Raw genomic sequence first — 57671 nt, 5'->3', positions numbered from 1 at the left:
CAAGGTAGATTTTGAAGGTAAACTCAAAAATCCTCGTCGCACTGCTGGTGACATTCAAATCACATCCTTACCGAAGCTCAAAATAGCTAGACCTTGGTATAGTGGCAGTGACTCAACAGTTTTACAACAGAACGTTAAACGTTTAGATACTGCCTACAGAAACTTTTTTGAAGGCAGAGGATTTCCTCAATTCAAAAACCGTAGTAACTTTACCTCTTTTACTTTTGTAATGGGAATAAAGATACAAGGTAACAAAATCTACTTGCCCAAAGTAGGTTGGATGCGGTTTTATAACTCACGCTCAATCTCATATTCGCGGACGTTGTTGGGAAGAGAGCCCTCTTGGTTTCAGTGGTTATATAACCTGTCAGTCATACCTCACCTTTTTGAGAAAGGCTATATCAAAGCTTGTGCTGTCAGGAAGCGCCAAAATGGTTGGTACGTGTCTCTGAGGATCGAAGACAAGTCTGTTCCCGATTACAAGGCTAAATCTCTCCAGGATGTGGTTAAAGTAATTGGATGCGACTTAGGGATTACCAAGCTGGTGCATCTTTCCGATGGATATCAAATTGAAAATCCCAAATTTTCAACTAATAAAAAAGTTAAACGCACCTTAAAAATTAGACAGAGACGAGTTAGTCGCCAAGTCAAAGGCAGTAAAAATCGGAAAAAAACAGCCAAAAAAGTAGGACTATTACATCAAAAAATCAGCAATCGGCGTCAAGCGTATCAATGGAAAGTCGCTCACAAAATAGTGGAGCGAAATATTGATGCAATTGCTTTAGAAGATTTACATATTTCTGGAATGCTACGTCGTTGTCGTGTAAAAATTGAGGAGAAAACGGGAAGATTTCTCAAAAATGGACAATCCAGAAAAAAAGGTTTAAATCGCTCTATTTCCGATGCAGGCTGGGGTGAATTGATTTTAAAGATTGAGTATCTGGCTGCAAAGCAAGGAAAGGTCGTCATTAAAGTCAATCCTAAATACTCTAGCCAAGAATGTCGAAATTGTGGTCATATAGATAAGTCCAACAGAGATGGTGAAAAATTCATCTGTGTAGAATGTGGCTATCATGAACACGCTGATATTGGTGCTGCAAAAACGATTAGAGATCGAGCTTTGAAAATGGTACGCGGGGACTCTGCGAAACCTGGTACTATGTACCTAGACGCCCAAAAGGTATCACCACGCTCAAAAAGCAAATGTGGTGAGTTTGGGAACCCTAGCCATAGGGATATTAAGACCGAAATGTCTTAAGAATCCCCGTGCCTTGACTGCCGGGGAGTGTCAACAATCTTTCCGCTTCGCCCAACGGTCAATTCCCGTTAATGCAGCTTGCACCTATAGAACGGCCCGGGGTGTGATGATGTATACTGCAAAATTGACAATCAGGACTCTAAAATCTAGGATTTAACATCTACCTATAGAATGATGCAACGAGAAATTTCTGCGCTCTCTGAATTTCGCTCGAATGACAAAACTCTGCTGGAAACTCCTAAGAAACAGTCGCGTCCGATACACCGGGCGATCGTGTTAATGCTAGTAGCAACCGGTTTGCTGGGCCTGCACGCTAGCCGGCTGGTGGAATTGCAACTGGTACAAGGCAAGCAAAACCGAGAACGAGCCGAAAACAATCGCGTTCGCCTAGTACCGATGCCGGCGAATCGCGGACACATTGTCGATCGCAAAGGCAAGCTGCTAGCGGCTAACAATTTAGCTCGATCGGTCTATTTGTGGCCGAAAGAACAAACGCCCGAAGAGTGGAAAGTGACAGCACAAAAGTTGAGTCCGCTGCTAAAAATCCCGGCTAAAGAAATATTAGAGAAATTAAAAAAAGTCGATCCTCTATCCTACAGACCGGTGCGAATCAAGCAAGCTATGCCACCAGCATTGTTTGTACCGCTAGCAGAACAGGTGGGACAAATGCGGGGAGTGGAAGTGCGGCCAGAAGCAAGCCGCTACTATCCCGAAGGCAGTTTAGCTGCTCACGTTTTGGGATATATTGGCGAAGCTACCGCAGAAGACTTGAAAGCTCACCCGGAATATCCAATGGGGATGATTGTCGGTCAGATGGGCATAGAAGCAAGTTCTAACAAGGAAATTGCGGGTGTGTGGGGCGATCGGCTGATCGAAGTAAATGCCCAAAATCAAGAATTGCGGCTGATGGGAGAGACACCGCCCAAACCGGGCGAGGCAGTGCAGCTAACCATAGACTTGTCCATGCAAAAAGCAGCCGAAACAGCCCTGGGGAACCGCCGGGGAGCAGTAGTGGCCCTTGATGTGAAAACCGGCGCGGTATTAGTTTTGGCCAGCCACCCGACTTTTGACCCCAATTTGTTTACGCGAAAAATCACTAAGGATGATTGGGCAACTCTTCAACAGGAAGAAAATCCATTTGTGAATCGAACCATGCAAGGCTATCCCCCCGGCAGCACGTTTAAAATTGTGACTTCCGTCGCGGGGATGGAGTCGGGCAAGTTTTCGCCGGACTCAATTATTGGTACTTCGTCTTACATTACTGTGGGGGGAATTGATTTTAACGAACACAGCGGCGGTTACGGAAACATCGGCTTTCGGGATGCCTTGGCTTTCAGCAGCAATACGTTTTTTTATCAAATCGGGATGAGTGCCGGGCCGGACGAAATTGCTAAGTGGGGACACCGCTTGGGCATTGGCAAGGATACGGATTTGAAGCTTTTGGGCCTAGGCGGTGGCGATCACGGTCAAATGCCGACCCCGGCCCAGAAGGAAAAAATCTATAAAGAACCTTGGTATGCTGGTGATACGGTAACAATGTCGATCGGTCAAGGGTTCGTGTTGGTGACTCCTTTGGAGGCGGCGGTGATGGTAGGTTCGATCGCCAATGGTGGTAATCGGGTCAAACCGCATCTTTTGACTTCTCTGACTGGCAAGCCTGAGACAAAACCAGTACCTACGGGGATGAAACCTTCGACAGTTAATGTGATTAAAGAAGGACTCGTGGCAGTAGTTACCGACGGTACGGGACAGGGGCTCAATGACGGTTCAATTCCACTAACAGCGGGCAAAACTGGGACTTCGGAGGTGATCGGACAGAAGGATCACTCGCTGTATGTGGCCTATGGGCCTGCGGACAAGCCGGAAATTGCGATCGCCGTGGTTGTGGAAAATGGCGGTTTTGGTTCTGTTGCCGCGGCCCCCATCGCCAAAGAGGTGTTTCAAGCTTATTTTGGGAAACCTAAAACACCAGTCAACCCAATAGTAGTCAATCCTGAGTAGTCATTAGTCATTAGTCATGTTTTGCGAGCTTAAGAGCTCGCGAACGTTACTCGCGAACGCTATTAGTCATTAGTCATGTTTTGCGAGCTTAAGAGCTCGCGAACGTTATCAGTCATTAGTTATGAGACAGTAAGCCCAAACACAATGTTTGTGCCAATAATTTTTAAACGTGCTATGACTCATGACTGGACTGGGAGCCTCTCACTTTTGGAAAAAGCAATTTCTTTACAGTGCGAGCGTCCCCGCTCGCGAGTGTTGGATAGATCGCGAGCGGGGACAGCACTATAAAATCAAAACTGAGATGCTCCCACTGCACTGCTGATAGATGGTCGAGGTGCGTTTACGTAAAAAACCGGGTTTTTACCACCCCTACGGATGGCATCAAACTGTCCGAATTATTGACAACTGACAACTGACAACTGACTAATTCAGCCGCATAAATACTGTAGCTTTCCGAATTCCTGCGACTTCTCCCGTACTGGTGACAGTGAGCGATCGCAAGTGGTCAAAAAGTGGTCTTGCAGAAAGTTCAATTAACCTCAACAACGGGATTTGTTTTTCCCAAATTGCTCTGCTAGAGGGCCAGTCTAAATAAAAATAGCCGTCGTTAGCTGGCGGTAGCGGTTCGATGCTGGTTTGAAAATCTTGATTTGCCACCAAAGAGCCTGTTTCGGCTGCTTTGAGTGCTGCGTCCATTGCTTCTACGGAAGTCGTGAAAATTTCGTATTTGCCGACAGTGGCTCGAACTCCTTTTGCCTCGGTTTCGATCGCACTTTTGCTCTTATTTTTTACATCGTAACTCTGGCTCGTTGTCAACTGCGTCCAAGCGGTAATTTTCTGGTTTCTGAGAGTAAAGTTGCCGATACTGTATTCTTTGCTGCGGGCAATTTCATCGAGTTTGTCGATCGCCTTTTGAGCATCAGCAGATTTCTCGGCCGCAAAAATCCAGTCGGGAGTGTTTGACGAACTCGGAACCACGGCTAAAGCGTATTCTCCTTGTACCCAGTTAAATATATCTTGGGGCAAATTGACGCCCGAATTTTGCTGAATATCTGCGATCGCGCGATCGACTAATTTTGAAGCCTCTGCGTTAGTTGACACCGCCGATGACAAATCAGTCCAAAAATTCCTTAAATCGGTGCTGGCGACCGTGAAAGGACTGGCTGAGGGTATGTACTGCAAGGCTTGCACTGGTGCGGAGAGTGTGGGAATTGCTGTTTTGTCTCCCGATGTCACCAAAGCAGTTTGGGCCAGCAATCCCCGTCGGTTGACTCCGATAGCAACTGCGAGGGAATTGGGGGAAACTTGGGGATTTTTCTCGGTTGCTGGCTGCGGGAGATTGACAAATCCTAAAGCTATTCTGCCTTGAGTTAGCTGCTGCAAAGCTTTTTGATAGTTAGGACTGTTGTTGAGATTCCGGTTTGCTGATTCTACGTTATCAATTGCATCTCGCAGCACGTTCGGACTGTTGGCAAATAAAACAAAACTACTGTTACTTCCTGAATCAGAACTACCGCCGATTGCTGCTGTTGCAAAGCTGGGAGGCAAAGTTGAATTTGGTAGAGAAAGCGAGTTGAAAGACCAAATCGAATCTTTTTTAGGGTTAGTTATTGGTGACTCTTTATAATAAATTTTGACACCTTTGTATACTTCCGACTGCACAGTTTTCTCCTTACGAGATTCTTTTTGCCAGTAGGAAGTGAGAAATTCTTGACTGCGATCGGCATTTTGGGAGGAAACGGCTAGCAAAAACCCGGTTTGTTTGCCGTTGTTGAGTTCGCGATCGTCGAAATCTGGCGTGGTGGTGGCGAAAGTAATTTCGTCACCTATCCAAGGTTGGATATCGCGACTGTAATCCAGGCCAGTATTAACGAGGAAGCTTTTTTTTATTTGCTCGAATTCAGCGTGCGATCGGCTTCTTTCTTCAGGAGAGGCAAAGATTTGTCGCAATGCTTCGAGGCGATCGGGATTTACCAGCATTGAAACTAACACAGGTGATTGTTTCGAGACAAACACAGCCGCAGCCGGAGTAGTTGTCGGCCCACCGGCGAGCAGATTGAGGGGAGTTTTGGTTGACAGCCAGTAAAAACCGCCTGCACTCAAGGCTAAGAGAGCCAAAACGCCAGCAATGAGGAAAGAAAAGAACGATCGCAGCTTCATACAACAAGGACTAATGACCACAGTCTACTATTAACTACAGTAGCGCATGACCGTAGCTATTGACATCTGCAAAATATAGAGGCGGTGTCTGTGAGAAACCGCCCCAATATTGACAGGCTATTACCCGTCAGTTTATTTTTTTCTAAGTCAATGATTGTGCCAATCTAGCCATCAGTTCTTCAATCGATAATTGAGGCAAGTCTGCCAACAGCGATGATAAATTGTCTGGGGATAAAGCCAGCAGATAGGGGATGAGATTTACCGGGATTTCTTCTAATTGTCCCGATTGAATGAAGGTTTTTTCCATAACTGTTTGTGCCAACAAAATTTGCACATTTTGGTGTTCATTTTCTCCCGCAGGCAGAGTAGACAATTGCACTAACAGCAAGGTGAACTCGGCAACAGGCAAAGCCGAAATCGGTAGAATTAATGCGACAGTTCGTGGGTCTAACTCCCCATATCTAACTTGCAAAAAACTCTCCAAAATCATCCGCTGTCCTTCTTCCCGGCCTTGTTGGAGGCCTTGTTGGAGGCCTTGTTGGAGGCCTTGTTGTTGTGCAGCTTCTAAATGTTGTTGAAAAAGAGGTGCAATCGCCATAACTAACTCCTGATCTTCATCATCCCCTGCGGGAATAGGTGGTGTATTCGCTTGCAAATTTGCCTGCAAGATGTACAATAATTCTAGCGCGTTAGTTCGGAGTGGATTATCGACAGGCAACGCACTTAGTTCTGCGATCGCCTGTTCCTGTACCCGCCCGCGGCCCAACATCCGCAACCACATAGTCTCGGGGCTTCTCGGTAGCTGGTGAATCGCGATTAGTCCGACTCTCCAAACCTGAGTTAAAAAATAAACTCCTTTCGCCCAGCCCTCCGACTCTTCGGGAACCCGAAAACCAAAACTGTCCAGTAAAAGTTCCGAAGCAGTGGGAGTTAAAATCCACAACCTCGGCAATTGTCTTTCTTCTAAACGCTGGTCTTCTCGATTAGTCTGCCGCCCCAGTTTCGCCCTACTATTTAATAGTTTTACCACACAACTGAAGATTCCCTCAGTATTAACCGGATTGCGAAACGGCTCAATCACAGCTACAGTAGCAGCCATCTTACCCAATAAACCCAAACTCTGAACATATTCGCCCTCAAAAGAAGTGGGTTGAAACCAGACATCAATTTCTCTGACTTCAGCGGTGACATCTTTGCTGGTTTCTACTTCTCCCAGAGGCGACAATAACTCTTGAAGGTATTCTTTAGCAAACTGATCGTGGGGAAACTTAGTCATAAAGTCAATGTTTTGCACTCCCTGCTATTTTACACAAACAAATAGTCATTAATACAAACCCAACTCAAATATTAACAATATCAACGTCCTCTGAACAAAGAGTTTTACTGCCAAATATCAGTTATAAATTATATGAATATTTGCTCGCGTAACTGGGAAACCAACGTTCGACAAGAATTGCTTATCATCAAGGTCAATTAGAAATTATGGTGCCGCTACCGGAACATGAAAATCGCAACAGACCGATCGATCGCACTCAAACAGCAGGCGCAACCGCAGCAGTGCGAGAATTCCGGGAATGGGTGAGGAATAGGTAATTGTGAGTCTACCAACTCTTAACGTGCGAGATCCCTCGTGCACGCAAACGACAATCACAGAGCTCGCACAAAACTGGTGTTTGACTGTGCGGGCGATCGACTTTTGGGGAATATGGGTATAATTTATTACAATAGAGAGCGCTCGTTCGGCGAGCGGGCGATCGTTTCATACCTGCATTAAGCAACGCCCGCCGATCATCTGATTGAAGACCTGCAACAATCTCAAGAGCCTGTGTGTAAAATTCTTTAAAGAAAGTGCGATCGTATCTTTACAAGTATAGTATAATACCCTAGAGTCATAATTAAACAGTGCGGCTGTCAGCCCTCTATCAGTTGCGACTCAAATATGTTAAATAGGATACATATTCACTCTCAACACCAGTATTTAACACATGAGTAAACAATTATACAAAGTTTTTGACGAAGTAGAATTCCAAGCTCAACTGCTTGCTAAATACTGGAATAATTTTTCTACAGAAATCTCCGAACATTTACCAGATACATATCAGCCTGAAATACAAGAACTTTCTAGTAAATTAGACGAGGCTTTAAGTAATCTGGTTGATGAACTCCGTAATCCAACTCTGACTCTGGCGACCACAGGAACCACCAGTAGTGGGAAAAGCACTTTGGTAAATTTGTTATGTGGAGCCGAAATTGTCCCCGTAGCCGTAAGTGAAATGAGCGCAGGGGCAGTCACTATCGAATATAGCAAGGAAAAGTCTCTAATAATCCATGAAACACCAGGAGCATTGTGGGAGTGTGGAGAATGGAGAGGTATCAGAGAGGAGAAAATTTATCAGCGCTTATATGAAGCAATGATAAGTTATATTGAAAATAGAGAAAAACAACCGAATTTAGCTTGTCCACAATCGACAATCTTTTACCCTTTCCGGCTTGTCAAAGAGTCAAAACTAGAACTGCCACAAGGAACTAGGGTAAAAATTCTTGATTTACCTGGTTTAGCCTATGTGGGCGATCAAGGTAACGCAAATGTGATTCAACAGTGCCGAGAGGCATTGTGCATAGTAACATACAATAGTGCAGAAACCGATGCACAGAAAGTAAAAAGCTTGTTGCAAGAAGTTGTACAGCAGGTCAAAGATTTAGGTGGTTCTCCGGCGCGTATGCTTTTTACTCTTAATCGTATTGATGTTTTTCGCTCCGATAGAAATTGGCCTGAAACAGAAAATCGCTTTTTTGAAAATGCTATCCGCAGTATTAAAGGTGAATTGACTGAACAATTAAAAGAATATACAGAAGAGATTGAGAAGTTGCAGGTTGTAAAACTTAGTACATGGCCGGCTTTACTGGCTCTTCAGATCCAAAATTATGATGAAATATTTAGTGCTGAGGCGTGTAAAAAAGCGGACAACAATTTTAATGGATTAATTGATGAAGATATATTAGAAGACTTGCCACGTAACGTACAAAAATGGTCTAGACACGACCGAAACCGAGTTGCTGAAGCATTATGGAAAAAATCTTATGCAGAAGAGTTTCAGCAACACTTAAGAGAACATATTACTGAACACTTCCCACAGCTAGTAATTCCACAAATTATAGAACGTTTTAATCTGGCTGCTGGAAATGCAGTAACGGAATGGGCTGTACAAACAACAACAGCTATTCTTAACAGTTCAGAAGCAGGTTATCAAGAGGAATGTGAAAAAATATCAAAAATTAGGGCAGAGCTTGAAGGCTTCTTAGAAACTAGCGATACAAACTTAAAACAGCCGTTTGAAAGACTAGATACAAAAGTCAAACAGGTTCTTGCAAAACAGTCACAAGATGACGTTGTGAATTATATAAGAACCGTAATTAGGGAACTCCAACAGGAAGAGCCATACAAGAAATTAGGAGAAAAATTATTTCCACTTTATTCATGGGAGAAGGAATTTCAAAAAGGAATTACTCAAGTCTTAGAAGCAGTGGCAAAGTCTTTAGAAACTGGAAGGGTAGAGTTAGACAGTCCGAATTTAAAAAGAGCAAATGTTTTAAATGTCAATTTACTAGCAAGAAACTTGAACCGTTTAGTTGACTTAGGCTACAAAGCTTCCGTTGCTAAAGAAGGAAAAACAATGGAAGCAAGAACAGAGGCAGATAAAAACAAACTCAAACAACTCAATGAGGAACTTAATGAACTAGCTATCCATCTCAACATTGTTATACAGGATGTATTAAAACAGATTTCTACTCAAGAATTAAATAGAATTCATCAGGCTGTGTCCGAATTGTTTCGTTGCCACTTGTCTTATTTTGAAAATGGAGCAAATTCTCGTGCACCTGACATAGCGATTAAATTTCCTGAATCAGAACTGATTAAAGTCGAGAGTAATTTAAAATTTAATTTTCGGTTTAAAGCAGGATTTGCTATTACACAAGGGACTTGGGAAGAAGCAGTACAGGTTCCAAAACAAAAACGAACTTGGTATACATTGTGGATAGGTAAAAAAACCATTTATGAAACTGAGTATCAACCACGTTCTAGTGATAATGCTGAACTACCCAGCACAGAAAAATTACTGGAAGGTTGGATAGAGCAGGCGAAAGGGCAAGAGTCAGAAAGAGTAAATCAAGTTGCACGCTGGTTACTAGAACAAATTGACTGTCTAAAAAAAAATGTAGACAAAATTCAGAGTGATATTATTGACCGTTATCAGGAAAGACTCGATAAAGCAAACCAAGAAATTACTCTAGATTATGAAAAGCAAAGAAACATTTGGCAACCTATGAAACAAAAAGCTCAAAACCTAGCAGAAGAATTTTCGAGCTTCGACATAATCTTAAAACAGGAGTGTTAAATTCAAATGAGTATTAAGGAACGCAAATCAAATTTGCTATTGGAGCGATAAAGAAATGGATTTTGAAAAAATTAGGGATACTGCTAAAGTTATCCAGGATGTTGTTGGTACAGCTATCCAGGATTTTGTTGCTGCTACAGCTACCAAATTTGTGGAGAGGCCAAATTCTCAAGAACCAAAGAGGAAGCAAATACAAGGAGAATCATCAAATAATAGACCATCTCTACCTCCTTCTCCAAAAAAGTCTTCCGTGTCTGTAGCTTTGTGTCTTATTGTTCCAGCATCGGTGGTGGGAAATATCAGAGAAAATCATACAATTAATGTCTCTGATATAGAAACACTAATAGAAAATGCTTCATATTTTCTATGTACAAGTCCTGAAGATGCGAATATCATACAGCAGCGTCTAAAATTAACTGAGGAAGATATTACAGATGTAAGTGAACAAAGAGAATTTTACTTCAGGATTGACATTGCTGATGGGCCAGAAATGATTGGGAAAAAAGTTCAATATATTTTAAAAAGAAATCTTCCCCCAAATGGACAGGGTACTGTTAAAGAATTAGCTTGTCTGGAATATCTATCTGTATCTGGTTTAGAAAAATTTAACCGCGTGTAAGGAATATATCAATGGACTGGAAAACAGCTTCTTCTTACTATGAGACTCGTCTCACTGACGCTTTAAACATCCAAAGACACGCGGTAAATTTAGCCAACTTACCCCAAGCCGAAGTTCCGGCTCGATTAAAAGAGGTACTTTTACAAGAAGCAGAACCAACTCGTCGCCAACTTGAAAGACTGAGAAAGCGTGAGTTTCGCATCGCTGTTGTTGGGCTAGAAAAAGCCGGAAAAAGCACATTTATTAATGCTTGGCTAGAATGCGATTTACTTCCAGCGAAGGGAGGAAGATGTACATTTACAACCACCCAAATTTATTCAGTTGAAAATGAGTCCGAACAAAGGCTGGAAGTACAAGCGAGAACTGATGAAGAGTTTCTAAATTTACTAAAAGAGCTTGAGAAAGTAGGGGCGAACGAAGACCTAAATACCATAAGAGCAAACGAAATAACTTTACAACAGGTAAGAAGAGAAGGTAATGTGACTTTCTCATTTACTAGACTAGAAGATATTAGAGAACCGCTAAAAAAATATGTAGCAGATGAAAAGTATGCTCACGCTGTTTTAGAAGCTCGACTTTATACTAACAAACTTGCTCAAGCTGAAGGGATTGTTTTTTATGATGTTCCGGGTTTAGATTCAGGTTTAGCAAAGCACGTTGATGAAGCACAAGAAATGCTCTCTGACTGTGATGCTGTAATATTGGTACAACGGTTTACTAGCCTCCGAGAAAAGGAACTAGAAATAATAAAATTCACAGAACTTGGCGATAAAAACGTCACCGTTGCTGATAAGCTGTTTGTTTTTTTAAGTCGGATTGATTCATTAGGTAGTGCAGAGGCGCTTAAAACACATATTGAAGAAGCTTCCCAAGATTGGTTAAGGCGTGCAAACCTTCCACCTGAACGCATTGTATATGGTTCAGCGGGAGCCTATTTAATTTTGAATGGTTTAGCAGGAGAACAGACTAAGTTAGAGATTGGGGACGCAAGTAATATTCAAGCTCAGTTGAAGAGATTAACAGGAATTGCCGATGGAAAAATTATCACTAAAGATGGCACGGGCATTCCAGAAATTAAAGACAAAATTTTTAACTATATCAACACTGAGCGTGTATCTATTTTAAAGAAAAGATGCGAAGCGTCTATCAATAAAATTATTAGCAATTCTGAAGAAATTTATATTACAGTCAGTAAAAAGTATCCTGAAAATCCTGAAGAAGCAAAGCTATTTGAAGAAAATAATCGGCGAGTTTTATTTACAGAATGGTGGAATCAAAAATGGGAAATAATTAAAGCTGACTTACAAAAATACTATGAATATTCTGTTGTCAACAAACCCTTAGAGAGTTCAACTGCTAAGTCATTTACTCAAATAGAAAAATTTAGAGAGCGATATTTACAAATCGTCGAGACTGAAATGAAGAAACTTAGGGAGGAAACATTTAACAAGAAAGATACGATTTTTCTGGCTAACTCAAATCCAGAGTTTGATCGCATGAAAGCCAATTTTGCTTGGCGTGATAGTTTGTATGGTGATATTAGTAAGCTTCTATCTTCAATTGCTCATCAACTTGCTTTAGAACTTAAGGATGAAGCATTAAAATTAGTTGAATACATGACAAGTTTATTATGGGAAAGTAACCAAGTAAAATCCAGGCTTATTGAAAATTCAGAGGAGTATTTTTTAGCAAAACTAGAGAATAGCTTAAGCGTATTATTTTTACGTTTTGCCCGTCCAGTTTCGGAAGCGCTGATTCGTGGCCCAGTTAATAGTGATACTCGAAATAAAATCATCAAAAGTTTAGGAGTAGATATTGAAATTGTTGATAACTACTATAGTGGCGAAGAAGCTGCCTTTAAAGTTCTGAAAAAATATGTAAAATATGGCTCGGATTTACTATTTAATCCTGACCTTCGGCAACAAGTCTTGGGAGTGCCAGGAGTAGCAAGACAAATTGCTGGGGTAGCAACGCAGATAGTAGTAGATGTTTCTAAAGACCTCATATCTTCACAAGAATCTGTAGTTTTTGAGGTAGAGAATGATATTAATGCGTTTGAAGAATACCTACGCTATGCAATCTTCGGTGCGTCTGGTTTCGAGTCATACTGTATTCAAGAACTGAAGGGTTTAGTTGATAGTTTTAGAGACAAAGAAGGTACTTGGACTGGGGTTGCTCTTAATGAATGGTTGCAGGGAAATTCAATTCTGTTTGCTGAAATACCTGATAACTTGAAGTCAGAAGAATCGAATTTAGAAGTTAGCGAACGATTAAGGCAATTATCTATTGCTTTAAAAAGAAGTCGTTTGCCGGAGGTACTGTGAGTGACTGAAAATACAGGAAAATAGACCTTTTGCAAAAGTCCTTTTAATCAAATTTTAGGACGGGCTCTCCGGCCCATTCCACAAGAAAAGATGATTTTTGTGGGATGGGCCGGAGATCCCGTCTTAGCTATTTTTGCAAGAGGTCTAATTTAACATAAGTCTGTGGGTACGATCGCCCAAAACATCTTCCACCATCATCAATCAGCTTCTAATCCGCCGAAAAAATACCCGCCTCGATCGCACGCTTAACGTCCTCCCAGTAGCGGCGGACGTGCTTTCATACCGCCCTAAAACCCAGAAATCTGAGGGGGGAGTGCGTTTGAGGTGTTTGTTGGCTTTGATGGGTCGATCGCCCTAACCTCAAAAAACCGCCAAAACTTAGAACTGTCACAAAACTTGAAAAGCTTAAACCTAGTACGATCGCCCTAACGAGCAAAAATAAGTAAAAATTTTATGAATCTGGTTATACTCCAGAACTGGCATAATGGATTTAGGCGTTGCGACATATGGCGATGATTTCTCAGATTCTGTCGATGTTGCGATGTTTCATACCTAAGGTTACTACAGTTATTTTAGCGATCGCGAACTAATTGTGCAGCTTACCACGGCAAGCCTCGCGCATCGGAAAAATCAGCATCGAGAACCGCCCCCGGATCGAATATAGCGCCAGTTAAATCAGCTTTTCTAAACGACGTTACTGACAATTTTTCGATTTCTTCAACCGCGATAAAAAAGCCGATCGCACATAACCCCAAAATAACCCCAGAAACCAAAAATAAACCAATTCCCCTCAGAGTATCCCCGCCCAAAAATGTCACAATACCGTTAGCGCCGATCGCAGCAGCAGCCCCAGCTACAGCCCCCGCCACAATTCCCGCCTCGCCCCGAGTCGCAGCAATCGCCGTCGCAGCAGTTCCCGCCACAGCCACAGCCCCCGCATCCACCCCGCCAATCAGTCCAATCAAAGCCCCAGCAGCCGTCACTATCACCGCTGTTACGCCAGCCCTAGCAATCAATTTTTTTACTCGGCGGCGGCTTTGTCCGGTTCTGACGCCCTGAAAATTTGCCCCTCTCAAAATCGCCCCGGTGAAATTGCAGCCTCGAATGTCGCAACCGCTGAAGTTCGCCCCTGATAAATCCAGCCCTTTAAATGAACGGTTCCGCAAGTTTTGGTTGGCAAAATTGAGATTTTGAGTCATAAGGAAGAGGGAAGAAGGAAGAAGGAAGAGGGAAGAAGGAAGAGGGAAGAAGGAAGAGGGAAGAGGGAAGAGGGTTTGAGGAATTAAGCATATCTTAACTGTCGGGTGCGACTTCTTTAGCAGAAAATAAGATATATGTCAATTATTATCCGATATTTGGTAACTTCTCAGTTTCCCTGTACGATCGATCGCGTCCTAGGAACTCATCGGAGCCGCCAAAAACTGCTACGATCTTTGAGATTAAGTTGACAACAATGCAGCCCCTTCAATTCATGCTAGAAATTAAAATCTGAATGCTGTTATCCACAAACTCTGTCATCCTAGAAATTAGCATTAACAGTCCTGGATGGACGAGTGGTCAGAAACCGGGTTTTTTACCGAAAAGATTTGGGTGCATCTGGCGCAAGACAAATATGTTTGTAGGGGCGAAGCATGACCGCAGTCAATATGGGATTATAACTAATAATTTATATGCGGTCATGCTTCGCCCTCCTCAAAAACCAGATGCACCCAAAGATTTCCTTCCAACCCTCAGATTAAATAAAAAACCCGGTTTCTTTGGTCTTGATACCTAAATCCCGATCGACAAAATCCCAAGTCGGGATGTAAAATCTACAAAACATCGCAATTATTATGCCAAACCTCCCATTTTCCCCCGAACAAATTGCCGCTGAAAGACTCAAACCCGAAGAATATGAAGAAATCGTTCAGCGTCTCGGCCGCCATCCCAATAAGGCTGAATTGGGAATGTTCGGCGTGATGTGGAGCGAACACTGCTGCTACAAAAATTCGCGGCCGCTATTAAAACAGTTTCCCACAGAGGGCGATCGCATTCTCGTCGGCCCTGGAGAAAATGCCGGCGTCGTAGACTTGGGAGATGGCTTGCAACTTGCTTTCAAAATTGAATCCCACAACCACCCGTCAGCAGTGGAACCTTTCCAAGGTGCTGCAACTGGCGTCGGTGGGATTCTCCGCGATATCTTTACAATGGGTGCTCGCCCGATCGCACTTTTGAATTCTCTACGTTTCGGCAATTTAGATGATAGCAAAACTCAGAGATTGTTCAAAGGTGTTGTATCGGGAATCAGTCACTACGGAAACTGCATCGGCGTACCCACGGTTGGCGGCGAAGTTTATTTCGATGCTGCTTATTCTGAAAACCCGCTAGTTAATGTCATGGCTTTGGGTTTAATGGAAACTCAAGAAATTGTTAAATCTGGCGCATCGGGAATCGGAAATCCTGTGCTTTATGTGGGTTCAACTACTGGCAGAGATGGCATGGGAGGCGCAAGTTTTGCTAGTGCAGAATTGACCGACAAATCAATGGATGACCGCCCAGCAGTCCAAGTAGGAGATCCGTTTCTCGAAAAATCCTTAATTGAAGCTTGTTTGGCAGCATTCAAAACTGGTGCTGTCGTCGCCGCCCAAGATATGGGCGCGGCAGGAATCACCTGTTCGACATCGGAAATGGCAGCCAAAGGTGGTGTCGGAATTGAATTTGATTTAGATAAAGTTCCGGTTCGAGAAAGCGGTATGGTTCCCTACGAATACCTGCTTTCGGAATCGCAAGAACGGATGTTGTTTGTCGCACAGAAAGGACGGGAACAGGAATTAATTGATATTTTTCATCGCTGGGGATTGCACGCCGTAGTCGCGGGGACAGTCATCGCAGAGCCGATCGTCCGAATTCTGTTTAAAGGCGAAATCGCTGCTGAAATTACCGCGACTGCTTTGGCAGATAATACGCCAATTTATCACCGCGAATTGTTAACGGAAGCGCCAGAATATGCTAGAAAAGCATGGGAATGGACGGCGGACAAGTTGCCGGAATGCACCGCAGCCGGTATCGAAGTTCAAGGTGATTTCCAAACTTGGAATCAGATTTTGCTGACTCTTTTAGATACTCCCACCATCGCTTCTAAACGCTGGGTTTATCGCCAATACGACCATCAGGTGCAAAATAATACTGTTGTTTTGCCGGGAGGCGCTGATGCTGCTGTGGTCAGATTGCGGCCTCTGGAACCATGTCAAAAAGAACCCCCCCAACCCCCCCTTGCTAAGGGGGGGCTACAAGAGGAAGAACCCGCCCTTACTAAGGCGACGCTACAAGAGGAAGCAGAAGCTATTCCCTTATTTAAGAAAGCACAAGGAAGAGAAACTGCCGAATTTTCTCCCCCCCTTGTAGGGGCGGTGCCCCCGTGCCCGCCCTCGCCAGGGGGGGTTATTCCCGGAGTTGCGGCGACGGTTGATTGCAATTCTCGCTATGTTTATCTCGACCCTTATGAAGGTGCAAAAGCCGTCGTAGCGGAAGCAGCGAGAAACTTAAGTTGTGTCGGTGCTGAACCTATTGCAGTTACGGACAATCTCAATTTTGGCAGTCCCGAAAAACCTGTAGGATATTGGCAGTTAGCATCGGCTTGTCGCGGGATTGCTGATGCTTGTCGCGAGTTGAAAACACCTGTGACTGGGGGTAATGTTTCTCTGTACAATGAAACGGTTGATTCTGATGGCAATCCTCAACCGATTTATCCAACTCCGGTAATCGGAATGGTGGGATTGATTCCAGATTTGACGAAGATTTGCGGTCAAGGTTGGCAAAAGAAGGGCGATTTAATTTATGTGTTGGGAATTGGAGCAAATAGTCAGGATGAACTGACCTTTTTTCAATCGGCTAATTCTGAATTGAAAACTGAAACTCCGAAGAAATCGGCTTTTGCTACTCTCGGAGGTTCGGAATATTTAGCGGCAGTTCACGGGATTGTAGCGGGGAAACCGCCAAGGATTAATTTTGAATTGGAAAGGAAAGTGCAATCAGTTTGTCGCGATGGAATCCGTAGCGGTTGGGTTTGTTCCGCCCACGATGCTGCGGAAGGTGGAATTGCGATCGCCCTGGCGGAATCCTGCATCTCTGGTAAACTGGGTGCGGAAATCCATCTGGGCTTGAATTCGGCAAATGTTAGCCGTTGGGATGAAGTTGTGTTTGGTGAAATGGGCAACTGCATTATTGTTTCCATCGCGCCGGAAAATCAAGGAGTTTGGGAAGCTTACTTGCAAGAACATTTGGCTAAAATGTGGCAGAAAATCGGTGTAGTTGGGGGTGCTGACTCGCCTTTGCGGGTGTTGAGTGCGGATAATTTGGGGTTGATTGAGGTCGGGATGGGTGATATGGGCGATCGGTTCTATAATGCGATCGAGCGTCGAATTGGATCTGTTTGATTTCGAGGGATAAGTAGCGGTGGTTGAAAGTGCCTGGTTTCAACCACCGCTACACTGACAAAACCCGCCTGCGCGGGTTAAATTTCTACAATATATTTTCTTCTTTAAAACCCACAATTATGAGAAATTTACAAACGTTTGATTTTGAAACATTGACAGTTGATGTCCAGGGTAATATAACTAACCGTAAAGACAATCAAGCACAATTTATTAGCGAAGATTTAGGTGGCGGTGCAAGCTTAGAAATGATAGCAATCCCTGGAGGCAGTTTCCTGATGGGCTCCCCCACTGAGGAAGTAGGGAAAGAAAATATGGAAAATCCGCAACACAAAGTTAACATCTCTCCTTTTTTTATGGGCAAGTATGAAGTCACTCAAGAACAATACCAAGCGGTGATGGGAAATAACCCATCTAAATTCAAAGGCGCGAAACGTCCTGTAGAAAAAGTAAGTTGGAATGATGCTGTGGAATTCTGCGAGAAACTTTCCCAAAAAACAGGCAAGACTTATCGCTTACCTTCGGAAGCCGAGTGGGAATATGCTTGTCGCGCGAGAACTAAAACACCTTTTCACTTTGGCGAAACAATTACCGCGGATTTAGTCAATTATAGTGGCTATCCCTATGGTTCTGCACAATGGGAACCTTCCCGCAAAGAAACAACGGATGTCGGGAGTTTTCCTCCGAATGCTTTTGGACTTTACGATATGCACGGGAATGTTAACGAATGGTGCAGCGATAGCGTGAATTTTAACTACAATGGCGCACCAAATGATGGAAGTTCTTGGGAAACTCACTCTGACTTGAGAGTTCTTCGTGGCGGTTCCTGGAAATGTCATGCGGTGAATTGTCGCAGTGCCTATCGCTCCGGGAATAGGGCAGGCGACGACGACAGAGGTTTTCGCGTTGCTCTTGTTTCTGGGTAGTCTCACTTGTAGGTGCGTCGCTATCAACAATCTACAAATCAAATTGACAATCTCACAGCGACGCACCCTACAAACACTGTTCACCTGCTATCATCAAGATAGACGCATCGTAGGAAAACAACCGATGACACTAACAGAATTACTCCCTACCATTAAAAAACTGTCTGCGATCGATAAACGAGAGTTAATCCGTATTCTTATGGCGGAAGAAGATATCAGTCAGAATATTTTTCCTTTGGAACCTTACAAGACTTACTACTTGCCAACTCCCTACAATACTTTTGGTGCTGGTACAGCTTTGATGCAGGCAATGAATCTGGCTAACAGCAACGAAAAGTGAGTATTATGCGATTTCAATACTCTACCAATCACCCCTCTCAAGATGAGTTTGACAGCTTACCGCGCATTCCCTTGATTCTGCACCACAATAACCAGAGAGTCGAAGTTGTTGGGTTAGTAGACAGCGGTGCAACAGTGAGTGTATTGCCTTACAAAATAGGAATTCAGCTTGGCTTAGTGTGGGATGACAGCAAAGCCATTATTCGACTGGCTGGTAACGTTGGTAATCAACCAGCGATGCCAGTATTTTTCATGGCTGAAATAGGGGAGTTTGCTCCGGTAAGATTAGTATTTGCTTGGGCAAAAAGTGATAGCGTATCATTGATTCTGGGACAGACAAATTTTTTCTTAGAATTTGACGTTCACTTTTATCGTTCTCGGCTTGAGTTTGATATTGAGCTGAAGCGTTAATTTCCACCATAATTTATTGGCACGGTAATTCTATGACTGCTACAACCGATCGCCCTTTAAAACATTTTTGCATAGAAGACCTGAAAAGTGCCGACCTCACAGGTATTTCTCTCATCCCTCAACCTTTAACCTTGCGTTTGGACTTTACTTTCGGAACCGGGATCTACGATACTGCGATCGAATTCTATCAACTCGTGCATCAGGTAATCTCTCAACCTGTCAACTCCGACTCAGAAGACTCTTGCTTCTGGGTAGGTAACGCAGAATTAAGACAACTGACAGAAGATAAGAGTCAAATTTTATCTGCTTTGTCCTATCCTTTTCAAAATCAAGAGGGTTTGGTTGAGACAGGTTCTTCAACTCTTTTCTACTTTCGGCTGGAAGGAGATATTTGTATCGAAGTAGTTTGCGGTAGTTACAAAATTTTTCAAGAATTGGAAGCGGCGGTTGAAACCGCGTCTAGATAAACAAAACCCGGAGGATGTGCGGGTTGAAGCCGTAGGGTGCGTCGCTATCAACAATCTACAAATCAAATCGACAATCTCGCAGCGACGCACCACATAATAGCAAGTGCATGGACTTAATCCGTAGGGTGCGTCGCATCGAAAATCTGCAATTTCGATCGACAATCTCGCAGCGACGCACCACACAATAGTAAGGTGCATCGCCATCTACAATCTGCAAGTTTCATCAAGAATCTCGCAGCGACGCACCCTACCAATTAGACTGAAAAATTTATCTGCTCTGTGCTATTGACATAACTTGTCGTGTCAAAAATGATTTATATGGCCGCACAGATTCCCATGATGATATAGTATGTCAATCTCACACAAAAGTCAAGAGCGATCGCCATTAAATGCTAATATTTCAAACAGCCCGTGAAGCGTAGCTATCCCGTAGGAAATCGCCCTCGATATCTTAATCTTTGAAAAAGACCTATTTGCCCTACAAAATCTATCGATTTGCGAATCCCGAATTACTTATGCGGGTTTTCCCCCCGTTAGCGAAGCCCTCGAAGAGGATCGCCCCCCGTGAATAAACGCTACTATCAGAGATATGGGCGATCGATATTACAATCCCCTTAAACGCCCCACATCCCCAGCCAGAATGCCAAACAACTTGAAATTAATGTTCGATCCGTGGCAATATTAAGGAATTATTAAGTTATGCGACGCGATCGCAAACAAAACTTCCCGCTGAAACTTTCCCGCTAACCCACCGTTCCCATTAGGAGCCCACCCATCTATGATTCCCAACCATTCCTTCGAGGCTGACGAGCATTCTAGCAAACCAGACAAGCCCGAGGAAGCTTGCGGCGTTTTCGGTATCTACGCACCGGGTGAAGATGTCGCCAAGTTGACCTACTTCGGCTTGTATGCTTTGCAGCACCGAGGTCAGGAATCCGCCGGAATTGCTACTTTTGATGGTGAAACAGTCCACCTGCACAAGGAGATGGGACTGGTTTCCCAAGTCTTCAACGAATCGAATTTAGGTCATTTGCCCGGTAACTTAGCCGTAGGGCACACTCGCTACTCTACTACCGGCTCGTCCCGCGTGGTCAACGCTCAGCCTGTGGTTGTCGAAACTCGCTTGGGAAGTCTGGCTCTAGCACATAACGGGAATCTTGTCAATACTAAAGAATTGCGGGAAGAATTGCTGTCTCGGAAGTGCGAGTTTGTCAGCACGACGGATTCAGAGGCGATCGCAGTGGCGATCGGTTGGGAGGTAGACCAGGGCAAAGACTGGCTGGAAGCTGCGATCAGTGCCTTTGCTATGTGCCAAGGAGCCTTTAGTTTGACGATCGCCACCCCCCAAGGCGTCATGGGAGTCCGCGACCCCCACGGCGTCCGCCCGCTGGTAATTGGCACCCTCCCCACAACTCCGCAACGGTACGTTTTAGCATCGGAAACCTGCGGATTAGATATTATCGGTGCTGAATTTTTGCGGGACGTAGAACCGGGAGAATTAGTTTGGATTACAGAGGAAGGTATGGCTTCTTTCCACTGGAGTCAGCAGCAAAAACGCAAACTTTGCGTCTTTGAAATGATCTATTTTGCTCGACCAGACAGCATTATGGAAGGTGAAAATTTATATACCTACCGACTGCGGATCGGGCGGAGGTTGGCAGTCGAATCTCCGATTGATGCTGATATAGTCATCGGTGTTCCCGATTCTGGAATCCCAGCGGCGATCGGCTTTTCTCAAGCTTCCGGCATTCCTTACGCCGAAGGATTGATTAAAAATCGCTACGTCGGACGCACTTTTATTCAACCGACTCAGACAATGCGCGAGTCAGGAATCCGCATGAAACTCAACCCTCTCAAAGATGTGTTGGAAGGAAAGCGGGTCATTATTATCGACGATTCTATCGTCCGCGGCACTACCAGCCGCAAAATTGTCAAAGCCTTGCGGGATGCGGGCGCCACCGAAGTTCACATGAGAATTTCTTCGCCCCCAGTGACTCATCCTTGTTTTTACGGCATCGACACCGACAATCAAGATCAGTTGATTGCTGCTACCAAGTCCGTCGCCGAAATTGGCGTTCAAATTGGGGTGGATTCCTTGGCTTTCTTGAGCCGGGAAGGAATGCTGAGTGCGACTAACGAAGACACGAAAAGTTTTTGTTCGGCGTGTTTCACCGGCGATTATCCGATCGAGATTCCGGAAATGGTCAAACGGGCGAAGCTCTTATTAGAAAAGGCTGCAACCTAGAAAACCAAACAGCGAGAAAGCGATCGCCAGTCAGTAGATTTTAGATTTTAGATTTTAGATTTTAGATTTTAGATTCACACGGCTCGCACAGTGAATCTGATATCTAAAACTTTAGTCTAAAACTCTGCTGTATTCGCGACGATTGTTTAGCGCTTCTATCCGTTTTTGGGTAAGTAGGTGGGTGTAAATAAATCGGTTCATGTAACAGAACGTAAAGCAACCGTAACCCCTGCGTAGCCGCGTGCCTGCCCGTTGGCGAAGCCGCCCTGAAAGGGCTAGGGCTTATGCTTCGCTTCACTTCGTTTCGCTCTCTTCGGACATACTTGTGTATTTTCATACTCATCTACTTAGCTCGCTTTCCGCGATTTGTCGATTGAAAAAAATTTTCTGGTAAGTCATTGCCAGAGTGTGTGTAGAAATGTTAAATTAACTTAGCTCTAGCAACTCTGGCAGAATTTGTGAACTGTAGGGAGCGATCAGTTGGGTAGAACTCAATAGGCTTGGTTTAAGACAGATCCCCCCTAACCCCCGTTAAAAAGGGGGGACAAGAATCTTCTCAAAGTCCCCCTTCTTAAGGGGGATGCGAGGGGGATCTCCGGGCAATAAACAGTGTTAGCCCAAGCGTATTGAGGTAGAGCTTGATGTGAAACCCAAGACTCCGATTTGAGATTTCGGATTTGAGATTTGTCCTTGAATCTAAAATCGCCAATCTAAAATCGATCGGCTCAACCTACACTCTCGTTGACAATACCTGCTGGAAATGTTGTATGCTACCTGCGAACTGGAGATAGTTTCTCCAGAAAGTGCGATCTCAAATTGAAGTCGCATTTCGTACCAACAACGGACACATAGGATTTTTTCAGATAACAGGGTCGATCGCGCTAAATCTCCCCACACAAATATTCTACAAGCCAACTTGCTTGAGAATCGCGGGCGGGCGATTCATGCGGAACTAAAGAACTTTAGAAACCCTTGCAGAGTAAAAAATATGGCTCCTTGCGGGCTGAAAGTGAAAGTTAAAAGGCGGAATGCGGTTTCTCAAGTCAGCTTAAATCGGAAACTTCGTGCAATTAGATACTGTTCTCAATCAGCCGAGCAATACCAGCTCATCCTCTCGTACAAAAGAGTTACCTTTTACTCTTGGTGATGTCAAAGCAGCCATTCCAGCCCATTGTTTTGAACCCTCGGCTTGGAGATCTCTAGCTTATTTCTTTTTGGATCTTGGAATTATCGCAGGTTTATACGCGATCGCCTACAGCCTAGATTCCTGGTTATTTTATCCAATCTTCTGGTTCATGCAGGGAACCATGTTTTGGGCATTGTTTGTAGTCGGGCACGACTGCGGGCACGGTTCATTTTCTAAGAGCAAATGGCTCAACAACCTGATCGGACACCTTTCCCACGCACCCATTCTCGTACCCTTCCACGGTTGGCGGATCAGCCACAGAACCCACCACGCCAATACAGGCAGCTTGGACAACGATGAAAGCTGGTATCCAGTGTCGGAGAGCAAATACAATCAAATGCCCTGGTACGAGAAGCTGGGACGCTTTTATTTGATGTTATTTGCCTATCCAATTTATCTGTTTCGGCGATCGCCCGATCGGGTAGGTTCTCACTTCATGCCCGGTAGCCCGATTTTCCGTCCATCCGAAAAAGCGGACGTATTGACGAGTTCCGCATCATTGGTATTGATGGTAGCCTTTTTGGGTGCGTTAACCTATCAATTTGGTTGGCTGTTTTTACTGAAGTTCTACCTAGTTCCCTACGTAATCTTCGTAATGTGGCTGGATTTGGTAACATTCCTGCACCACACAGAAGCCGATATTCCCTGGTATCGCGGAGATGACTGGTATTTCTTGAAAGGTGCGCTATCTACGATCGATCGCGATTACGGAATCATCAATTCCATCCATCACGACATCGGCACCCACGTCGCCCACCACATCTTCTCGACAATGCCGCACTATCACTTGAAGGAAGCCACAGAAGCCATCAAGCCACTGTTGGGCGATTATTATCGCAAATCAACCGATCCCATTTGGAAGAGCTTTATTCGCTCTTACTGGGATTGTCACTTTGTTTCCGATACAGGTTCTGGAGTTTACTACGAATCGCCTAACAGTCGGAAATCGAATTGAGTTAGCAGGTTAATTTAATAGTGGACAATTGACTATTGACAATTGTCCACTGTTTAAAACTCTTCCGACTCAAAAACCCGGTTTTGCAATAAAACCGGGTTTCTTTTATTTACATTTTTTCCAATCCCATACAACTTCCCTACGCCACAATCCGAATATTTGAAGCACTCAGCAGAGGAGCACCACCCGCTACGTTTCCAGGATTGAGATCCGCAATAAAACCGCCCTCTGCATCTCCGCCAACTAGGATAGAACCGTTGCGGTTAAAAGACAAATCGCCACTTACACGATTGTAAGTAATTTTGGCATTGCTTGAAAACTGTTCGATGAAACTATCTACAACTTCAAATTCCGAACTGAGTAACGTTCCACCAGCAGCAGTGATAAGAGTATCGAAAGTCTTTTTGGATAGAACGAATTTGTCGGAACTAACGCTGAAAGAAGTGACAGTATCAAGGCCAACATCGGAAGCAATAAATGCTCGACCAGTTTCGTAAAGGAATCGATCGGCACCAGCACCGCCAGTGAGCAAATCGTTACCAGATCCACCATTGAGAGTGTCATCGCCGCTGCCACCGGTGAGAGTGTCATTGGCACCTTCTCCATCCAAAAAGTCATTGCCACTGCCACCAATGAGGACGTTACTGCCAATTCCACCATCGAGGGTAACAGATCCTAAGGTAAAAGCTGAAGCATCAATGTTGCCGGGAATATTGTTACTTTGGAAGACAAACAGTTCAGCATTCTCAATTCCATTCAGGCTATCAACCCCCTCACCCGTCACGCTGGTGTTAGTCAGCACGATGTTACTTCCAACAGCATTCACCTTGACTCGATCGATTCCAGCACCACCATTGATGACATCATTACCAGCACCACCGTTGAGGATGTCATCGCCATTGTTACCATTGAGAATGTCAATGCCATCACCACCATTGAGAGTATCATTGCCATCAAGACCGTTAATTGTATCATCCCCTGCTAAGCCACTCAAACTGTTATTAGCGGCATTACCGAGAATGCTATTCCCAAGGGCATTGCCAGTGCCGTTGATGTTAGCAGTTCCCACCAAAGTCAATCTTTCGATGTTGTTTGGTAGAGTGAAGCTGATAGGAGAATTAACGATGTCATTGCCTTCATTAGCCTGCTCGATAAAGGTGGCATTAAGTGAGCCGACACTGTAGGTATCGTTTCCGGGGCCGCCAGCGATAGTATCTGCACCTAAGCCTCCGTTAAGTACATCGTCGCCCGCACCACCATTGAGGCTGTCATTGCCCGTGCCTCCAAAAATATCCCCAACGAGAACGTCATTGCCTCCTCCACCGATCAGGGTGTCATTGCCAACTGCACCCAGAAGTTGGTCATTGCCCAATCCACCGAGGAGGGAATCATCGCCACCGTTACCATTGACAGTATCATCGCCTGCGAGGGCATCGATGAAGTTATTCGCTGCATCACCAAGAATTAAGTCGTTACCAGGGGTTGGGTTTCCGATAATCGCCATGATTTTGTTTCTCCTTATTTGTTTAGGTTTGAATGTTTCTCTTTTGTTACAAACTCAAGAAAATCATCCAAATGAATGATTGACAATTGAGCGACTCTTGCTGCGTACAATGCAAGTTTTGTTTCGCTCTAGACCCAAGTTAAGCAATCAGCTTTGATATGACGACAAGAAAAGGCCGTAAAAAGTCAGGAATAAATAGTCTGAAAAAGTCAGTACGATTAAGATTGGCAAGTTCGATGACCATTGTTCGTCCGCTGGCGGGCGATAAATGTTGAGATCGCTATTTTTGTAAAAACATAGAAAAATCTTGTTAAAGTAAGAGGACTCAGATTTTGCATCCACAGACTAGGCAGGCGAGATACTTACCTGCAAGAGGTTAATTTTTCTTGTGAGATGGGCTGGAAAACTTATCTCACGTAAAATAAGAAAAGCAAGATATCAGAAGACTAATTTAGGAGTGCTGTAAAGCCATGACTGTGGAAGAAGCACTGAAAATTTTAGATAGTGCGATCGCGCCAACTTCTCTGAGCAACATCCAAGAGATCGTATTTCGCCAATCTTGGGAAGGGCTATCTTATTTAGATATTGCTGGTAGCGCTGGCTATGATGCTAGTTATATAAAAGATGTGGGTTACAAGTTATGGCAACTACTCAGTCAAGCACTTGGAGAAAAGGTTACTAAAAGCAATCTTCAAGCAGTAATAGGGCGGCGAGCGCGTCAGGTATCCGTAGAATCATCCAGCACAGAGATACAAAAAATACAGCCACTGCAACAGCAAATTCAACAACAAGAATTTTCTACACACCGCCACTGGGGAGAAATCGTTGATGTCTCCGCATTCTACGGCCGAAATCAGGAATTAGCGCGACTGCAACAATGGATTGTGAGCGACTCCTGCCGTTTGGTTGCCTTGATTGGAATGGGTGGAATTGGCAAAACGTCACTGGCTGCAAAACTCGCGATCGCACTTCAAAATAACTTTGACTTCCTGATCTGGCAATCCTTACGCAACGCGCCACCAATTGAAGATGTATTGTTAAATTTGATTCAAATCCTTTCTGGGCAGCAAGAAACTGCACTCCCGACATCGCTGTCGGCTCAAATTTCTCAATTAATGGGATATTTACGTGCCTCACGCTGTCTTTTAATCCTGGATAACCTTGAGGCAATTCTCGGCAGTAATGATGGCGCAAAGTCCCCCGCAAATTTATCCAGCCCAGAAGCACAAAGACAGGCAGGATGCCTGCCAAACCAGAGTTTTCCCACAGGTATAGTAGAACAATATCGAGAAGGTTACGAGGGATATGGGGAACTTCTGACACGAGTGGGAAGCGAAGGGCATTCCAGTTGTCTGCTATTAACAAGTCGGGAAAAACCCACAACTTTGATGCCGTTGGAAGGCGAAAACTCACCTGTGCGAACCTTACCCTTAATAGGCTTAAGTTCCGAGGAAGTGCAAAATATTTTACAAGCCAATGGGTGTTTTTCCACAACAGAAACAGATTGGGTAAATTTAACTCAACATTATTGCGGAAATCCCCTAGCGCTCAAAATTGTCTCCACAACCGTGCGAGATTTATTTGATGGCAATATTACCAACTTTTTGGAGCATGGAGCGATCGCGTTTGGAGATATCAATATTCTGCTCGACGGGCAATTTCGTCGTTTGTCAGACTTGGAAAAGCAGATCGTGTATTGGCTGGCGATCGATCGAGAATGGATAACGCTTGCCGAGTTACGGGCGGATTTTGTTTCCCTCCCTTCACAATCTAAACTGCTGGATGCTTTGTTGTCGCTAAGAGGGCGATCGCTGATCGAAAAAAATGCCGGACAATTCACCTTGCAACCTGTGGTGATGGAGTACGTTACCGAACAGTTGATCGAGCGGTTCGAGCGGGAAATTCAGTCGCAGAATCTAGATTTATTCATAACCCACGCCCTGATTAAAGCCGAGGCTAAAGATTACGTCAGAGAAAGCCAAACTCGCTTAATTTTAGCACCGTTTGCCGAACGACTAATCGGCGAATACCGCTCTAATAAAGAGGTCGAATATCAACTAAATCAGGTTTTGTTTCGGATGCGATCGCAATTTCCTAACTCAGTGGGATATGCGGGTGGCAATTTGATTAACCTGTTACTTCAATTAAAAATAAATTTAAGCGACTATGATTTCTCGTACTTGAGTATCTGGCAAGCTTATCTGATTGGTACCAACTTGCATCGAGTGAACTTTGCCAATTCCGATCTATCTAAATCCGTTTTTACCAGCAATTCAAATGGGGCTGTATCTGTTGCCTTTAGCTCCGATGGTAATTTTTTGGCAGTCGGCAATGCGGATGGTAAGATTCGAGTCTGCCGCACCCAAGATTATCGAGATTTTCTCACCTGTGAAGGACACACCAGTTGGATTGCTCGTGTTGCTTTCAGTCCGAACAATCAAACTTTAGCAAGTGCCTCTTTTGACCATACCGTCAAGTTATGGGATTTGGCTACTGGTGAGTGTATTCAAACATTAAGAGAGCATACCGGATGGGCGGATTCTGTTGTATTTAGTCCAGACGGTCGAACCTTAGCTAGTGGTAGTTGGGACTGCACAATTAAGTTGTGGGATGTGGCAACGGGTGAATGTTTAAAGACGCTTCAGGGACATACCAATTTTGTAACATCGGTGATTTTTAGTCCCGAAGGTAAACTTTTGGCGACTTGTAGTTACGACAAAACTATAAAATTGTGGCTGCTTGAAACAGGGGAAATTATTAACACATTGCAAGGGCATACACACATCATTCGGTCGATTGCTTTTAGTCCAGATAATCAAACTCTGGTCAGTGGCAGTTGGGATGGTACTGTTCGCTTGTGGGAGATTTCTACAGGACAATGTTTAAAGATTTTGCGGGGACATACCGATCCTGTTGCAGGAGTCGCGTTTAGTCCCGATGGTTGCGCGATCGCTAGTGCCAGTTATGATTGCACGGTTCGACTCTGGGATGTTGCGACTGGACTGTGTTTCAAAATTATGCAGAAACACTGCGGTTGGATCTGGTCGATCGCATTTCACCCGCAAGGTCATACTCTAGCAAGTGGTAGCTTAGATTGCACCGTCACGCTCTGGAATCGGGAAACAGGAGAATCATTCAGGACGCTGCACGGCTACAGCGCTGGGATTAAATCGCTTGCTTTTAGTCCAGATGGACAGTTATTAGCCAGCGGTAGCGATGACACAACACTCAAATTATGGGATGTCCAATCTGGTGAGTGCAGCAAAACACTGCAAGGACATACAAATTGGGTTTGGTGGGTTGCCTTCAGTCCAGATGGTCAAATGCTTGCTAGCAGCAGTAATCGTGGCATTATCCGCTTGTGGGATGTCGCTACAGGTCAATTGCTGCGGGTAATGCAGGGGAGTACAAGCATTCCGAATGTCGTGTTTGCCATTAGCTTCAGTCCAGACGGTCGCACATTGGCAAGTAGCGATAATGCTCATACTCTCCGATTGTGGAACGTTCAGACTGGTGAATGCTGCCAAATTCTGTCAGATAATTGTCGTGCTTGGTCAGTTGCTTTCAGTCCAGATGGCACAATTTTAGCCAGTGGCAGCGATGATAGACTGGTGAGATTGTGGGATGTGCGTTCTGGGGAATGTTTCAAAACCCTTTCAGGTCATACCAGTTTGCTGTTTTCGGTTGCTTTTAGCCCAGATGGAAAGATTCTAGCAAGTAGCGGTGACGACAAAACGGTAAAACTGTGGGATGTTGAGTCTGGAGAATGTCTGAAAACCTTGCAAGGTCACGCAGCTTTAGTTTGGTGCGTGCGGTTTAGTTTAGATGGGCGAATTTTGGTCAGCGGCAGTCACGATAAAACAATTAAGTTGTGGAATGTGTGCTCCGGGGAATGTGTTAAAACCATCCAGAACTATACATCTGAAGTTTGGGCGATCGCAATTTCTCCCGATGGTAAGACCATAGCCAGCGGCAGCGCCGATGGAGCTATTAATCTGTGGGAAATGGAGACGGCAGAATCTGTTGGAAATATGCGATCGCCCAGGATTTATGAAGGCATGAATATTGCAGGTGTCACGGGTATAACCGATGCTCAAAAATCAACACTCAAGGCGCTCGGAGCAGTGGAAATTGCGAATAGTTATTAGTTATATCATGTCTGCCGTCCGCACTGTCCCACTACCGCTAAGGATTCTCGAACCGAGTGCTGAGAAACCGCAGAGATGGATAGTAGATTCACCCGATCGAAATCTGCACTCGCCCGGTCAGGAAATATGCCCGATCGAATCGCTTCCCATAACTCGATCGTTGCGGGTTCTGGTTCGGTGGCTAATTCTTGTTCTAGAATCTGACAGCAGCGATCGTACTGCTTCAAAGCAGCCGTGCGCCGCCCGCACTGTGCCAAAATCCGTATCAAACATTGATGGGCTGATTCATTCCAGGGTTCTAGTTGAAGCTGCCGTTGAACGTAATGTTGTGCTTTTTGATAGTTATGCTGGTGTTCGTAGTGTGTGACAAGTGCCATACAGGCGTTGACCACAAATTCGTGGAATCGTTGGCGATTCAGCATCACCCATGCTTCAAAAGCTTCGCTATCTGGAAGTTGAATGCGATCGAGAAACGCTCCCCGATACAAAGCAACTGCTTGTTCTAAATCAGACACGCATTCTGGATCGAGTTCACCACCGGCATAGGAATGTTCGCTGTGACCATCAAGCAATTGAGTTAATATAGCGACATCAGACGTATGCTCGCCCGCAGGATTAAACTGAATCGTATTGCGCGTGGTGAGAAATAGCGGTGAGTGAACCGTCGAATCTCCTAGCAGATGGCGGAGCGTGCATAAGGCTTTGCGAAGATTGCTGCGAGCGTTTGACTCGCACCGATCTGACCACAACAGCGCAGCCAGAGAATCGCGGTGATGGGGATAGCTTGATTCGATCGCTAAATAAGCAAACAGCGCCCGCACTTTCTCATAGGGGAAATTCAGGATTGGCTGCCCGTTCACCATTACTTGCATTTGTCCGAGCAATGCTAACGCTAATCGAGTCATAACATTGTGTCTCCTACAAAAACTTAATTGAGTGAGTAGTGTGTGATTTTGGTCAATTCCCAGAAATCAAATTGTGCTTTTGAGTCAGTTATCTTCGCTTGAAATACCACTTCAAAAAACTCTGGCTACAATCTGCATCCTTGGCTTTATTTCAGCAAATCAATCTAAGGTTTTTACTGTTGCATGAATTTGGGAAATAGTATTAGTATCAGCGGGTTTGTTTGACCTGATAAACCCAAGTTAAACCAATGCACTGACAATGCCAGCTAGAAAAAGTCATAAAAAGTCGTATGTATTGATTCAGGAGCAGAGAAAGTACCCACAGGGGTACTCAGGATCGCAAATTAAATAATTTACACAATGAAAGTGGGATGGGCGTCCCGCCCGTCCATAAAGAACGGGCGGGACGCCCATCCCACAAGAATAATAAAGCTTGTAAGTTATTTAATTCTCATTCCTCAGCAAAAAAATTACGGTTATGAAATTGCTGAGCTTTTCCATAGTAGCCAAAACAGTAAAGCCAGAAAATTTTACCAATTCACGATCGATTCACGCTGCTGTGGACGATGCGTAGACGATGCCTTGTTAGGGTCTACACATCACTGGATTAACAACAAACAGGAAACCCAACATGGAAATTATAGGTAACAGCGGCAACAACAATCTAATCGGCACTTTACAAGCTGATACAATCAGGGGATTTGGAGGAAACGATTTCATTCAAGGTCTTGACGGAGACGATCGCATCTTTGGTGATAACGGTGGTGCCGCCCTGCCTAGCGATGGTAACGACACAATCTTTGCTGGAAACGGAAATGATAACGTCCAGGGTAATGGTGGCAATGACGTACTTTTCGGTGGTACTGGCAACGATCAGTTGAGTGGTGGCCAAGGCAACGATGTCTTGAATGGTGAGGCGGGCTCAGATTTCCTCACGGGGGGATTGGGCAATGACACCTTGAATGGCTTCGGCAATCAATCTGGTGCTCAAGTTGACGATCTTTTAGGTGGAGGTGGTGCAGATACCTATGTGCTTGGCAATTTCTCCACTGCCTTCTACACTGCATCCAACCAATTCGCGCTGATCCGAGGTTTTGCACCGGGTGAGGGCGACAAGATTCAGATTAAGGGCAGTCTGTCTCAGTACACGCTAAGGAAGGATCGCGACCTTCAACTGGGGGGCAGCGCATTTGACACGGAGATTCTGTTAAACGGAAACCGGATTGCTGTTATTCAAGACACGATCAATGTGCCTAATTCCTCGTTCTTTAGCGTTTAGGGATCTGCTCGAAATAAAGGATCCATAATCGAGTCATGCAGGGTGCATGACGCCATATAACACACCAACATATAGCGTTTTATAGAGGCAATCCACTCGTGGTTGCCCCTATTTCTTTGATGGTTGCGTCCAGGATTGACCGATTACCAATTGCCGATTACCAATTATTACTTGAATTTCTTAACTTTTTAGGCTAATAGCAGTTGCGATCGTCCACGCATCCACCAACAGCAACAACAGCGTACATAAAAGTAAAATAAGATACATCCAAGGTTGAGACAAAGGGCGAACATCTCTAGTATCAATACCCGTTTTCGCTTGCACCAAACGCACTAATTTAGCAAATCCAGCCACCCGCATCGGCAACAAATAACCTTCACCCGCATGACTCAAAAAATAGTACACTAAACCTCCTTGACCGGTCGATCGAGGTTTAAGAGCCTTCACCTCAGTCCAAGGAAGATCCCAACCCCTGCGAAACACGCGCGGAAACCAGTTCGGATAGGTAACTTCAATCACCTCCTCGGTGAGGATTACCCGTTCGCTGAGCACGCCGTAAAGGCCCGCTGCGCCGATCGCAATTGCCACCCAGAGTGCAGCGGGCGGAACGGGTGCTTTCGTTACCTCCGACAGAAACGGTAACGGAATACTCAGGGCGAAGTACAAACTCAACAGCGTGATTCTAATCAGGGGAGAAAGCCGGAATACTGCCGGCTCAAATACTGGGGGGGAAGATGGCGAAAGTGCGATCGGTTCTGCTGACATGGCTGAAATTATAGCAGTGGACAGTGGACAGTTGACAGTTGACAGTTGCAGAACCCGAATCAAATCATTGATGCAGCACGGGTATCGGCTATATTCATGAAGTTTTGAGCCGTAGGGTGCGTCGCCATTAAAAATCCCCAAATAAAAATCGCTCGTCTAATAGCGACGCACCTATACTTTTGAATAGTCGAGCAAACAAACTCAATAATTATGTACCAATACTTGAAAGAAATGGTATAAGGTGCGTCGCCACTCGAAAAGTCGATTAAATGGGAGGGATTGTTGATGGATCCGCACCCTACAAATACTCAGGCAAATATGCAAAACATGACTATATTTGCACTGTTGACTTTCGAGCTAAAATTCTATTCAGAAACTTTGATTTTTAACTGTTGAGTTTTTACCGATTTGCAGGAGTTGGAATCTTGAGTGCCCAGTTATCAATTAACGGACAATTTATAACTCAAAACTCACAACTTATATTAATCAACGGCTGTTAATGCGGGTACTGTCAAAGGTTCTGAGATTTCTCGGGATTTGGGGCGGCCGGCCATCATGGCGCGATCGCCCTGAGCTTTGCCTCGGGATCTGCTAGGATTGACGCTTGAATAAGGGCCTTCGTTAATCTGCAAGCGATCGCAAGGAATTTTATCCGACAAAATTGCACTGGCCATCATCCCGGTGTGAATTTCCAATGCTGCGGCCCGCATCGCTTCAAAGACTAAACGCTGTCCGGGAAACACCACTCGTTCAAAATACCAATTAGGAATGTTGCAGATCCGAGCAATCTGAATTTGACTGGTGGCGTTGACGTAGCAGCAGAGAATTTTGCTGTCGGCGTCTGAGGGTACTGGGTCAAGAATTTGAGCCATAAATGCTGAGGGGCTTTGCCTAAAAGTTTTAGTTATCTTCTCAGGCTAACATCTTGCGATCCCGGCCTACTGTAAAGCCGACTACCAACTGAATAACAGATGAGAGACCGATCGCACCTCATACTTGTCTTTACCCAAAAAAATACCAAATTTTTGACTTTTTCCGGCGATTTTCGGTCAATATACGCTGTATTTGCTTAAAATTTAACTTTTTTCTGCTGCGATCGCCCATCGACACCCACCAGCTCACCCTTAAGCCTCTTAGCAAAATTTAAGAATATTTAATATTAAATTGCGAAAATTAGATTGAATGTAAAGTTATATTAAAAGAATATAAACATAGTTAAAAAAGTTCCACATTAGGATATGGCAATCATGGAAAGCCGAGAAAACCGAGTTTTGTACGTTCGCCTCCCTTGCAATCCCATTTTCCCGATCGGAGTTGTGTACCTTTCGGATCACGTGCACAAGCTGTTTCCCGATGTCCAACAGCGGATTTTCGACTTAGGCGCGGTGCCCCCGCTGGATTACGCTAAAGGTTTGGATGCGATCGTAGATGAGTTTAGGCCAACGCTGTTAGTTTTCTCTTGGCGGGACATTCAAATTTACGCGCCCGTGGGCGGTAGAGGCGGAAATCCGCTGCAAAATGCCTTCGAGTTTTACTACGCCAAAAATCCCCTAACCAAGTTCCGGGGAGCTCTCGGAGGATTGCGTTTGGCCACGTCCTACTACACCGAACTCTGGCGCAATCTGGGACTGCTTAAGCGCGGATTGAAGCGGGCCCGGAAATACCATCCGGAAGCGCGCGCAGTCGTCGGTGGCGGTGCTGTGAGCGTGTTTTACGAGCAGTTGGGCCGCAGCTTGCCGGCCGGGACTGTGGTTTCGGTGGGCGAAGGCGAGGCTTTGCTGGAGAAGTTGATTAAAGGCGAAGATTTGGCACAGGAAAGGTGTTATGTAGCAGGAGAAACTGTACCGCGCGATCGACTAATTCACGAAAAGCCAGCCAACATCGAGAAAACTGCTTGCAACTATAACTACATCGAGAGCATTTGGCCAGAATTTTCCTATTATCTACAGGATATGGACTTCTACCTCGGAGTCCAAACCAAGCGCGGCTGTCCTCACAATTGCTGTTACTGCATCTATACGGTGATTGAAGGCAAGCAAGTGCGGATCAATCCGGCGGATGAGGTGGTGGCAGAGATGCGCCAATTGTACGATCGAGGTATCCGCAATTTCTGGTTTACCGACGCGCAATTTATCCCGGCGCGCAAATTCATCGATGATGCGATCGAATTATTGCAAAAAATCATCGCCGACGGCATGAGTGACATCCACTGGGCTGCTTACATCCGTGCGGACAATCTCACACCCGAATTGTGCGATTTGATGGTAAAAACGGGAATGAATTACTTTGAAATCGGCATCACCAGCGGTTCCCAGGAACTGGTTCGCAAAATGCGGATGGGCTACAACTTGCGCGTAGTTTTGCAAAATTGCCGCGATTTAAAAGCCGCCGGTTACAACGATGTGGTTTCGGTAAATTATTCATTCAACGTCATTGACGAAACTCTTGAAACCATCCGCCAAACTATTGCTTACCACCGAGAATTAGAGCGAATTTTCGGAGTCGATAAAGTAGAACCAGCGATTTTCTTTATCGGGTTGCAGCCGCACACAATTTTAGAAGAATACGCCTTCAAAAAAGATATTCTGCAACCCGGTTACGACCCGATGAGTTTGATGCCTTGGACAGCGCGCAAACTGCTGTGGAATCCCGAACCTTTGGGCTCGTTTTTCGGACAAATTTGTTTAGAAGCTTGGCAGCGAAATTCCAATGATTTCGGCCGCGAAGTGATGGCGATTTTGGAGGAAAAACTCGGCTGTGCGGATTTGGAAGCAGCTTTGACTGCACCTGTTGAAATCAAAGACAAACAGTTAACTGCTGTTCGTTGATTTCCTGGTTTGTAGTGAGGACTTCAGTCCTTCCAAATTAAGATAAGCCGGACTAAAGTCTTTACGACAAAAAGGTTCGTAGTGAGGACTTTAGTCCTTCAAGAAGGTTCGTAGTGAGGACTTCAGTCCTTCGGAAATTAAAACAAACCGGACTAAAGTCCTTACTACGAACCTAATTTTTTCACATTGTCAACACTTGGAAAACAGAATCATAAATAGGAGATAAACATCATGACTTTTATCGACCCCAGAACGGATTTTGCATTTAAAAGAATATTTGCTTCCGCAGAAAGTAAACCTATTCTGATTAGCTTTCTCAACGGTCTGATTTATCAAGGCAATCCCACAATTCAAGATTTACAAATGATCGATCCGTATCAAGCCGGAGAAGTTGTGGGATTGAAAGACTCGTATTTAGATGTCAAAGCAACCCTAGATAACGGGACGATCGTGATTATCGAAATGCAAGTTTTGAATGTTAAAGCCTTTGAAAAACGGATTGCCTACAATGCAGCGAAAGCTTACGGAAATCAACTCACGCGGGGCAAGGGCTACTTCAGTTTAGACCCAGTAATTGCCATCACAATTACGGATTTTATTTTGTTTGAAAACACCAATAAAATTATTTCGCGTTTTTCTTTTAAAGAAGAGGAAGAACATTTTGATTATATCTGTCCGACAATGACGCTAATTTTTGTGGAGTTACCAAAATTTAATAAGTCTGTTGATGAGTTAGAATCTCTAGCTGACAAGTGGATTTATTTTATCAGAGAAGCACCGAATTTGGAAATGGTTCCAGAATCGCTGGAAACAACTGCACCGATTCAGCAAGCTTTTGGTATTGCTAATACCGTGAACCTCAGCCGCAAAGAATTAGATCAACTGGAAGCACAGGTCTTTTATCTGCAAGATCAGCAAAGGTCTATAGAAGAAGCCTTAGAAACCGGAGCTCAGCGGGGTCAAATTAATACTGTGATTCGTTTGCTGGAACGAAAGCTGGAAACTTTGGATGAGTCAATTAAATCTAGAATTGCACAGTTATCTAGCGATCGAATCGATACTTTGACAGAAGCTGTGCTTGATTTTAATAGCGCGGAAGATTTGGTGAGTTGGTTGCAGGAAATGGGCGATCGATAGTAAAAAGTCAGAGTGCGCCTTGCGTATCTTGTCTATAGCATTTTCAATTTCATAAAGAGCGATCGCACATTATGCCTTACAGTCAATTCACAATTACTAAAGCTAAAAAAGACTTTCAGTTAACTATCGTGGAGGGCACTCGGTTTTTTCCTGAGGTGGAATCAATTAATCCCAGTCCGAGATTGACTAGCGAATTAGAAGATTTGCCTTGGACGATCGCAGTTGGTTCCGAAAAAGCGAGATCGGAAGCCCTTGTCTACCCAGTTTTGCAAGAAGTCCGGCGCTTGATGAACCGCCAAATCAGTTTATTTTCGGGACGGGAATTTAATGTTGACCCCAGTTGCGATCTTACCGGATACGTCGATTTTTTAATTAGCCGATCGCCCGAACAGCTTACCGTTGAAGCACCTGCGATCGTAGTTGTGGAAGCAAAAAAAGCCGATTTGAACGAAGGGATCGGTCAATGTATTGCTGAAATGGTAGCAGCACAGCGCTTTAACGAAGCAGCAGAACACCCGATCGCAACTATCTACGGTTGTATCAGCAGCGGCACTCAATGGCGTTTTCTCAAGCTTTCAGGAACCACAGTGGCGATCGATCTTACCGATTATCCGCTGCTTCCCGTGGAAACCATTTTAGGATTCTTGGTGTGGATGGTTCAACAGACTTAGCTAGATTTCACTTATTCAGTAAAAAATAGGATTTCGCACTAAACCCAAAGTTTTTAGAACTTGCTTAAAAACCTCGCTGTCAACTGTCAACTGTCAACTGTCAACTGTTTAAATATCTTTCAATTAGGACGATCGCCACAATATCATCTACAGGCCGCGGCGGAGTCCGCATTCCCTGGGGAATCAAGCGAGAAATTCCCGTCGCAGGGTACATTTCCCAGTAACGATCCTTCGCTTCTAGACTGCTGAACCTCTCGTCAATCTGCACAATTTTTATAAAGGGCGACAAACTCTGCGTCAGTTTTTGTTTCCAACTTTTGGAAGTTGTTTGGTCTCCCATGACTAATAACTCAATGGGAAACTGTTTGCACAGTGATTGAATGGTAGATATTGCTTCGTCGGACAGCACTACTTGATGGTAGCAGATGTTCTTATCTCTACCCATCACGGCGATGCCGCACTTGTCTTTCCCCGGATCGAAACCTAAAATCATATTTATGAGTCCTGTGTTATTAAGTTTGTAGTTGCGCTGTTGTAGTCGAGGAAACCCATCGCCAACCTATATCTAATCTGATACTTGCATTTCTGAATGTCTCTAAATCTTTGCGGGCGATCGCACTTATTTTACTTGACTTTTTGGCAGGATTGACATATTATATCATCATGGTAATCCGTGCGGCCATATAATGCCTAAAATCAGAAACCGGGTTTTTGTCACAATCTTTGCTTTCCCGTTTTAATTTATCGAAAAAACTCGGTTTCTTTGACTCCCCGCGCAAAAACCGGGTTTCTTTCACCCTTGTGCAGGCGGTGCGTCGCTGTGAGATTGTCGATTTGATTTGCAAATTGCAGATGGCGACGCACCCTACTATTTTGAATCGCGTGCAAAGATGAGTGCAAAAAAAAATTAAAGCGCGCGCAAGAGGGTAAAGAGGAAACAGGGAAAAAAGCTAAAGGGCTAAAGAGTAGAAAAGAGTCCTCACACACAAGACAGGGAGGAAGGGACAGCCAAAGCTACCGCTACCCGAAAACCCCCGTCCCCGTGCCCGCGGCCCGAGATGTAGCAGCGGTAGGCAGCACGGCAATAGAGCGCATGGTAGTTCCACGAACCTCCACGCACCACACGGTAATCATTTGTTCCAGTTTTCCAAAAACTTCCGTCAGTCGGTGCGCCGTCATAGTTATCGTGTTCCTTATCGCTGCACCATTCGCCAACCTGACCGTGCATATCATAAAGTCCAAAGGGATTCGGAGGAAAACTCCCCACATCCATTGTTTGGTGGCGGCCAAATCCCATCGGTGCACCACCGAAGGGATAACTCCCGTCATAATTAGCTAAATCCGGGGTAATTGTCTCGCCAAAATAGAAAGGTGTTATAGTTCCGGCGCGACAAGCATATTCCCATTCAGCTTCCGAAAGTAAGCGATAAATCTTGCCTGATTTTTCAGAAAGTTTCCGGCAGAATGCTACAGCCTCATGCCAGCTTACACTTTCTACAGGACGTTTTTCACCTTTAAAGCGCGATGGATTATTTCCCATCACTGCTTGCCACTGTGCTTGGGTGATGGGGTATTTTCCTGCATAAAAAGTCGGTACTATTACTTGAGGCGGCGGACTTTCGTTATCGTACCTAGCTGATTTTGTTGCTGGCCAACCCATCATAAATGTGCCTCCGGGAATGTAAACCATTTCGATCACAACTCCATTACCTAAGTCTTCCGGGAAGTAATGAGCAAAAGACTTTCTACGACTGTTTTCTTTTCCTTCAGCATCCACTGTGATGACATCAAATTCAAATGTAGGGAGATAGTCTTGAAACGGAGGTTTAATCTTTAAGTCATCTCTATATTTCAGGAGTGAATAGGCAGCCAATTTCACCTGCATCGATTCATCGTGCAATGCTTGAATTATCAAATCTAAGCCAGCTTCTCCATATTTGAGTGCTTCGGAGAGTGCGGCGATTCTCGCTTCGACAATGGGTGAGGCTAAGCGGCTTTTAACACCGGGAATGCCTCCGAGTACCGCAGCATTGACAGGAATTGAATTTTGACCGCCACGGACGGCATCGTATTCTCTGGGTTCATTTTTATTCTCTGACATTACACCGCACTGTCCTGCATTTTAATTGAGTAAAATTTTGTTTTGTGATGTCAATATCTCAGGGATCGATTCTTAATTTCTCTCTTTGACCTTTTAGCGGTGCGGTGCGTCGCTGTGAGATTGTTGGTGGTGCTTCCAGATTTTTGGTGGCGACATACCCTACGATTGCTATATATATGGCGACACGGATTCCCATGATTTAATGATATGTCAATGGCGCGAAAATGTCAAGCAAAATTGCGGTTCGATCGCCCAAAATATTTCATCAAATTCGATAGATCGATCGCACTTCTTATCTAAGTTTCAAATCTCCCCTACCTGGATCTTGTTGTCCGGTGCGGAAAACCACGACTCCGTTTGACAGAGCAACTAAATCTATTTTCAGCGGCCCGGCGATGTAAGTGACATCCGCGGCGATCGCCCGAACTTCCAGCGGTTTATCGTATTGTTGCAGTCGATCGACAAAACCGCCCAAAGTTTCAATCCGATTGTCCGCAACTTGGACTCTACCGCCGACAACACCAATTAACCGAGCTCGAAATTGACAAGCTTCAATCAATTGCTGCAACTGTTGTCGCACCTGTTCGTCAGGTAAAGCTACGGGATCGACAGCAACCCCTGCAATCACATCTCCAGCGCGGAACACCACTCGATTGATTTCGGCTTCTGCAAATACCTTAATTACCTTTTCTTGTCGCAGGTAATTAGCGCCGGCTACAATCCGCACCACGTAGTCTTTACCGTCTTTGATCTGACTGATTAATTGATCGATTTCCGCTTTAGTAATTTGAATAACCTGCTCTCTAACCTTATTATTTTCCGGCTGCATCAGTTCGACGGTGGTTTTATTTGCTTCTTGCAACAGTCGATCGATCGCGCGCCTTTCCGTACCCGCTTCCTGGATGCGAACCACGCCAGCAGCTAAAATTTGACCGCGCCTGATCGCAACTGTACCCTCGCGGATGGCTTGAAAATCGCGTTCCAAAACTTGCATTTGCTGCTGCAATAAAGTTTGTTGCTGTTCGAGTTGAGCTTGTTGCTGTCCCAGGGTTTCTAAAAGTGCTTCCCTCTCGGCAATTACCTTGTCCCTCTCGACAATTATGCGATCGCGCTGGGCGAGATTTTCCGCACGCTGGGCAATTTCCTTGTCTCGCTCAGCAATTAGCTTGTTGCGATCGACAATTGCCACATTTCGTTTTGTAATTTCTGCCTCTCGCTGGGCAATTTCCTTGTCCCGCTGAGCAATTTGAGTTTTAACCTGCTCTCGCTGCTCGATTAACTGTTGGCGTTCCGCTTGCAGTTGGGCGATTTCCGAGCTCAAAGTCGTTTTTTGCCCTGAAACAGTCTTCAATTGATTCTCAGTGCGATCGAGCTGAACTCTGGTAGTCGATCGCGCCGTTTCCACCAATTTCAATTGTTCTTCTGTCTGAGATTTAGCCGCTTCCACAGTAGCAAGCTGTTCTTCCGTTTGCGATTTAGCCGCTTCTACCTGACTTAACTGCTGTTCAGTTTTAGACTTGGCTGCTTGCACGCTGTTAAGTTGGGCCCGCAGCGAATTTAATTTTGTTTGCGTCTTAGCTTGCTCGGCATTAGCTGCTTGGAGCGATTGATTAATTTGCTCTAAATTGGCTTTAGCTTGGGATTGAGCCGCCAAAGCTTGAGCTAATTCAGTTTCAACTCGATTTTTCTCTTGAGTGGCTTGTTTGATTTCTCTGCGGGCGTTGTTGAGTCTTTTTTGAATCTCGTCTATGCTAAAAACTCCGGTTCGCAGCGGCTTGCTGGTAGCAAATAAAATGCCCAGAGTAATGGCTGACAGGATGCTGCCGGCCATCACTGTCACTACAACAGCGGTATCGCGGGGGCGCAGTTTGAACAAACTCAATCTGGCCTTGCCGACTTTCGTCCCAAGGCGATCGCTAACAGTAGCGATCACGCCGCCCAACACTAACATTACAAATATTAAGATGTATCCAGCAGTCATTCCGATTTCTTATTTTAGATTGTGGATTTTGGATTGAAGAAAGAATCCAAAATCCAAAATCGTATAATTTCTCGGCATCAAGTGAATTGCTGGCTTAAGGCCACCGGATTGTGAACTGTGATCTTTTTCTTGTGGATCGAGATCATTGTTTCTTGTCTGAGATCCCCCAGCAAACGAGTCACAGTTACCCGCGTCGAGCCGATCGCCTCGGCGATCGCCTGATGGGACAGCTTCAAATCAATCGTAATCCCATCCGTACTCGGCACCCCAAAATCCCGGCATAGAATCAGCAAAAAGCTGACGAGTCTCGAACCCATATCTCGGTGTGCCAGCGTTTCGATCATCATCTCGGTTTGCAAAATCCGAGATGACAGTCCCCGAAGCATCACCATCGACAATTCCGGGTCTTCCTTGAGCGCTTTCTCCACTTGTTCGATCGGCAGCGAGATCAATTCCACCGGTGTAAAGGCTACCGCGTGGTAAAACCTATCCGATCTGTGTCCCGTAATCAGAGACAGCACCCCAAATACGCTGTTTTCGCGCAGGAGGGCGACTGTAATTTCTTCCCCTGCTTCGTACACCCTGGAGAGCTTCACAGCGCCTTTAATGAGAACGTAGACGCGCTCAGCCGGATCTCCAGGGAAAAAAATTGTCTTGCCCCGTTCAAAGTTTTCGACAATGGGCGGAAACGCCCCGCCACTGATTTGGCGGAACACGGCTGCTAGCGGTCTATCATGTGTCACGACGAGATCCTTTGTACTAATCAATACTTTGTAACTTGTCGATTAACCTTATTGAGTAAATATACTGCCCAACCTCCAATCTCTAGGGATTCTGTTACTGTCATCTAATGTTAAGGTAAGCACACGCTGTATGATTAAATCTAGCCCTTCTCTTAACTTTTTCAATTCCGCCCCATCTAGCTCCACAGCAAAATTAATATCAATTGTGTCTCAATTGTGTCTGAATCAGTTAAATCTGAATCGGTTGTGTCTAAACTGGCGGGGTTGTCGCATACAGCCAATGAGAACGGTGCTAGTTGCTTCTTAAAAAAATACAGATGATAGATTTGACCGGAAAAAATGCTCTTGTTACGGGCATTGCCAACAATCGCTCGATCGCCTGGGGCATCGCCCAGCAGCTCCACAAAGCTGGGGCTAATCTCGGCATAACTTATTTGAAGGACGAAAAAGGCAAGCACGAGCGCAAAGTCGCTGAACTCGTGGAACCGCTCAATCCCAGTCTGTATCTGCCCTGCAATGTCCAAGACGAAAGCGAAATCGAGTCTACTTTTAAAACGATCGCCGACAAATGGGGCAAGTTAGATGTCCTAGTTCACTGTCTGGCTTTTGCCGGCAAAGACGAACTTTCCGGAGATTTCAGCAACACCTCGCGTCAAGGCTTCTCCAATGCTTTGGATATTAGCGCTTACTCGCTGGTGCGGCTTTGTGCTGCTGCTAAACCGCTGATGGCCGAAGGCGGCAGTATTATCACGCTAACTTATTTGGGCGGTGTGCGGGTAGTTCCTAATTATAATGTCATGGGAATTGCTAAGGCTGCTTTGGAAATGAATGTTCGGTATCTGGCGGCGGAACTCGGCCCGTTAAATATTCGGGTAAATGCCATTTCTTCAGGCCCGATTCGGACTCTGGCTTCGTCAGCAGTTGGCGGCATTCTGGACATGATCCACCACGTTGAGGAAGTGGCACCGCTGCGGCGGACGGTAACTCAGCAGGAAGTGGGAAATGCTGCGGCTTTTCTGTGCAGCAATCTATCTAGCGGGATTACGGGTCAAGTTTTGTATGTCGATGCCGGTTACGAAATCATGGGAATGTAACAGCTTTTAAACAGTTGACAGTTGACAGTTGACAGTTGACAGCGAAGTTTTTAGACAGTTGACAGCAAGATTTGCAAACAGTCAACTGTCAATAACTGTCTTTTGTTCGCTACAAAAGTGTTAATCCCAAATTACTAATTAATTCTAATGAATGACCAATTGCGAATTATGGAAATAATCGATCGCCCGCCTGTACCTCCTCCAATTTCTAGTAACACGATCGCCAGGGCCGCCTTGGTGAAGCGCACAACACTCGAAACGGATGTCACTGTCAGCCTCAATCTCGACGGTTCGGGAACTTGCAAGGCGTCTACAGGAATTCCGTTTTTAGACCATATGTTGCAGCAGATTTCTTCTCACGGATTGATTGATTTGGACGTGCAGGCGATCGGCGATTTGGCGATCGACGACCATCACACGAACGAAGATGTGGGCATTACCTTAGGTCAAACCCTAGCAAAAGCTGTCGGAGATCGATCGGGCATTTCTCGTTTCGGACACTTCATCGCCCCGCTGGATGAAGCATTAATTGAAGTAGTGCTAGATTTTTCGGGAAGGCCTCATTTAAGTTACAACTTGGAAATTCCCACCCAGCGCATCGGTAGTTACGACACCGAGTTAGTGAGAGAGTTTTTTGCTGCGGTGGTGAACCACACTCAAATGACACTGCACGTCAGACAGTTGCAGGGCGGGAATTCTCATCACATTGTCGAAGCCGCGTTTAAGGCATTTGCGCGGGCTCTGCGGATGGCGGTGGCGATCGATCCTCGGCGCGCCAGTCGGATTCCGAGCTCTAAAGGAGTTTTGTAGTTTAGGGGTAGTAACTGCGTCCCAAAAAACAATCAAACAATTAGTGGGGTGGGCTTCGCAGCACCACCCCGAATATGCAATTTAAATTCACAACACCCTACTACCTATCCAAACGTCGTCAAGAATCGGAAAGCATCGAGGACGTGACTCGCACAAACGTAGGGCGAAGTATTGTAAAAACCTTGCCACGCCGCCGCCTTATCTTCATCATACCTGTCCGCTCTTTCCGGGTGTTTTCCTTGCCAATTCAGCCGCACCGCGTGACCGACTAATACATCTAAAACAATGTATTCTTCTACTTTCAATTCAGGGTTGCGCTGGGCGATCGCCGCCAACTCCATCAGCGCCTCAATATTTACTTGTCGATATTCCGGTGCCACAATCTTGTTCAGCAAATGCTCAATTTGTAGCGCAAAATTCTTTTCGCCCGGGGTCATTTCCGATAAAATAACATCGCTGTCCAAGCGATTTCGGCGCTCTAATTTGTCGCCAATAATCAAGCCTTTACAGTGCCGCAGCAATCCCCAAACACTCGGATAAAAATCTTTCGGTACGCGATTGACTGCACCTTCCATTTGCCGCTTGCGACGCCATCCTCCCGCAGGCATTTGTGGTTCTTCAAAAACAGGCGCGACTACCCATTCAATATCTTTTTCCGGCTGTTTGACGCGCAGGGATTCTTGCTCTTTGAGGATTTGATTCATTTCCTCGTATTCTGTCAAAACTTGGCGCAGGCGATTTTTGATTTCAAAAGGACTTAGCTGCATTAAATGTTCGTAAGCTTCGTTTTGCGTAACTCCCAATTCGCGGGCTAATTCGCTGGTTAACAACAAAATAAAGTAGCTAACTCTCAGTGTCAGCAGACCTTTAAATAACTGCGGTTCGGCTTTAATTAGGACGCTGAGATAGATAATAACTTCTTGGGTGAGAACTCGATCGCGAATGTCTTCTCCGCAGAATTGGCGGATTTTGTCCATCACTTCCATGTAAGAACCAGGCCGCGAAATCACCGAATCTTCGCTGTAGGCTTTCCCCACAGCAATTTGTTTTTGCCTGACCAAAATGTCTGTCACCGCATCCGACAAGCTGATATCAACCTTGTCCAGCAATCCAGCAGCATGGCGGATGACTGCCCATTGGATTTTTGACTGCGAACTTTCTCCAGCTTTTGTATAAACTTCGTTGAGCAAATCCACAACTTTTACTGTTGCTTCGGCGCCTCCAAATCCTGTATCGAAATTTAGTCCTTTTAGTCGAATCAATGTGTGCAGCAGCTCTATTTGTTCGTACAAGTTCTCTGAACCGCGCAGGCTAGCGAGCAGCAATTTAGTATTAGTTTCGCACTCTAGTTTGAATTCTTGCGTGTGACCCAAAGGCCAAGTTTTTTCGGGATTGTAACCGAGATAGCTGCGGGTTTCTATTGCACCTGTTACCGGAGATTCGGTGAATTCAAAATCGTGCATGAAATCAATTCTTTCCGTACCCGCAGTCAGCATTAACTGGTTGAGATTCCCGAGTTTAACTGGCGTGTTTTTGCAGTGTCCGTCCCGGAGTTCTTTCATCAAGTCTAACAATGCTTCCCGGCCGGTTTCCAGCATCGCATGAGTTAACATCAGCGTTACTGTGGGGCGTCCTAACTGATACCAGTGGCGGTGAATGTGAGCGATTTCACTTTGGATTTTAGATACTAGAAAATGGTAGTCTAGGGTTAGGTAAAATTCTTCTCTGTCCAAAAATGAGGGGAGAAATACGATCGCCTCTCCGCGAATTTTGAACACCCGGGAAGTCGTCAAACTCCGCAAACGGCGCACGGGGCGGCCGGTTAAGCCTAGCGGATCGTTGCGTCCAATCTCCGCGTAAATAGCGGATAATTCCTTAGTCTGGCGGACTTGAATGGGTGCTACTTGCTTGGGCGTTTGGGCTGCAATGCCGTTAGCGGCTAGTTCTGCTTGCAAATCTTCGTCTTCAGCTAACAGGGCAATTTGCACTAAAGGTTCTCTTTGCTGGCCGACTGACAGATGCCTTCCTAGCGGGTCGATATCGCCCACTGCAATTAATTTCTCGTTCAGCAATTGACCGAGAAAATACAAACTTTGCGCCCAAACTAGGGGAACATTTTCATTGGGTAAGCGCTGCTGGCTGCGGGGATTTAATTTTTCGGCTTCTATATTTACGGCAGGGACATAGTACAATTCTGGTAGTAAAGGTAAACCAGCGCGATCGACTGCCAGAGATGCCAAACGCTCCTGGTACTCTTCGACTTGGGCTTGGTTTCCCTCAAATATGCCGTCCAAGAGCAGATAAGTGAAAAATAGCGGCCACTCGCATTCTATACTATCGAACTGCTTTAATTCTGTCGGTTCGTAATGCAGGCGATCGGCATCTTCTAAAACTGTTTGGTGTCCGTCCCGCAGAAACCGCTTGCAGCCGTAATTTCCCTGTAATTTGTCAATAATTTTATTGCGAGTCCGTGCTACTAATTCTTTGTCTTCCACAGCAAAAGCAGGAAAACTAATCACGCTCAATAAAGCAGCATCTACTTCTTTTGAACTAGATTCGCGAGGCAAAAGCGATTCTAAAGTGATGCGGCTTCTGGCAATTTCATCCGGCAAAACGTGAATTACCGATGCTTGAGAACCGTTAACTCCAAACAAATCCAATCCATTGATTGCTTCCAGCGCTGCTTTTGCCATGCCAACAGAACTGGCATTTAATTCGGCATTGCCGCGATTAATTTTATGACCTCTTTCCCAAATTCCGTAATCGGGAGTGCGGTAAGCTCTGCCAATGTAGTAAACTAAATTTTGGACGAAATTGACTTCATCGATTGTAAAAACTATATGCAATCCCGAAGCCGTCATTTGAGCAAGAATTAACAAAAAGATAGAGGTAGCATCTAACTGCAAATGTCCCCACTCGTCATCGCCGACAACAATGTTTCCGGTTTGAGTATTGTATTTGGCGTGCAGGGCATCTAGGGGCAATTGAGTATTTTTAAAACGTTCGACTTTGTTTGCTTGCTGCATCATCGCAAACATCAAGCCGCGCATTAGTTTGACTGTGCTGTGTTCGAGTTCAAATGTTCTGCCGCGATCGCCATCAATTTTGCGGTAAGCTAAACCCAAACCCCACACTGCCAAAATGCTGTACACGTTATCGCGCACCCAGGCATCGGTGTAGTCGCCGTGGGCGTTAACAGCCGTACTCGCCGGCAGCAAACCGGTTATTGGGTTCTGGCGTTTGAGGATGACGTTTTTGATTTGCTGGTAGTAATAATCTAACCGGGTTTGCCGCTGGGTTGTTGCGATCGCCATTTCGTTTTCCTTAGTTTTCCTGATGCGAGCCGAATTGCGGTGAATAGACTTTTAAATATATCAGAGTTTCTATCATTTCTCAAGTTCTACAAACATAACAAGGTATTTGCCATGTCTAGCCGCAACAACAATAACAACAGCGTTGCTTTCGTAAAGATTGTCTACTCTACAGTGAAAATTAATGGTAAAATTGAACTCGTGCCGATGGAATGGTACGCTGACGGCTCTGTTAAGAAAATTGAACGCTAACGGGCGATCGCGATTTCGACCAAAAACCCGGTTTATCGGCCACAGAATGATGACTTAACAGACTTTTGGTGCCAAAAATCGGGTTTTTTGCGTCCGAGACTTGTCTGAGGGCGATCGCCAAACTAAGCTAATTTAAACAACTAGGTGTGTAGGAATCTCAAAGAAAGAAATATGGATCGATCGCGCCCGCAATTTTCAGTGCTGGGACTACCAGTTCACATATTAGACGATTATGCAGGTTGGCTGATAGAGCGCCTGCATCAAGGGTTAGGGACTCACGTCGTGACGCTGAATGCTGAAATGGCAATGCAAGCCGAACAAAACCCGGCTTTAGCCGATGTAATTCGCTCTGCCGAGCTCGTGATACCCGACGGTTCTGGAGTAGTGCTGTATTTGCGAATGCGCGGCAAATCGGCACAGCGGTTTCCGGGGATTGAACTAGCAGAATCGCTGCTGCAACAGGCCGGAAAATTGCCGAATTCCGAACCAATATTTTTCTTTGGAGGTGCGCCCGGAGTCACGGCGAAGGCGGCGGAAAGTTGGCAGCAAAAAGTTAATCGATTGTCTATTTCTGCTCAACACGGCTATCTTTCTGCTGAGGAAGAAACAGAATTCTGTGAAAGCCTCAAACAAATACAGCCAAAAATTATTTTTGTCGGCTTAGGAGTGCCGCGCCAAGAGTTTTGGATTGCCGAACACCGCCACCTTTGTCCGCAGTCAATTTGGGTGGGAGTTGGCGGCAGTTTTGATATTTGGGCTGGAACAAAAGACCGCGCACCGGCGTGGTTTTGCGACAATCATTTAGAATGGTTGTACCGGCTTTATCAAGAACCTTGGCGCTGGCGCAGGATGTTGGCTTTGCCACAATTTGCCTTGAAAGCTTTAGGCGATTTGCGAGCTTAGAAAGTTCCCAATCAAATCCGGTTTGCGGGTGTTATTGCTGATATTTGCGATCGCCCGCGAACCCGTCTCTACAATAATTGTGGTTAATTTATTTGACAGATTCAGCATATTCTACATGATGATGAAGCACAGGTGATGTAGCGAGTGTTAAAGCGGATGCTCGAAACAACTGGCGAGTCATTGCGGGCGATCGATCGCACCTGTTGACCTTGCTACAAAAATCCTCATCAATTCCATCAACGATTGGCAGAATCTCGATCGATCTGCCAGAGCCAGATTGTACCTAATTGAGAATGAACAACATCGGACACAAACCGCATCCCCACCTTCTGTAGTACCCGATTGGAAGCATTAGCTTCACCCAGAGTATGAGCGTTGACTGCTCGCACTTCCTCGCGATCGAAAGCATAGTCAATTAGCCCCTGTACTGCCTCAGTTGCCAATCCGCGATTCCAGTATTCGGCAGCTATTTCATAACCAATTTCTACAATGCCCGACTCATTTGGTTCACCTTTGAAACCTCCATTACCCACAAGCACTGCCTGTTGCGGGTGAATAAACAAATATCCATTCCAACCATTAGAAAGCGGTAAGGATTCATCCTCAGGGAGGGAAAATGCTTGATACTCCCCACTGATGAATCAGGGGGATTCTTGACTAAGACCACAAAGGGACTTTCAAAGGCGTTATCAAAGCACCTCTACTGACTCCCTTGAGACTTATCCCCAAGGTTGCCGCTACTTTTCGACCAATATTCGCTGCCCCATTGCAGTCTGCATTAATCAACAAACCTTCAAGAGTACGATACAATCCGCGCTTAACTCGTTTACCACAAGGTTGCCACCCACGAAAGTTTTTCGCAGAATTTAGGTAGCAAATCAAGGTCAATAAATGAAGCCTTGGAAGTATACGAATCTTCCGTTTCTACAAACTTAATCCCGTATTCTTCACACAGTTTAGCAATTCTATTCTTGAGTCTACCCGTCGGAATTTGCACAAAATTCTGATTGGTTTGAGAGCCAAGATTAATAGCATTCTTCATGCCAGCATTCCAACCAAATATAACAGTACCAAGATTGTTGCTTAAGCAATGATTTATCACTTTTCGAGCTGCTTTATTAATAGCATCTCGCATCGTCCGATTGCGATTTTCTGTCAAACGCGCCAGTCGTTTTGACCAATAACCATTTGCCTTCCCTGACATCAAAAAAGCAACACGCTTATTGTATCCTTGATTGAGCGACTTCAAATGTAACCCATCAACGATCAAGCTAGTTCCTATATTACTAACACAAGTTAGCCAGTTGTTCATTCCGTGGTCGATCATCAAAGCTTTAGATGGGTCTACATCTGCTTGGATATCTGCCGTTTTGTAGACTAATTCCAAATAGAAGCAGCCGTTTCTAGGTAGGATTCGATATTCTCTGATTGCTTTGTCGTCTAAGTTTGTAGGCCAAGGTAGATAAAAAGCATCCAATCCGAACCAGGCTTTAACTTTAGTACCCAGCGGAAATCTCAAAAGTCCGTCTTTAAGTCGAACGGAGCGACCTGTATAAGTCACCAAAGCTAGACCACCTTGTCGATAATTAGGTAATCTAGGTCTTTGAGTTACCGTCCCTTTTTTGATGCCTTCTAGAAGTCCAATATAGGATTTAAAAGACTCGGCGACAGTAGTTAAAATCTGCTGTGCCGTGTCCGAATAGAATGCCTTGTAATGCAGATTTTGATTCTCCGTGCCTAACACTTTGTGTAACTCTGCCCTCGTCGGTATTTTACCAGTCTTGAAGTACATCTGTCGAGCATAATAAATTCCGCAATTCGTCAATTTTGATGACTCACTGCACAGGAATTCTAGAATTGCTTTGAGATTATTATCGGGACTAATGAGATTTTGTTGACATCCAAACATTTCTATTTCCTCCTGATTATTAGATTAGCATAGCAATCTTATTTAAGGTGGGATTTTGCCAATAAAAAACATTTTGTAGGCGACTATGAAAAGATTTATTCTCAAAAAAGATGTAGGCGACTAAATAAGTCGCAGCCGCGTTCCTCCCCATGTCGGTAGCCCGGGGCTTCCCGCTCGTTTTCGGTGAGGGAACTGCGGCCAGTTATTAGGTACTGTGACTTGCAAAAGTTCTGCCAGCTCGCTTTTACTGCTCAAAAAAGCCTTGATGTGTATCCGTTCGACGGGGAGTAGTTGCAGATTAGTCGTCTCAATCATGGTTCTGCCTTCTCGATCGATATTTGATTGGAAATTTAATTCAAATATGACTTACGCAACAAAAACACTTTTATTTTTATTGTATTTTAAAATCGTCATATAGCAAGGCCTCCAGAATCTTTTTAGGAGAGGTTTATTAAAGTGATTTTCGTTATTTAGCTGCGACTCTAAGTTGGAGAGCGGTTTTATTTCCTTTTTTTGCTGGGTACCGAAGAGCATGGCGGATGAGCCATTTGACTTCATTAGAGGCACCGTTTAGCCAACGATCGCAAATTGCAAATACCTGTTCGGGGTGGTCTTTGGCAATATCGCCCAGATTGTTGGCGACACTGCGACGCACGTAAAGGCTGCGATCGTCCTTCAGGGCATCAAGGATTGGGAATACGGGGGCTGGGTTGGCGATGAAAGCGGGGATTCGCGTTCCCCAAGGAAGTCTGGATCGCGTACCTTCAGAACAAAGACGACGGACATGGGGGTCTGGATCCGATGTCCAATCAAGCAGTTGCGAAAGGGTGCGATATTGTTGTTGAATTAGAAACGGTCGTATGGAAAACTCCGCACTAAACCGTTTGGTAAGTTCGTATTGGGCAAGCATGGATATTTCAAACGGATCTTGTCCATCATTATCTTTTAGTTCTATACCATACTTAGCAATGAAACAAATATGAGGAAGATAAAAAAATACTGCCAGTTTTAGTCCATCTGTTTGAGTTAGTGGCGGTGTCAAAGAAGCCACAAGTATCTCAATAGCTGTCGCATATTTATCAGGCAAACATTGACGGAGTGCTAATGCCAGATGTCGGCCGCGTTCCATAAGTTCAAGCGAATCCAATCCATCTAACGCAACCTGACGAAACGATTTTTCATCAAATTGCGGGTACGCGAGCAAGATATTGTGTGCCAAACAATCAACTGCTTCTGACCCAAGCAGATGCTTCAGAGGAACTCCCTTCTGAATTGAACTCGGCGCGGTGGGAATGCGCGGCATATCAATTGCGGTATGTTTCATTCAACGATCGGCAAAAAGGTGGAATTTATATCTAACTATCCCGCTTACTAAACGCAGGCAATTTCCCTGAATGTCATGACTAAAGCGTAGATTTTATCGAGCCATTTGCTCGATCGCTCTTACAAATCGCGCTGTTTTCATATTGTGCAAAGCCTCGTTCAACAAGACTTTTCCAACCAGTAGTTTTGCTTCAGAATCATCCAGCTAGAACTTTTTCTGCACTATTAATCTAATCTATTTTCTGGTTAATAAAACATGGTGCGAACCTGCCATAGATACCAGGCCGCCCACAGTGAGAACATCGCAAACGGCGAAAATAGCAGGGTGCCAAAACGAATAGACTTAGCATTCAGTTCGCGGATCAGAATGAACGTAAAAGAGTACCAATAAAGCACGTTTGCCATTTGTGCCGCTAGCCAACCAATTTCCCTGCCATTGTAAAGCCAAAAACAACCCACAATCAACAGAGGTACAGACCATAAAAGATCCGCAACTCCCAACCCGTAAGTCACGATTAGGTCAACACGTTCTGCTTCTGTCTCGACAACCGATGGACGGGGCAGCCGCAGGAAAGCAAATATCCAGAAACCCAAGTGCAGTAAGGCTGCAATCCCATTCACCGTTGCAATCAGTTTGATTCCAAAATCTGTGATTTCTTGATTTTGCATTGCTGTGGAAATCAATGTGCTACCCCTTAATCGCGATCTATGGAACTGTTTTGCTCTCAAGAGATGGAATCTGAATTCACAGAGTTAGGTTGCGAACATCATATCTTATTATGCCATTTGCTCGATCGCTCTTACAAATCGCGCTGTTTTCATATTGTGCAAAGCCTCGTTCAACAAGACTTTTCCAAACAATAGTTTTCCTTCATAGGAATTAAGCGAAACTTCACCAGCCCCAAGTTGCCAGCAAAATTGTCTGTAACCAGGCGTATCCATGCTGCTGTCATGGACGAAATTGGGGGGACGCAACGCCGCAGCAAACTTCATAAACGGTAGCGCGTAGAAAATGTGACAAACTTGCTGCATCAGGAACAAGCGATCGCGCTTGCAGTCATCCAGTGCGTCACCGAAGTATGCCTTTAGATAGATGTTTTCCTGCTTTTCGGTGGTGACAAAGCTATTGGCAAGGATCGCCAAATCCACATAGCGATCGCTCCCAAAGGCTCCCTCCCAATCAATAACCCAGAATTTATTGCCATCAAAAAGAATATTGTGTGGGTTCAAATCGTTGTGACTTGAGACTAAATCGCGATCGTGACGCGGATAAACCATCTGGATTTCTGAGTAATATTTGAAAACTTCTGCTGTTGCAGTTTCTGGCAATACTTTTGAAGCCTTAAACTCCTGAATAAAACCGTCAATGCCATCCATGAAATTCACGAATTTTGGAAAAAGCGAGGTAGCATGAATCGATTCAATCATTTTTGCGAATTCTGCCAGCAAATCATCTCGCGAGCCAACATATTTCGACAAAGGTACAGCTTCGATAAAGTCGGTAATTGCTAAAGCATCTTCCGTGCTGAAATAATAAACCTGTGGTGAAATGCCAGCTTCTGCGGCCAAATTCATGCAAGCATATTGCCGAACGGGATCGCTGAGCGGATCGATCTGCATAATCAGCCTTAATACATAAGCTTTACCATTCACGGTAATTTTATAAACCAGCGCTGAGGAGAACCCTCCAGTTAGAAGCTGGATACTTTCGACATTTCTGGTATTAAAAGCAGTTTGAATTGCTGTTTCAACTGCTTCGAGTTTTGCTTCTGGGATCGATGATTTCAAAGTAGAGTTTGGCATAAAATCCTCAACGAATTTACATTCCTGGAAAACAACTTTGACAACCGTACCCTTCACCCCTGAAAATGCGATTGAGTTGACCATTCTGTATTCCTAGAACTCAAAGCTAGTGCCTTCATACTCAGAGCACGTTTGACAATAACTTTGTCGGCGCCATTACCATTGATCTCAATTGTTCCAAGCAAGCTGTAGGGCAGCGCCCAAGGAAACTCATAACAGCCTGAGTGTTTTCAAGCCGTTAACCATACCGCTGCAAATCCGATTCGATTGCGAGATTTTGATGCGGTTGCATCACTGACATTTTCCTGTCTGACCTCACCAAATATTCCTGGTAATCAGTCTCAATTGAGACGATCGCCTGAATAGATATAATCACCGTCCTCACGGGGTACTAATTTTCCGTTAACAATACATGGGGATTTTACCAAATGTCAACAGTCCCTATCGATATTAGGCAAACTCTGCTTTTGAAGCAGCAGGAGATTGGGATAGAGAGCAGGGCTGATTCCTTCTAAAATTTTCCAATCTCTCTAACCCTTATGTTATGAGGCGTTGGGTAGATCTTTCTGTAGCAGGCTTAGCAAATTATTAAAAACTCCTGTTTTCCTTGCTACTAAAAGCTTTGTCCAGATTTAAATCGTAAATTGATATTAGAATAAATCAGCCCTGGGATAGAGAGGGGCTTGACTGATAGCAATCGCGGGAGTTCGTCGGCTTTCATCAAACTTCTGGTTGTGGACAGAGGCTTTGAGCCCACCCGATTGCTGCTGTGGAGTTTGCTCAAAGATATTCTACAATAAAGAATGAATTTTGACCTTGAAAATTCCCTTGACCTGTACTAATTCAAGAACAGGAAAACTGACTGACGATAAGACTGTATTCTGAGGAGATTCCTATCTGGTACATCTGAGATTGTTTGTTGCTGAAACGGATTGCCAACAATTACATTCATTATTAGGACTGTCGCCATCGTCTGCTTAATACAATTTTTCGCCAGCATGGGTTTCACAAAACTTTCCTCAGACTCAAATTGAGTTGGCATTCAAAGTTGTTGTTAACCGTCGCTATCCCGATGCAATTGGTACGCCTCTAATCATTTTAAAGCTAGACATCACTCGATCAATAAAACCTGTACTGATTCCTCAGCAGAATTAAATGCGAACTTTGCTCATGTGAGAGCTTCCTTTGTCTGTATTTTTTATTTACTTTTATATTTGGTGTATCTTACTTGAACTAACTCGGTCGGATACTTCTGTACTTCTATTAACTTTAATTTCATCTCCATGGGAGATGGCAAGAATAAGGGAATTCCTTCGCCTAACATGATAGGTGCGATCGACAGAATATATTCATCAATCAGTTGACATTGGAGGAATGAGGCGATTAATTCTGCACCTCCAACTAGCCAAATTCGTTTGAGTCCTTGCAACTCCATTTCGTGCAGAAATCGATCGGGCGTTGCGGAGGTAAATAACACATCATCGCGATCGGGCGATCGGCTTTGCTGGGTAAAAACGTAGGATGGCTTGCCGGGATGGGGCCACTCGCCAAAGCTCAACACCTGTTCGTAGGTTTTGCGTCCCATCGCCAATCCATCGATCGATCGATAAAACTCACCATACCCGTGGTCAGTTTCGTCCGTCTCAAAAGCTGTAAGCCAATCAATACTGCCGTCTTTACGAGCAATATAACCGTCCAGACTGGTTGCAATATAAAGTACGATTTTTGTCATTGATTAACCTCCTTTCCAGGGCGATGCTTGTGCAACGAACAAGTCATTGAGCGTTATTCTCATTACTGGGGTGCCAATCTGCCCGGTTCAGGCGATAAACAAAACAGTCATCGTCACCAAACTGTCGCGGTTCAACAAATTGAAAGCCAAGACGTTCGTAGAAGCGGTGGGCACGGGTATTGCTGGCCAGTGGATCGATGAGTACAGCCGTCACAGCAGAGTCGGCGAAACATCGAGTCAGTGCAAGCTGCATCATTTGTGTGCCATAGCCTTTGCCCAAATCTGTCTCTTCTCCAATCCAAATGTCGATCGCACGTAGATTCGGTTCGCAATCGCCCCAGTAGTGACTATCCTCAAGTGCTGGATCGATAATCTGAATAAATCCGATCGCCCGGCCATCAATTTCAGCAATTAATTGCTCCCTCCAGTCGGGAGTGCGATCGAGTTCTATTTCCCAACCCCAATCATCGTTAGGATCTGCATTAACCACATGAGGTTGCTCATCCCAATGTCGCAGTAGAGCTAAATCAGCGGAGGTGGCGGAGCGGAGGTTTATCATCATTCATTACTTTTGAAATTTTATTTTCACTGCCTTGATTAATGTTAAACAGGAAAATGACATACTGCTTCCATATTATGTCCATCTGGATCTAAAACAAAAGCACCATAATAATCAGGATGATAGTGAGGTCGCAAACCCGGAGTACCATTGTCTCGCCCCCCTGCTGCTAGCGCTGCTGTGTAAAAAGCCTGAACCATCTCATGAGTTTCTGCGCGGAAAGCAATATGAATTCTAGGGGTATTTACCTCTCCCTGTGTAATCCAGAAATCGGGCTTTCCGTCTATTCCAAAACCTGCCAGAGATATAGAACCAGTCACAGAAGCATCAAACTCTTTCAGTAATTGATAACCAAGCGGGGCTAAGGCTTTGGTGTAAAAATCTTTGCTTTTCTCGAAATTACTAATGTTAATGCCAGTATGGTCAATCATCAATTTTTCCTACTATATTATCGCTTATTTATCTTGTGAAGAAGTAACCAGATCGACGAGTTCAATGACAATAACGTTCCACCCGATCGACAAATCTACAGCTTTTTGAAGTATCTGGCGATCGGTAACAGCCCGAAACCCGCCTTTTCATAGGTGCGACGTGCTGCGGCATGACCTGGATCGCCTCCGGTTTCGACCATTGCAACAGACATCCCCGCATCTTTCATCCAATTTACAGCGAATTCTGTCAGAGCGGAGCCAATGCCACGACCTTGAAAGTCTGGATCGACAGCGATCATGTAAATTTCACCCATGCTGCTTTCCGAATCGAGTTTCACGGCGACAAAGCCCACGGTGGAACCTGCATCAATAGCAACCCAGACATTTGTATCCTCCGCAGCGCAGACACCTTCGACAGCCTCTTGCTGGCTGACGCGCCAACCATCGGGATAGAAACTCTGGTAGACATCCAGATCCATCGCTTTCTGAATCGAATCAAATACCGGAGTCCATGCCCGAAGAGAAAGGCGAATGATTGCATCCAGTTGTTGAGCGTCGTAAGGTTCAATCCGCATTTGCATCATCATCTCAAAGGTTGTAACCAGTGTATTACATTTGTAATGGCGATCGCAATCTTTCTTCCATTGTGAACGCAGTGACTATTGGTTTACTGCGCTTGGTTCCATGTAGACAAGTTCCCAAATGTGACCATCTAAGTCTTGAAATCCATGGGAATACATAAACCCGTGGTCTTGTGGTTGATTATAGGTTGTTCCACCAGCGGCGATCGCCCGCTCAACCATTTCATCAACTTCTTTTCGACTCTCAGTAGATAAACACACCAGCACTTCTGTGCTTTTGGTGGCATCACAAATTGCTTTGGGCGTAAAAGTCTTGAACTTTTCGTAAGTCAAAAGCATGACGAATATGTCGTCGCTGACAATCATGCAAGTGGCTGTCTCGTCAGTAAACTGAGGATTGAAGGTGAAGCCGAGTTTAGTAAAAAAGTCAATAGATCGATCGAGCTTTTTTACGGGCAGATTGACGAAAATTTTAGTAGCCACGATCTTCTCCTTTTGTTGTTTTATGGGAAAGTAAATGGTAGTTGTTGCGTTGTTGGCTATTGCTGGTTGTAGGCTTGCTGCAAGCGAGCAACATCAATCTTGCTCATTGCGAACAGGGCTTGCATCACGCGCGTCGCCTTGTCGGCATCCTTGTCCTTCAGCATTTCTGTGAGCGATCGCGGTACGATTTGCCAAGATAGCCCGAACTTGTCTTTGAGCCAGCCGCACTGACTTTCACTTCCACCTGCGGACAACTGGCTCCACAGCGTGTCAACTTCTTCTTGTGTCTCGCAGTCCACACTGAGGGAAATGGCTTCAGTGAATGGGAATTGCGGCCCACCGTTGAGTGCCTGAAACTGCTGCCCTTCAATTTCAAACAGCAGGGTAAGCAGTTTGCCTTTGTGTTCGGGTATGGCATCGCCGTAGTGCGAAACTTCCAAAATCTTGCTGTTATTGAAAATGCTCAGGTAGTAATTGACAGCCTCTTCGGCATTAAAGTTAAACCAGAGGCATGGTGTGATTTTTTGACTGTTTTGCATGGTGTTTCTACTAATCGTTCTAGTGGCGGAAGTGACGGAAACAGTTAAGCCTCTCTTTGATTTAGGCAGCTTTCTCGCAGTTAACGGGACTTAAACAAATTTTAAGCCCAAACAAGGCCTAAACTGGCTTTATAAGCCGAGAATACGTCCCAATTTTGGTTCAACCATTTCACAAATCT

At 44.8% G+C, this 57671-nt stretch carries 46 protein-coding genes (1 of these 46 running past the window's edge); 22 read left to right on the top strand and 24 right to left on the bottom strand.

From position 1 onward, the window contains the following. Window positions 1-1258 carry the 3' portion of a transposase gene (locus JGK07_RS05295; protein ID WP_293290769.1) on the top strand. Its footprint begins 236 nt before the window's first position, so 1258 of the gene's 1494 nt are visible here — the last part of the coding sequence; the start codon falls outside the window, past its left edge; its stop codon occupies window positions 1256-1258. Between the two features lie 171 nt (window positions 1259-1429). Further along, complete coding sequence (gene mrdA / locus JGK07_RS05290; protein WP_293210252.1) at window positions 1430-3259, top strand: penicillin-binding protein 2; 1830 nt, start codon at window positions 1430-1432, stop codon at window positions 3257-3259. Between the two features lie 423 nt (window positions 3260-3682). Here the strand turns inward: mrdA and JGK07_RS05285 are convergent, their stop codons facing one another. Continuing rightward, window positions 3683-5419: a DUF3352 domain-containing protein gene (locus tag JGK07_RS05285; protein ID WP_293224017.1), complete on the bottom strand. Its 1737-nt coding sequence runs from the start codon at window positions 5417-5419 to the stop codon at window positions 3683-3685. A gap of 142 nt (window positions 5420-5561) precedes the next feature. Continuing rightward, window positions 5562-6695, bottom strand: a complete 1134-nt coding sequence (locus JGK07_RS05280) for a flagellar assembly protein H (protein ID WP_293176427.1) — start codon at window positions 6693-6695, stop codon at window positions 5562-5564. Window positions 6696-7049: 354 nt separating this feature from the next. Here JGK07_RS05280 and JGK07_RS05275 point away from each other — a divergent pair, with 354 nt between their 5' ends. The 4 genes from JGK07_RS05275 (at window position 7050) to JGK07_RS05260 (ending at window position 12759) form a co-directional block, all read left to right on the top strand. Next, on the top strand, window positions 7050-7193 hold the full coding sequence (locus tag JGK07_RS05275; protein ID WP_293176425.1) for a hypothetical protein: 144 nt from the start codon (window positions 7050-7052) through the stop codon (window positions 7191-7193). A 211-nt stretch (window positions 7194-7404) separates the two neighbouring features. Then, complete coding sequence (locus JGK07_RS05270; protein WP_293176423.1) at window positions 7405-9816, top strand: dynamin family protein; 2412 nt, start codon at window positions 7405-7407, stop codon at window positions 9814-9816. A 55-nt stretch (window positions 9817-9871) separates the two neighbouring features. Next, window positions 9872-10435: a hypothetical protein gene (locus tag JGK07_RS05265; RefSeq protein ID WP_293176421.1), complete on the top strand. Its 564-nt coding sequence runs from the start codon at window positions 9872-9874 to the stop codon at window positions 10433-10435. Window positions 10436-10446: 11 nt separating this feature from the next. Continuing rightward, window positions 10447-12759, top strand: coding sequence for a dynamin family protein (locus tag JGK07_RS05260; protein ID WP_293176419.1), 2313 nt, complete (start codon window positions 10447-10449; stop codon window positions 12757-12759). Window positions 12760-13358: 599 nt separating this feature from the next. Here the strand turns inward: JGK07_RS05260 and JGK07_RS05255 are convergent. Next, window positions 13359-13958: a pentapeptide repeat-containing protein gene (locus JGK07_RS05255; RefSeq protein ID WP_293176417.1), complete on the bottom strand. Its 600-nt coding sequence runs from the start codon at window positions 13956-13958 to the stop codon at window positions 13359-13361. A gap of 633 nt (window positions 13959-14591) precedes the next feature. Here JGK07_RS05255 and purL point away from each other — a divergent pair. The 7 genes from purL (at window position 14592) to JGK07_RS05220 (ending at window position 23700) form a co-directional block, all read left to right on the top strand. Further along, window positions 14592-17174 (top strand): phosphoribosylformylglycinamidine synthase subunit PurL, encoded by a 2583-nt coding sequence (purL, locus tag JGK07_RS05250; RefSeq protein WP_293176414.1) that lies wholly within the window; start codon window positions 14592-14594, stop codon window positions 17172-17174. A 119-nt stretch (window positions 17175-17293) separates the two neighbouring features. Beyond that, window positions 17294-18097 carry a formylglycine-generating enzyme family protein gene (locus tag JGK07_RS05245; protein ID WP_366034683.1) on the top strand — a complete coding sequence of 268 codons (804 nt, stop codon included), beginning with the start codon at window positions 17294-17296 and terminating at the stop codon, window positions 18095-18097. A gap of 124 nt (window positions 18098-18221) precedes the next feature. Next, complete coding sequence (locus JGK07_RS05240) at window positions 18222-18437, top strand: hypothetical protein (RefSeq protein ID WP_293176412.1); 216 nt, start codon at window positions 18222-18224, stop codon at window positions 18435-18437. Between the two features lie 5 nt (window positions 18438-18442). Then, window positions 18443-18847 (top strand): hypothetical protein, encoded by a 405-nt coding sequence (locus JGK07_RS05235; RefSeq protein WP_293176410.1) that lies wholly within the window; start codon window positions 18443-18445, stop codon window positions 18845-18847. Window positions 18848-18879: 32 nt separating this feature from the next. Then, the gene (locus JGK07_RS05230; protein WP_293210239.1) at window positions 18880-19314 is read left to right on the top strand and encodes a hypothetical protein; all 435 of its coding nucleotides are present in this window, start codon (window positions 18880-18882) and stop codon (window positions 19312-19314) included. 778 nt (window positions 19315-20092) lie between these two features. Continuing rightward, entirely contained in the window at window positions 20093-21559 is a 1467-nt protein-coding gene (gene purF / locus JGK07_RS05225) for an amidophosphoribosyltransferase (protein WP_293176406.1), read from the top strand. Window positions 21560-22623: 1064 nt separating this feature from the next. After that, window positions 22624-23700, top strand: coding sequence for a DUF3474 domain-containing protein (locus JGK07_RS05220; protein ID WP_293176404.1), 1077 nt, complete (start codon window positions 22624-22626; stop codon window positions 23698-23700). Window positions 23701-23839: 139 nt separating this feature from the next. Here JGK07_RS05220 and JGK07_RS05215 read toward each other — a convergent pair whose 3' ends face one another. After that, window positions 23840-25204: a calcium-binding protein gene (locus JGK07_RS05215; protein ID WP_293176402.1), complete on the bottom strand. Its 1365-nt coding sequence runs from the start codon at window positions 25202-25204 to the stop codon at window positions 23840-23842. Window positions 25205-25674: 470 nt separating this feature from the next. Between JGK07_RS05215 and JGK07_RS05210 the strand changes: the two genes are divergently transcribed. Next, entirely contained in the window at window positions 25675-29352 is a 3678-nt protein-coding gene (locus JGK07_RS05210) for an NB-ARC domain-containing protein (protein ID WP_293210237.1), read from the top strand. A gap of 5 nt (window positions 29353-29357) precedes the next feature. Here JGK07_RS05210 and JGK07_RS05205 read toward each other — a convergent pair whose 3' ends face one another. Continuing rightward, on the bottom strand, window positions 29358-30257 hold the full coding sequence (locus JGK07_RS05205) for a BTAD domain-containing putative transcriptional regulator (protein WP_293176398.1): 900 nt from the start codon (window positions 30255-30257) through the stop codon (window positions 29358-29360). A 631-nt stretch (window positions 30258-30888) separates the two neighbouring features. Between JGK07_RS05205 and JGK07_RS05200 the strand changes: the two genes are divergently transcribed. Next, window positions 30889-31536: a calcium-binding protein gene (locus JGK07_RS05200; RefSeq protein ID WP_293176396.1), complete on the top strand. Its 648-nt coding sequence runs from the start codon at window positions 30889-30891 to the stop codon at window positions 31534-31536. A 180-nt stretch (window positions 31537-31716) separates the two neighbouring features. Here JGK07_RS05200 and JGK07_RS05195 read toward each other — a convergent pair whose 3' ends face one another. Next, entirely contained in the window at window positions 31717-32301 is a 585-nt protein-coding gene (locus JGK07_RS05195; protein ID WP_293230794.1) for a hypothetical protein, read from the bottom strand. 482 nt (window positions 32302-32783) lie between these two features. Continuing rightward, a complete protein-coding gene (locus JGK07_RS05190) occupies window positions 32784-33173 on the bottom strand; it encodes a DUF1830 domain-containing protein (protein ID WP_293176394.1) in 390 nt (129 codons plus the stop codon). 375 nt (window positions 33174-33548) lie between these two features. On the opposite strand from JGK07_RS05190, the gene JGK07_RS05185 reads away from it, so the two are divergent. The 3 genes from JGK07_RS05185 to JGK07_RS05175 all read left to right on the top strand — a co-directional run bounded on the left by JGK07_RS05185 (window position 33549) and on the right by JGK07_RS05175 (window position 36937). Then, on the top strand, window positions 33549-35129 hold the full coding sequence (locus JGK07_RS05185) for a photosystem II high light acclimation radical SAM protein (RefSeq protein WP_293241486.1): 1581 nt from the start codon (window positions 33549-33551) through the stop codon (window positions 35127-35129). Window positions 35130-35360: 231 nt separating this feature from the next. Further along, window positions 35361-36266 (top strand): Rpn family recombination-promoting nuclease/putative transposase, encoded by a 906-nt coding sequence (locus tag JGK07_RS05180; protein WP_293195829.1) that lies wholly within the window; start codon window positions 35361-35363, stop codon window positions 36264-36266. Between the two features lie 71 nt (window positions 36267-36337). Then, window positions 36338-36937 carry a hypothetical protein gene (locus JGK07_RS05175; RefSeq protein WP_293176390.1) on the top strand — a complete coding sequence of 200 codons (600 nt, stop codon included), beginning with the start codon at window positions 36338-36340 and terminating at the stop codon, window positions 36935-36937. A 100-nt stretch (window positions 36938-37037) separates the two neighbouring features. Here JGK07_RS05175 and ruvX read toward each other — a convergent pair whose 3' ends face one another. From ruvX to ntcA, 4 genes are all read right to left on the bottom strand, one after another. Beyond that, window positions 37038-37430 (bottom strand): Holliday junction resolvase RuvX, encoded by a 393-nt coding sequence (gene ruvX / locus JGK07_RS05170; RefSeq protein WP_293190310.1) that lies wholly within the window; start codon window positions 37428-37430, stop codon window positions 37038-37040. A gap of 486 nt (window positions 37431-37916) precedes the next feature. Beyond that, complete coding sequence (locus tag JGK07_RS05165) at window positions 37917-39038, bottom strand: formylglycine-generating enzyme family protein (RefSeq protein ID WP_293190308.1); 1122 nt, start codon at window positions 39036-39038, stop codon at window positions 37917-37919. A gap of 292 nt (window positions 39039-39330) precedes the next feature. Further along, window positions 39331-41019 (bottom strand): DUF3084 domain-containing protein, encoded by a 1689-nt coding sequence (locus tag JGK07_RS05160; protein WP_293241482.1) that lies wholly within the window; start codon window positions 41017-41019, stop codon window positions 39331-39333. A gap of 77 nt (window positions 41020-41096) precedes the next feature. Continuing rightward, complete coding sequence (gene ntcA / locus JGK07_RS05155) at window positions 41097-41762, bottom strand: global nitrogen regulator NtcA (RefSeq protein ID WP_293145473.1); 666 nt, start codon at window positions 41760-41762, stop codon at window positions 41097-41099. 317 nt (window positions 41763-42079) lie between these two features. On the opposite strand from ntcA, the gene fabI reads away from it, so the two are divergent. After that, window positions 42080-42856, top strand: coding sequence for an enoyl-ACP reductase FabI (gene fabI, locus JGK07_RS05150; protein ID WP_293130545.1), 777 nt, complete (start codon window positions 42080-42082; stop codon window positions 42854-42856). Between the two features lie 147 nt (window positions 42857-43003). Further along, window positions 43004-43666 (top strand): imidazoleglycerol-phosphate dehydratase HisB, encoded by a 663-nt coding sequence (gene hisB / locus JGK07_RS05145; RefSeq protein WP_325314964.1) that lies wholly within the window; start codon window positions 43004-43006, stop codon window positions 43664-43666. A gap of 104 nt (window positions 43667-43770) precedes the next feature. Here hisB and JGK07_RS05140 read toward each other — a convergent pair whose 3' ends face one another. Further along, complete coding sequence (locus tag JGK07_RS05140) at window positions 43771-46980, bottom strand: glycoside hydrolase family 15 protein (protein ID WP_293224009.1); 3210 nt, start codon at window positions 46978-46980, stop codon at window positions 43771-43773. Window positions 46981-47091: 111 nt separating this feature from the next. Here JGK07_RS05140 and JGK07_RS05135 point away from each other — a divergent pair, with 111 nt between their 5' ends. Both JGK07_RS05135 and JGK07_RS05130 read left to right on the top strand, forming a co-directional pair. Beyond that, window positions 47092-47229 carry a hypothetical protein gene (locus JGK07_RS05135; RefSeq protein WP_293176380.1) on the top strand — a complete coding sequence of 46 codons (138 nt, stop codon included), beginning with the start codon at window positions 47092-47094 and terminating at the stop codon, window positions 47227-47229. A 171-nt stretch (window positions 47230-47400) separates the two neighbouring features. Then, a complete protein-coding gene (locus JGK07_RS05130; protein ID WP_293176378.1) occupies window positions 47401-48132 on the top strand; it encodes a WecB/TagA/CpsF family glycosyltransferase in 732 nt (243 codons plus the stop codon). Here the strand turns inward: JGK07_RS05130 and JGK07_RS05125 are convergent. The 12 genes from JGK07_RS05125 to JGK07_RS05070 all read right to left on the bottom strand — a co-directional run bounded on the left by JGK07_RS05125 (window position 48112) and on the right by JGK07_RS05070 (window position 57492). Then, complete coding sequence (locus JGK07_RS05125; protein ID WP_293195820.1) at window positions 48112-48240, bottom strand: hypothetical protein; 129 nt, start codon at window positions 48238-48240, stop codon at window positions 48112-48114. The two genes, JGK07_RS05130 and JGK07_RS05125, sit on opposite strands and share 21 nt — an antisense overlap. 128 nt (window positions 48241-48368) lie before the next feature. After that, entirely contained in the window at window positions 48369-48770 is a 402-nt protein-coding gene (locus JGK07_RS05120) for a GNAT family N-acetyltransferase (protein WP_293176534.1), read from the bottom strand. 188 nt (window positions 48771-48958) lie between these two features. Then, window positions 48959-50041 carry a transposase gene (locus tag JGK07_RS05115; protein ID WP_293195818.1) on the bottom strand — a complete coding sequence of 361 codons (1083 nt, stop codon included), beginning with the start codon at window positions 50039-50041 and terminating at the stop codon, window positions 48959-48961. Between the two features lie 466 nt (window positions 50042-50507). Beyond that, on the bottom strand, window positions 50508-51365 hold the full coding sequence (locus JGK07_RS05110) for a hypothetical protein (RefSeq protein ID WP_293176372.1): 858 nt from the start codon (window positions 51363-51365) through the stop codon (window positions 50508-50510). Window positions 51366-51610: 245 nt separating this feature from the next. Continuing rightward, on the bottom strand, window positions 51611-52033 hold the full coding sequence (locus tag JGK07_RS05105) for a hypothetical protein (RefSeq protein ID WP_293176370.1): 423 nt from the start codon (window positions 52031-52033) through the stop codon (window positions 51611-51613). A 108-nt stretch (window positions 52034-52141) separates the two neighbouring features. Next, on the bottom strand, window positions 52142-53251 hold the full coding sequence (locus JGK07_RS05100) for a phosphotransferase (RefSeq protein WP_293176368.1): 1110 nt from the start codon (window positions 53249-53251) through the stop codon (window positions 52142-52144). A gap of 1114 nt (window positions 53252-54365) precedes the next feature. Then, on the bottom strand, window positions 54366-54899 hold the full coding sequence (locus JGK07_RS05095; protein ID WP_293176366.1) for a dihydrofolate reductase family protein: 534 nt from the start codon (window positions 54897-54899) through the stop codon (window positions 54366-54368). A gap of 43 nt (window positions 54900-54942) precedes the next feature. Beyond that, window positions 54943-55461, bottom strand: a complete 519-nt coding sequence (locus JGK07_RS05090) for a GNAT family N-acetyltransferase (RefSeq protein ID WP_293176364.1) — start codon at window positions 55459-55461, stop codon at window positions 54943-54945. 41 nt (window positions 55462-55502) lie between these two features. Beyond that, window positions 55503-55889, bottom strand: a complete 387-nt coding sequence (locus JGK07_RS05085; RefSeq protein ID WP_293176362.1) for a VOC family protein — start codon at window positions 55887-55889, stop codon at window positions 55503-55505. A gap of 95 nt (window positions 55890-55984) precedes the next feature. Then, window positions 55985-56464, bottom strand: a complete 480-nt coding sequence (locus JGK07_RS05080; protein WP_293176361.1) for a GNAT family N-acetyltransferase — start codon at window positions 56462-56464, stop codon at window positions 55985-55987. 84 nt (window positions 56465-56548) lie between these two features. Further along, entirely contained in the window at window positions 56549-56953 is a 405-nt protein-coding gene (locus tag JGK07_RS05075; protein ID WP_293176359.1) for a VOC family protein, read from the bottom strand. A gap of 56 nt (window positions 56954-57009) precedes the next feature. Further along, entirely contained in the window at window positions 57010-57492 is a 483-nt protein-coding gene (locus JGK07_RS05070; protein ID WP_293176357.1) for a VOC family protein, read from the bottom strand. Between the last annotated feature and the right edge of the window lie 179 nt (window positions 57493-57671).

It is taken from the genome of Microcoleus sp. PH2017_24_DOB_U_A (genome assembly GCF_020738205.1).
In the GTDB taxonomy this organism is placed as follows: domain Bacteria; phylum Cyanobacteriota; class Cyanobacteriia; order Cyanobacteriales; family Microcoleaceae; genus Microcoleus.
This window is presented reverse-complemented; position numbering and strand designations above follow the sequence as displayed.

What these genes read in the sequence shown, in the direction of transcription:
- mrdA (WP_293210252.1), top strand. Translation starts at nt 1,430, where the DNA reads ATGATGCAACGAGAAATTTCTGCGCTCTCTGAATTTCGCTCGAATGAC.
- JGK07_RS05285 (WP_293224017.1), bottom strand. Translation starts at nt 5,419, where the DNA reads ATGAAGCTGCGATCGTTCTTTTCTTTCCTCATTGCTGGCGTTTTGGCT.
- JGK07_RS05280 (WP_293176427.1), bottom strand. Translation starts at nt 6,695, where the DNA reads ATGACTAAGTTTCCCCACGATCAGTTTGCTAAAGAATACCTTCAAGAG.
- JGK07_RS05270 (WP_293176423.1), top strand. Translation starts at nt 7,405, where the DNA reads ATGAGTAAACAATTATACAAAGTTTTTGACGAAGTAGAATTCCAAGCT.
- JGK07_RS05265 (WP_293176421.1), top strand. Translation starts at nt 9,872, where the DNA reads ATGGATTTTGAAAAAATTAGGGATACTGCTAAAGTTATCCAGGATGTT.
- JGK07_RS05260 (WP_293176419.1), top strand. Translation starts at nt 10,447, where the DNA reads ATGGACTGGAAAACAGCTTCTTCTTACTATGAGACTCGTCTCACTGAC.
- JGK07_RS05255 (WP_293176417.1), bottom strand. Translation starts at nt 13,958, where the DNA reads ATGACTCAAAATCTCAATTTTGCCAACCAAAACTTGCGGAACCGTTCA.
- purL (WP_293176414.1), top strand. Translation starts at nt 14,592, where the DNA reads ATGCCAAACCTCCCATTTTCCCCCGAACAAATTGCCGCTGAAAGACTC.
- JGK07_RS05245 (WP_366034683.1), top strand. Translation starts at nt 17,294, where the DNA reads ATGAGAAATTTACAAACGTTTGATTTTGAAACATTGACAGTTGATGTC.
- JGK07_RS05240 (WP_293176412.1), top strand. Translation starts at nt 18,222, where the DNA reads ATGACACTAACAGAATTACTCCCTACCATTAAAAAACTGTCTGCGATC.
- JGK07_RS05235 (WP_293176410.1), top strand. Translation starts at nt 18,443, where the DNA reads ATGCGATTTCAATACTCTACCAATCACCCCTCTCAAGATGAGTTTGAC.
- JGK07_RS05230 (WP_293210239.1), top strand. Translation starts at nt 18,880, where the DNA reads ATGACTGCTACAACCGATCGCCCTTTAAAACATTTTTGCATAGAAGAC.
- purF (WP_293176406.1), top strand. Translation starts at nt 20,093, where the DNA reads ATGATTCCCAACCATTCCTTCGAGGCTGACGAGCATTCTAGCAAACCA.
- JGK07_RS05215 (WP_293176402.1), bottom strand. Translation starts at nt 25,204, where the DNA reads ATGGCGATTATCGGAAACCCAACCCCTGGTAACGACTTAATTCTTGGT.
- JGK07_RS05210 (WP_293210237.1), top strand. Translation starts at nt 25,675, where the DNA reads ATGACTGTGGAAGAAGCACTGAAAATTTTAGATAGTGCGATCGCGCCA.
- JGK07_RS05205 (WP_293176398.1), bottom strand. Translation starts at nt 30,257, where the DNA reads ATGACTCGATTAGCGTTAGCATTGCTCGGACAAATGCAAGTAATGGTG.
- JGK07_RS05200 (WP_293176396.1), top strand. Translation starts at nt 30,889, where the DNA reads ATGGAAATTATAGGTAACAGCGGCAACAACAATCTAATCGGCACTTTA.
- JGK07_RS05195 (WP_293230794.1), bottom strand. Translation starts at nt 32,301, where the DNA reads ATGTCAGCAGAACCGATCGCACTTTCGCCATCTTCCCCCCCAGTATTT.
- JGK07_RS05190 (WP_293176394.1), bottom strand. Translation starts at nt 33,173, where the DNA reads ATGGCTCAAATTCTTGACCCAGTACCCTCAGACGCCGACAGCAAAATT.
- JGK07_RS05185 (WP_293241486.1), top strand. Translation starts at nt 33,549, where the DNA reads ATGGAAAGCCGAGAAAACCGAGTTTTGTACGTTCGCCTCCCTTGCAAT.
- JGK07_RS05180 (WP_293195829.1), top strand. Translation starts at nt 35,361, where the DNA reads ATGACTTTTATCGACCCCAGAACGGATTTTGCATTTAAAAGAATATTT.
- JGK07_RS05175 (WP_293176390.1), top strand. Translation starts at nt 36,338, where the DNA reads ATGCCTTACAGTCAATTCACAATTACTAAAGCTAAAAAAGACTTTCAG.
- ruvX (WP_293190310.1), bottom strand. Translation starts at nt 37,430, where the DNA reads ATGATTTTAGGTTTCGATCCGGGGAAAGACAAGTGCGGCATCGCCGTG.
- JGK07_RS05165 (WP_293190308.1), bottom strand. Translation starts at nt 39,038, where the DNA reads ATGTCAGAGAATAAAAATGAACCCAGAGAATACGATGCCGTCCGTGGC.
- JGK07_RS05160 (WP_293241482.1), bottom strand. Translation starts at nt 41,019, where the DNA reads ATGACTGCTGGATACATCTTAATATTTGTAATGTTAGTGTTGGGCGGC.
- fabI (WP_293130545.1), top strand. Translation starts at nt 42,080, where the DNA reads ATGATAGATTTGACCGGAAAAAATGCTCTTGTTACGGGCATTGCCAAC.
- hisB (WP_325314964.1), top strand. Translation starts at nt 43,004, where the DNA reads ATGAATGACCAATTGCGAATTATGGAAATAATCGATCGCCCGCCTGTA.
- JGK07_RS05140 (WP_293224009.1), bottom strand. Translation starts at nt 46,980, where the DNA reads ATGGCGATCGCAACAACCCAGCGGCAAACCCGGTTAGATTATTACTAC.
- JGK07_RS05135 (WP_293176380.1), top strand. Translation starts at nt 47,092, where the DNA reads ATGTCTAGCCGCAACAACAATAACAACAGCGTTGCTTTCGTAAAGATT.
- JGK07_RS05130 (WP_293176378.1), top strand. Translation starts at nt 47,401, where the DNA reads ATGGATCGATCGCGCCCGCAATTTTCAGTGCTGGGACTACCAGTTCAC.
- JGK07_RS05125 (WP_293195820.1), bottom strand. Translation starts at nt 48,240, where the DNA reads ATGCTGAATCTGTCAAATAAATTAACCACAATTATTGTAGAGACGGGT.
- JGK07_RS05115 (WP_293195818.1), bottom strand. Translation starts at nt 50,041, where the DNA reads ATGTTTGGATGTCAACAAAATCTCATTAGTCCCGATAATAATCTCAAA.
- JGK07_RS05110 (WP_293176372.1), bottom strand. Translation starts at nt 51,365, where the DNA reads ATGAAACATACCGCAATTGATATGCCGCGCATTCCCACCGCGCCGAGT.
- JGK07_RS05105 (WP_293176370.1), bottom strand. Translation starts at nt 52,033, where the DNA reads ATGCAAAATCAAGAAATCACAGATTTTGGAATCAAACTGATTGCAACG.
- JGK07_RS05100 (WP_293176368.1), bottom strand. Translation starts at nt 53,251, where the DNA reads ATGGTCAACTCAATCGCATTTTCAGGGGTGAAGGGTACGGTTGTCAAA.
- JGK07_RS05095 (WP_293176366.1), bottom strand. Translation starts at nt 54,899, where the DNA reads ATGACAAAAATCGTACTTTATATTGCAACCAGTCTGGACGGTTATATT.
- JGK07_RS05090 (WP_293176364.1), bottom strand. Translation starts at nt 55,461, where the DNA reads ATGATGATAAACCTCCGCTCCGCCACCTCCGCTGATTTAGCTCTACTG.
- JGK07_RS05085 (WP_293176362.1), bottom strand. Translation starts at nt 55,889, where the DNA reads ATGATTGACCATACTGGCATTAACATTAGTAATTTCGAGAAAAGCAAA.
- JGK07_RS05080 (WP_293176361.1), bottom strand. Translation starts at nt 56,464, where the DNA reads ATGCGGATTGAACCTTACGACGCTCAACAACTGGATGCAATCATTCGC.
- JGK07_RS05070 (WP_293176357.1), bottom strand. Translation starts at nt 57,492, where the DNA reads ATGCAAAACAGTCAAAAAATCACACCATGCCTCTGGTTTAACTTTAAT.